The 57,671-nt window shown below is 46.4% G+C and carries 57 protein-coding genes (2 of these 57 cut by a window edge); 23 read left to right on the top strand and 34 right to left on the bottom strand.

Going from position 1 to position 57,671, the window contains the following annotated elements; genetic code table 11:
* Positions 1-654, top strand: the 3' portion of a protein-coding gene (locus KE626_RS20275; protein WP_249207600.1) for a LytR/AlgR family response regulator transcription factor. 84 nt of this gene lie to the left of the window's left edge; the window shows 654 of its 738 coding nt (coding positions 85-738); its start codon lies beyond the left edge, outside the window; its stop codon occupies positions 652-654.
* Here KE626_RS20275 and KE626_RS20270 read toward each other — a convergent pair whose 3' ends face one another.
* Genes KE626_RS20270 through KE626_RS20260 form a run of 3 tightly spaced genes read right to left on the bottom strand, consistent with a single transcriptional unit; the run spans position 655 to position 4,667 of the window.
* The gene (locus tag KE626_RS20270; protein WP_211974759.1) at positions 655-2,253 is read right to left on the bottom strand and encodes an MFS transporter; all 1,599 of its coding nucleotides are present in this window, start codon (positions 2,251-2,253) and stop codon (positions 655-657) included.
* A 2-nt stretch (positions 2,254-2,255) separates the two neighbouring features.
* The gene (locus KE626_RS20265) at positions 2,256-3,329 is read right to left on the bottom strand and encodes an HlyD family secretion protein (RefSeq protein ID WP_211974758.1); all 1,074 of its coding nucleotides are present in this window, start codon (positions 3,327-3,329) and stop codon (positions 2,256-2,258) included.
* A 33-nt stretch (positions 3,330-3,362) separates the two neighbouring features.
* A complete protein-coding gene (locus KE626_RS20260) occupies positions 3,363-4,667 on the bottom strand; it encodes a TolC family protein (RefSeq protein ID WP_211974757.1) in 1,305 nt (434 codons plus the stop codon).
* Between the two features lie 86 nt (positions 4,668-4,753).
* On the opposite strand from KE626_RS20260, the gene KE626_RS20255 reads away from it, so the two are divergent.
* Positions 4,754-5,545, top strand: a complete 792-nt coding sequence (locus tag KE626_RS20255) for a helix-turn-helix transcriptional regulator (protein WP_211974756.1) — start codon at positions 4,754-4,756, stop codon at positions 5,543-5,545.
* 82 nt (positions 5,546-5,627) lie between these two features.
* Entirely contained in the window at positions 5,628-7,175 is a 1,548-nt protein-coding gene (locus KE626_RS20250; RefSeq protein WP_249207599.1) for a S10 family peptidase, read from the top strand.
* Between the two features lie 103 nt (positions 7,176-7,278).
* Here KE626_RS20250 and KE626_RS20245 read toward each other — a convergent pair whose 3' ends face one another.
* The 3 genes from KE626_RS20245 to KE626_RS20235 all read right to left on the bottom strand — a co-directional run bounded on the left by KE626_RS20245 (position 7,279) and on the right by KE626_RS20235 (position 10,301).
* On the bottom strand, positions 7,279-8,052 hold the full coding sequence (locus KE626_RS20245) for a porin family protein (protein WP_211974755.1): 774 nt from the start codon (positions 8,050-8,052) through the stop codon (positions 7,279-7,281).
* Positions 8,053-8,067: 15 nt separating this feature from the next.
* On the bottom strand, positions 8,068-9,144 hold the full coding sequence (locus tag KE626_RS20240; RefSeq protein ID WP_211974754.1) for a PCMD domain-containing protein: 1,077 nt from the start codon (positions 9,142-9,144) through the stop codon (positions 8,068-8,070).
* A gap of 80 nt (positions 9,145-9,224) precedes the next feature.
* Positions 9,225-10,301: a PCMD domain-containing protein gene (locus KE626_RS20235; protein ID WP_211974753.1), complete on the bottom strand. Its 1,077-nt coding sequence runs from the start codon at positions 10,299-10,301 to the stop codon at positions 9,225-9,227.
* A gap of 95 nt (positions 10,302-10,396) precedes the next feature.
* On the opposite strand from KE626_RS20235, the gene KE626_RS20230 reads away from it, so the two are divergent.
* Complete coding sequence (locus KE626_RS20230; protein WP_211974752.1) at positions 10,397-10,912, top strand: FUSC family protein; 516 nt, start codon at positions 10,397-10,399, stop codon at positions 10,910-10,912.
* A 70-nt stretch (positions 10,913-10,982) separates the two neighbouring features.
* On the top strand, positions 10,983-11,813 hold the full coding sequence (locus KE626_RS20225; protein WP_249207598.1) for a phosphatase PAP2 family protein: 831 nt from the start codon (positions 10,983-10,985) through the stop codon (positions 11,811-11,813).
* A 253-nt stretch (positions 11,814-12,066) separates the two neighbouring features.
* Here KE626_RS20225 and KE626_RS34915 read toward each other — a convergent pair whose 3' ends face one another.
* The gene (locus KE626_RS34915) at positions 12,067-12,201 is read right to left on the bottom strand and encodes a hypothetical protein (RefSeq protein WP_283093169.1); all 135 of its coding nucleotides are present in this window, start codon (positions 12,199-12,201) and stop codon (positions 12,067-12,069) included.
* Positions 12,202-12,238: 37 nt separating this feature from the next.
* On the opposite strand from KE626_RS34915, the gene KE626_RS20220 reads away from it, so the two are divergent.
* Positions 12,239-12,760, top strand: a complete 522-nt coding sequence (locus tag KE626_RS20220) for a hypothetical protein (RefSeq protein ID WP_211974751.1) — start codon at positions 12,239-12,241, stop codon at positions 12,758-12,760.
* Here KE626_RS20220 and KE626_RS20215 read toward each other — a convergent pair.
* From KE626_RS20215 to KE626_RS20200, 4 genes are all read right to left on the bottom strand, one after another.
* Positions 12,749-13,387, bottom strand: coding sequence for a phosphatase PAP2 family protein (locus KE626_RS20215; protein ID WP_211974750.1), 639 nt, complete (start codon positions 13,385-13,387; stop codon positions 12,749-12,751). The genes KE626_RS20220 and KE626_RS20215 overlap by 12 nt on opposite strands.
* Before the next feature lie 8 nt (positions 13,388-13,395).
* Complete coding sequence (locus KE626_RS20210; RefSeq protein WP_211974749.1) at positions 13,396-13,839, bottom strand: DinB family protein; 444 nt, start codon at positions 13,837-13,839, stop codon at positions 13,396-13,398.
* A 28-nt stretch (positions 13,840-13,867) separates the two neighbouring features.
* Positions 13,868-14,320, bottom strand: a complete 453-nt coding sequence (locus tag KE626_RS20205; protein ID WP_211974748.1) for a MarR family winged helix-turn-helix transcriptional regulator — start codon at positions 14,318-14,320, stop codon at positions 13,868-13,870.
* 311 nt (positions 14,321-14,631) lie between these two features.
* Positions 14,632-15,027, bottom strand: coding sequence for a GRAM domain-containing protein (locus KE626_RS20200; RefSeq protein ID WP_211974747.1), 396 nt, complete (start codon positions 15,025-15,027; stop codon positions 14,632-14,634).
* Between the two features lie 61 nt (positions 15,028-15,088).
* On the opposite strand from KE626_RS20200, the gene pncB reads away from it, so the two are divergent.
* The gene (gene pncB, locus KE626_RS20195) at positions 15,089-16,255 is read left to right on the top strand and encodes a nicotinate phosphoribosyltransferase (RefSeq protein ID WP_211974746.1); all 1,167 of its coding nucleotides are present in this window, start codon (positions 15,089-15,091) and stop codon (positions 16,253-16,255) included.
* 135 nt (positions 16,256-16,390) lie between these two features.
* On the opposite strand, the gene ypfJ is transcribed toward pncB, so the two are convergent.
* On the bottom strand, positions 16,391-17,254 hold the full coding sequence (ypfJ, locus tag KE626_RS20190) for a KPN_02809 family neutral zinc metallopeptidase (RefSeq protein WP_211974745.1): 864 nt from the start codon (positions 17,252-17,254) through the stop codon (positions 16,391-16,393).
* A gap of 147 nt (positions 17,255-17,401) precedes the next feature.
* On the opposite strand from ypfJ, the gene KE626_RS20185 reads away from it, so the two are divergent.
* The 4 genes from KE626_RS20185 to KE626_RS20170 are packed head-to-tail and all read left to right on the top strand — an operon-like array spanning position 17,402 to position 22,108.
* The gene (locus KE626_RS20185) at positions 17,402-18,412 is read left to right on the top strand and encodes an NADP-dependent oxidoreductase (protein WP_211974744.1); all 1,011 of its coding nucleotides are present in this window, start codon (positions 17,402-17,404) and stop codon (positions 18,410-18,412) included.
* Positions 18,413-18,420: 8 nt separating this feature from the next.
* Positions 18,421-19,266 carry a formate dehydrogenase accessory sulfurtransferase FdhD gene (fdhD, locus tag KE626_RS20180; RefSeq protein WP_211974743.1) on the top strand — a complete coding sequence of 282 codons (846 nt, stop codon included), beginning with the start codon at positions 18,421-18,423 and terminating at the stop codon, positions 19,264-19,266.
* On the top strand, positions 19,238-21,553 hold the full coding sequence (locus KE626_RS20175; RefSeq protein WP_211974742.1) for an FdhF/YdeP family oxidoreductase: 2,316 nt from the start codon (positions 19,238-19,240) through the stop codon (positions 21,551-21,553). Before fdhD ends, KE626_RS20175 begins: the two co-directional genes overlap by 29 nt.
* Positions 21,554-21,556: 3 nt before the next feature.
* Complete coding sequence (locus tag KE626_RS20170) at positions 21,557-22,108, top strand: putative glycolipid-binding domain-containing protein (RefSeq protein ID WP_211974741.1); 552 nt, start codon at positions 21,557-21,559, stop codon at positions 22,106-22,108.
* On the opposite strand, the gene KE626_RS20165 is transcribed toward KE626_RS20170, so the two are convergent.
* The 3 genes from KE626_RS20165 to KE626_RS20155 form a co-directional block, all read right to left on the bottom strand.
* Positions 22,105-23,169, bottom strand: coding sequence for an NAD(P)H-dependent flavin oxidoreductase (locus tag KE626_RS20165; protein WP_211974740.1), 1,065 nt, complete (start codon positions 23,167-23,169; stop codon positions 22,105-22,107). The genes KE626_RS20170 and KE626_RS20165 overlap by 4 nt on opposite strands.
* A 38-nt stretch (positions 23,170-23,207) precedes the next feature.
* Positions 23,208-25,127: a BamA/TamA family outer membrane protein gene (locus KE626_RS20160; RefSeq protein WP_211974739.1), complete on the bottom strand. Its 1,920-nt coding sequence runs from the start codon at positions 25,125-25,127 to the stop codon at positions 23,208-23,210.
* A 217-nt stretch (positions 25,128-25,344) separates the two neighbouring features.
* Positions 25,345-26,103: a DUF695 domain-containing protein gene (locus tag KE626_RS20155; protein WP_211974738.1), complete on the bottom strand. Its 759-nt coding sequence runs from the start codon at positions 26,101-26,103 to the stop codon at positions 25,345-25,347.
* A 347-nt stretch (positions 26,104-26,450) separates the two neighbouring features.
* On the opposite strand from KE626_RS20155, the gene KE626_RS20150 reads away from it, so the two are divergent.
* Positions 26,451-28,940 carry a TonB-dependent receptor gene (locus tag KE626_RS20150; RefSeq protein WP_211974737.1) on the top strand — a complete coding sequence of 830 codons (2,490 nt, stop codon included), beginning with the start codon at positions 26,451-26,453 and terminating at the stop codon, positions 28,938-28,940.
* 30 nt (positions 28,941-28,970) lie between these two features.
* A complete protein-coding gene (locus KE626_RS20145) occupies positions 28,971-29,450 on the top strand; it encodes an acyl-CoA thioesterase (protein WP_211974736.1) in 480 nt (159 codons plus the stop codon).
* 182 nt (positions 29,451-29,632) lie between these two features.
* On the opposite strand, the gene KE626_RS20140 is transcribed toward KE626_RS20145, so the two are convergent.
* The 3 genes from KE626_RS20140 to KE626_RS20130 form a co-directional block, all read right to left on the bottom strand.
* Positions 29,633-31,414: an ABC transporter ATP-binding protein gene (locus tag KE626_RS20140; protein ID WP_211974735.1), complete on the bottom strand. Its 1,782-nt coding sequence runs from the start codon at positions 31,412-31,414 to the stop codon at positions 29,633-29,635.
* Positions 31,415-31,551: 137 nt separating this feature from the next.
* On the bottom strand, positions 31,552-31,794 hold the full coding sequence (locus KE626_RS20135) for a hypothetical protein (protein WP_211974734.1): 243 nt from the start codon (positions 31,792-31,794) through the stop codon (positions 31,552-31,554).
* Positions 31,795-31,866: 72 nt separating this feature from the next.
* A complete protein-coding gene (locus tag KE626_RS20130) occupies positions 31,867-32,064 on the bottom strand; it encodes a hypothetical protein (RefSeq protein ID WP_211974733.1) in 198 nt (65 codons plus the stop codon).
* Positions 32,065-32,175: 111 nt separating this feature from the next.
* On the opposite strand from KE626_RS20130, the gene KE626_RS20125 reads away from it, so the two are divergent.
* Genes KE626_RS20125 through nfi form a run of 3 tightly spaced genes read left to right on the top strand, consistent with a single transcriptional unit; the run spans position 32,176 to position 34,785 of the window.
* The gene (locus tag KE626_RS20125) at positions 32,176-32,841 is read left to right on the top strand and encodes an MgtC/SapB family protein (protein ID WP_211974732.1); all 666 of its coding nucleotides are present in this window, start codon (positions 32,176-32,178) and stop codon (positions 32,839-32,841) included.
* 21 nt (positions 32,842-32,862) lie between these two features.
* Positions 32,863-34,071: a DUF763 domain-containing protein gene (locus KE626_RS20120; RefSeq protein WP_211974731.1), complete on the top strand. Its 1,209-nt coding sequence runs from the start codon at positions 32,863-32,865 to the stop codon at positions 34,069-34,071.
* A 24-nt stretch (positions 34,072-34,095) separates the two neighbouring features.
* Positions 34,096-34,785, top strand: a complete 690-nt coding sequence (nfi, locus tag KE626_RS20115) for a deoxyribonuclease V (protein WP_249207597.1) — start codon at positions 34,096-34,098, stop codon at positions 34,783-34,785.
* A gap of 46 nt (positions 34,786-34,831) precedes the next feature.
* Here the strand turns inward: nfi and KE626_RS20110 are convergent, their stop codons facing one another.
* A complete protein-coding gene (locus KE626_RS20110; protein ID WP_211974730.1) occupies positions 34,832-36,460 on the bottom strand; it encodes a hypothetical protein in 1,629 nt (542 codons plus the stop codon).
* Positions 36,461-36,656: 196 nt separating this feature from the next.
* Between KE626_RS20110 and KE626_RS20105 the strand changes: the two genes are divergently transcribed.
* From KE626_RS20105 to KE626_RS20090, 4 genes are all read left to right on the top strand, one after another.
* On the top strand, positions 36,657-37,352 hold the full coding sequence (locus KE626_RS20105; protein WP_211974729.1) for a LytR/AlgR family response regulator transcription factor: 696 nt from the start codon (positions 36,657-36,659) through the stop codon (positions 37,350-37,352).
* Positions 37,353-37,479: 127 nt separating this feature from the next.
* Positions 37,480-37,671 (top strand): hypothetical protein, encoded by a 192-nt coding sequence (locus KE626_RS20100; protein WP_211974728.1) that lies wholly within the window; start codon positions 37,480-37,482, stop codon positions 37,669-37,671.
* Positions 37,672-37,814: 143 nt separating this feature from the next.
* Positions 37,815-40,013: a hybrid sensor histidine kinase/response regulator gene (locus tag KE626_RS20095; protein WP_211974727.1), complete on the top strand. Its 2,199-nt coding sequence runs from the start codon at positions 37,815-37,817 to the stop codon at positions 40,011-40,013.
* A gap of 145 nt (positions 40,014-40,158) precedes the next feature.
* The gene (locus KE626_RS20090) at positions 40,159-40,362 is read left to right on the top strand and encodes a hypothetical protein (protein WP_211974726.1); all 204 of its coding nucleotides are present in this window, start codon (positions 40,159-40,161) and stop codon (positions 40,360-40,362) included.
* A 291-nt stretch (positions 40,363-40,653) separates the two neighbouring features.
* On the opposite strand, the gene KE626_RS20085 is transcribed toward KE626_RS20090, so the two are convergent.
* Both KE626_RS20085 and gyrA read right to left on the bottom strand, forming a co-directional pair.
* The gene (locus KE626_RS20085) at positions 40,654-41,913 is read right to left on the bottom strand and encodes a tetratricopeptide repeat protein (protein ID WP_211974725.1); all 1,260 of its coding nucleotides are present in this window, start codon (positions 41,911-41,913) and stop codon (positions 40,654-40,656) included.
* Between the two features lie 165 nt (positions 41,914-42,078).
* Entirely contained in the window at positions 42,079-44,685 is a 2,607-nt protein-coding gene (gene gyrA / locus KE626_RS20080) for a DNA gyrase subunit A (RefSeq protein ID WP_211974724.1), read from the bottom strand.
* Between the two features lie 423 nt (positions 44,686-45,108).
* On the opposite strand from gyrA, the gene KE626_RS20075 reads away from it, so the two are divergent.
* Positions 45,109-46,431, top strand: a complete 1,323-nt coding sequence (locus tag KE626_RS20075; protein ID WP_211974723.1) for a saccharopine dehydrogenase C-terminal domain-containing protein — start codon at positions 45,109-45,111, stop codon at positions 46,429-46,431.
* Between the two features lie 164 nt (positions 46,432-46,595).
* On the opposite strand, the gene KE626_RS20070 is transcribed toward KE626_RS20075, so the two are convergent.
* The 7 genes from KE626_RS20070 to pdhA form a co-directional block, all read right to left on the bottom strand.
* Positions 46,596-47,273, bottom strand: a complete 678-nt coding sequence (locus tag KE626_RS20070) for an SIR2 family NAD-dependent protein deacylase (protein WP_211974722.1) — start codon at positions 47,271-47,273, stop codon at positions 46,596-46,598.
* A 10-nt stretch (positions 47,274-47,283) separates the two neighbouring features.
* Entirely contained in the window at positions 47,284-48,213 is a 930-nt protein-coding gene (locus KE626_RS20065; RefSeq protein WP_211974721.1) for a DUF4349 domain-containing protein, read from the bottom strand.
* 127 nt (positions 48,214-48,340) lie between these two features.
* Positions 48,341-48,754 carry an EVE domain-containing protein gene (locus KE626_RS20060; protein WP_211974720.1) on the bottom strand — a complete coding sequence of 138 codons (414 nt, stop codon included), beginning with the start codon at positions 48,752-48,754 and terminating at the stop codon, positions 48,341-48,343.
* A 116-nt stretch (positions 48,755-48,870) separates the two neighbouring features.
* On the bottom strand, positions 48,871-49,590 hold the full coding sequence (locus tag KE626_RS20055; protein ID WP_211974719.1) for a (Fe-S)-binding protein: 720 nt from the start codon (positions 49,588-49,590) through the stop codon (positions 48,871-48,873).
* A gap of 51 nt (positions 49,591-49,641) precedes the next feature.
* Complete coding sequence (gene ribH, locus KE626_RS20050; protein WP_211974718.1) at positions 49,642-50,142, bottom strand: 6,7-dimethyl-8-ribityllumazine synthase; 501 nt, start codon at positions 50,140-50,142, stop codon at positions 49,642-49,644.
* Positions 50,143-50,207: 65 nt separating this feature from the next.
* A complete protein-coding gene (locus KE626_RS20045) occupies positions 50,208-50,909 on the bottom strand; it encodes a tetratricopeptide repeat protein (protein WP_211974717.1) in 702 nt (233 codons plus the stop codon).
* A 141-nt stretch (positions 50,910-51,050) separates the two neighbouring features.
* Positions 51,051-52,082 (bottom strand): pyruvate dehydrogenase (acetyl-transferring) E1 component subunit alpha, encoded by a 1,032-nt coding sequence (pdhA, locus tag KE626_RS20040; RefSeq protein WP_249207595.1) that lies wholly within the window; start codon positions 52,080-52,082, stop codon positions 51,051-51,053.
* Between the two features lie 189 nt (positions 52,083-52,271).
* On the opposite strand from pdhA, the gene recF reads away from it, so the two are divergent.
* Together recF and KE626_RS20030 are read left to right on the top strand one after the other, a co-directional pair.
* Positions 52,272-53,357: a DNA replication/repair protein RecF gene (gene recF / locus KE626_RS20035; RefSeq protein ID WP_211974716.1), complete on the top strand. Its 1,086-nt coding sequence runs from the start codon at positions 52,272-52,274 to the stop codon at positions 53,355-53,357.
* A gap of 75 nt (positions 53,358-53,432) precedes the next feature.
* On the top strand, positions 53,433-53,756 hold the full coding sequence (locus KE626_RS20030) for a DciA family protein (protein WP_249207594.1): 324 nt from the start codon (positions 53,433-53,435) through the stop codon (positions 53,754-53,756).
* Between the two features lie 7 nt (positions 53,757-53,763).
* On the opposite strand, the gene KE626_RS20025 is transcribed toward KE626_RS20030, so the two are convergent.
* From KE626_RS20025 to KE626_RS20000, 6 genes are all read right to left on the bottom strand, one after another.
* The gene (locus tag KE626_RS20025) at positions 53,764-54,273 is read right to left on the bottom strand and encodes a DUF4252 domain-containing protein (RefSeq protein WP_211974715.1); all 510 of its coding nucleotides are present in this window, start codon (positions 54,271-54,273) and stop codon (positions 53,764-53,766) included.
* A gap of 17 nt (positions 54,274-54,290) precedes the next feature.
* Complete coding sequence (locus KE626_RS20020) at positions 54,291-54,812, bottom strand: DUF4252 domain-containing protein (RefSeq protein ID WP_211974714.1); 522 nt, start codon at positions 54,810-54,812, stop codon at positions 54,291-54,293.
* A 32-nt stretch (positions 54,813-54,844) separates the two neighbouring features.
* Positions 54,845-55,315 (bottom strand): hypothetical protein, encoded by a 471-nt coding sequence (locus KE626_RS20015; protein ID WP_211974713.1) that lies wholly within the window; start codon positions 55,313-55,315, stop codon positions 54,845-54,847.
* The gene (locus KE626_RS20010) at positions 55,305-55,820 is read right to left on the bottom strand and encodes an RNA polymerase sigma factor (protein ID WP_211974712.1); all 516 of its coding nucleotides are present in this window, start codon (positions 55,818-55,820) and stop codon (positions 55,305-55,307) included. Before KE626_RS20010 ends, KE626_RS20015 begins: the two co-directional genes overlap by 11 nt.
* A gap of 277 nt (positions 55,821-56,097) precedes the next feature.
* A complete protein-coding gene (locus tag KE626_RS20005) occupies positions 56,098-57,153 on the bottom strand; it encodes an ABC transporter permease (protein ID WP_211974711.1) in 1,056 nt (351 codons plus the stop codon).
* A gap of 111 nt (positions 57,154-57,264) precedes the next feature.
* Positions 57,265-57,671: the 3' portion of a BT_3928 family protein gene (locus KE626_RS20000; RefSeq protein WP_211974710.1), read on the bottom strand. 676 nt of this gene lie beyond the right edge of the window; the window shows 407 of its 1,083 coding nt (coding positions 677-1,083); the start codon falls outside the window, past its right edge — the gene reads right to left on this strand; it ends in the stop codon at positions 57,265-57,267.

The raw sequence follows: 57,671 nt of genomic DNA, 5'->3' as shown, positions 1-57,671 counted from the left end.
CTTACTGCGACTTGTGAAAACCCTGTTGAATTGATGAAGCTATTGGACAAACGCCCGGTAGACCTGGTATTTCTCGACATACAGATGCCCAAAATGAATGGTATCGATTTCCTGAAAATTGTGCAGAAACCACCGATGGTGATTATCACCACGGCATTCCCTACTTATGCGTTGGAAGGTTTTCAACTGAATGTGCTCGACTATTTACTAAAACCGATTACTTTTGACCGCTTTTTCAAGTCGGCCAATAAAGCGAAGGACTATCATCAGTTGCTCAATAAACCTTCCACTGACGCGCCCAAAGCCGAAAAAGATGCTGATTACTTCTTTATAAAATCCGGCAGTAAGTATGAAAAAATCCGCTTTGATGATATCCTGTATGTGGAAGCCATGCAGAATTATATCACCATCTACACGGAAAAAGGGAAATATGTCACCCTGCTTTATCTCAAGCACCTGGAGCAGAATTTAGATCAAACGGCTTTTATCCGGGTACATAAATCTTACATTGTTTCTATCAATAAAATAGAAGGTATTGAAGGCAATGAAATCTTTATTCAGTCCCACCGGATCCCCATCAGCAGGAACTATCACCAACAGGTGATAGAACAGGTGGTCAGGAATAAGCTCTGGGATAAGATCAAATTCTCCTGACTATACCGTTGCTGCTGCCGGCTGTTTTGCCTTCACGTTTATCACTGTACGATTGATAATATACGGTGTCATCACAATCAACAGCATCAACACTAATATCAGTATCACCACCAGTTCATAATAGTCCATGGCATATTTTAGAAAAGCCTGTTTTTGCACCGCTTTCTCCAGTAGGCCAGGCGCAAGTTTCGCTGCCTGGTCGGCCATTAATCCGCGCAACTGCAAGGCTGCCTGGTAAGTCTGCAACCGCTCCTGCAGTCCATTGTCTACCCGGGAAATGCCATCACTCATCCGCATGGCGTGCGTTTTAGTAAAGTAAAGCGAGAAATAATTGATCAGGGCGGTACTCATGCCGAAAAATGTATAGCGGATAAATACCCCTGCTGTAGATGCTGATACACTGACGCTCTCGGGCACTGAAGAGATAATAAACAATACAACGGGTGTCAGCAACATCCCTGCGCCCCATCCCTGTATCATCAATGGTAGTATAAATGCCGTCTGGTTTGCCTCAGAAGCAAACAGGAAGTACATGGAACAATGAAACACTAATAAACCAAGGAACCCCGCCAGCCAGATAAATTGCAGCGGGCGTTTCCTGATCACCAGCCTGGCCGAAATGATCGTACCAATTACAATCCCCACCAGGTTATAACTGAGCAGCTCATAGGTATGCAAGGGATCCATTCCTAAAACGGTAGAAAAATAATTTGTGGTTACATTAAATGATCCCCTGATAAGATATAGTCCGCCCAACAAAAGAATACCAAACAGGAAAGCCCTTGAGCGAAATACTTCCATATTAATAAAGGGACGCTTCCGGTACAGCTGTCTTACTACAAAAGCAAGTGCGAGCACGACTGCGCCAACCATACTCCATACAATACGCGGATCCTCCAACCAATAATACTGTTGTCCATAGATCATCACATAGCCCAGCATTATCAGCATAGGAGCATACAGGAAAAAGCTGGTCCAGTCCAGCTGGTAGAGCGGCATCCGCCGCACCAGGTGTACCTTGTTCATCAGCAACAGCAGCAATACTGCCCCTGGTACAAATGCGTAGATGATCATTTTATATAAAGCATTGTATTCGTAATCATCTACCAAAGGAGCAGTTACCAGGGAGGTTAATGATCCGGAACAAAGGATCATGCCATAAAAAATAGCATATCCGACTTCGCGGGCATGCTCAGATTTCAGCCTGCTGAATAACAGTGTTAAGCAAATGCTTGTCACACCGCAGTTTAATATGCCCTCCAAAAAGCGGCAGATAAACAGGATGGGGATTTCCCGGGTATGGTAACACCAGAAAGTAACCAATACCTGCAATACCAGGCATATTAAAAAGTATTCTTTTGTTGCGATCCTGCTAAAGAAACGCTTCTCTAATGGCGTGAAGGCTACCAGGGATGCGTAATACACCAACATCGAGAATTGTATGTCCTGCGGCTCTGCACCATAGAATCCGGTAGCGGCATTTACGTTGGCGGTTGACAATGCAAATAGCATCACAGTGGGAAATAATACGAGCAGGATCGTTAACCGGATCAGCCACTCGGGCACCCAGGAGCGGAATATCTGTTTACCTTGCGCCATGATTAATTACGTTCTTTAGCAACAGACACATTCACATTCATCCCGGCCGACAGCAATTTTAATTCTTCCGGCGTTCCATCCAGGCGGATACGTACCGGGATACGCTGTGCTATTTTTACAAAATTACCGGTGGCATTATCGGGGGGCAACAATGAAAAACGGCTGCCGGTGGCGCCTGATAAAGATGCTATTTTTCCCGTGAGTTTTTTCCCGGGGAAAGCATCTACTACCATCAGTGCGGTTTCCCCTACCGTCATATGACGGATCTGTGTTTCTTTAAAATTCGCCACTACCCATTTCCCGGCTTCCCAATCTACTATATAAGCCAGCACTTGTCCGGCCTGCACCAATTGTTTTGGCTGAATGGTTCGGCGGCCCATTTTGCCGTTATAGGGAGCTGTAATGATGGTATAGGAAACGTTGAGATCATTTTTAGTCACTACGGCCGCTCTGCGCTTGATTTCTGCATCTAATGCATGCTGTTGCACTTTGGCGTCGCTGATCTTTGCCAGCGATACCTGGTAGGCATCCAGTGCGGCATTATAATCGGAACGGGCTACCGCCAGCGCAGCCTCTACCCTTTCCAGCTGTTGCCTGGTGGCCGATTCCACATCATACAATTTCTTATACCGGTCATATTCCTGTTCCTGGTGGGTGAGTTTTGCTTTTGCAGCAGCGATCTGCGATTGGTATACTTTAGAAGATTGCGCGGTAGTAGATACATTACTTTCCAATATGGCTACCTGTGCTTTTGCATTTAACAGGGAAGCTTCCGCTTCCTGTTGTTGTGCAGCATATTCGCTGTTGTCAATGATTACCAGCGTATCACCTTTTTTTACTTCCTGATTTTCTTCATACCGGATATCTTCAATATAACCGGTTACTTTGGCTACTACGGGATTAATATATTCATCTACCTGCGCGTCATTTGTTTCTTCAAACTGCCATTGATGCAGCAACGTTCTTATTCCCCAGATGGCCAGGCATACCACCACAACAGCCGCGATGATAGTAGTGATGCGTGAAATAATCCTGTCTGTCCGGTTAGTATTGGTGTTGGTATTCGTCTTGTTCATATATTAAAGGTTGCCTGTTGCTTTCAATAATTGCTAGTATTGTAATTGCGCTGTTACCGCTGCGGTGGTCAGATCAAAGCGGGATTGCAGCAGTTGTGTTTCTGCATCCAGCAAATCTGTTAATAATGACAGCTGATTGAAATAGGTGTTATTGACAATCCTGAAATTTTCCCTGGCCTGTATAATATTATCATTCGCCACATTGATCCGTGTGACCGCTTCTGTATAGCGCAGATAGGCAGCTTTTACTTCCTGGCGCACCTGGTCTTTTGTGTCTGCATGTTCTATTTCCTGTCGCTCCAGGTTTATTTTTGCTTCCTGCTTTTTATGTTTATTCTGATAAAATGCGGAGATGGGTACACCTGCCTTTACGCCTACCTGCCCCAGGCCATAGAGGGCAATGGCATACGGATAAAAAAGTATCTGCGGGTACGTATAGGCGTACCCGGCATACAATCCTACTTTGGGAAGCACATTGCTCTTTACATCTTTGAGTTTCAATTCGCTCAGCGCTGTTTCTTTTTCAGAAATCTTAAATGCAAAGGAGTGTTCATAGGCGTCTGCCAGGTAATCTTCGTAGGTGCGTGCAGGTGATTTCTGCACAATAAGGGTATCGATCGACAGCTGGTTGTCGGTGCTGTCGGGTTGACCAATCATGATGTTAAGCCGTTGATTGGCGATGGCGATGCCGTTCCTTATTTCCAGTAATGTCATCTTTTGCTTCGACAGTTTTAATTCCGCCCGGAGCAGGTCACTTTTCAGCACTACCCCATTTTGGTTCAGTTGCCGAATCTGCTCCAGCTCTTTTTCTCTTTCCCTGATATCCTGCAGCATTACTTTTTCGTATGTCCGTCCACGGTATACGTCGAGATACAGGCCTGCGGCTTTATAGCGGATCTCTGTAACAGAAAGATTTTGCTGTTCTTTTGCGAGTGCGGCTTCTGTTTGTCTGACCGCTATTTCGCGGGTTGTTTTCCCCCCGTTATAAACGTTTAGGTAAGCATCTGCACCAAACTGGTAATAGCCGTGTACCACGGGGTACTGGGTTGGCGAATGAAGGAGACCATCTTCGTAAATAGCCAGGTTGGAAACACGGGCATATACGCCGTTTGCCTTTACTTCAGGCAGGCGTTCGTCTTTCGCGGCTTTAGTCCGCTCTTCCATGCGCTGAACGCGGAGATACTGCATTTGCAGCTGCCGGTTGTAAGCAGCTGCTTTTTTCCATACATCCGTTAACGTTAGGGTATTCTTGCCGGGGTCCTGGCAAATGGCCGTTCCTGCGCTGAATAGTGTGATAAGCACCGCTCCGGCCAGCCACTTATTAATAATTGTAAACATATTTATTGTGATGAAGATGCAAAGTTCCGACCCTATCAGTTAATATATTTTCTATAAATTGCCATTAAATTGTTAGATCCGGCCAAATGAAAGATATTGATCCGCAACTCAAACTGGAAGATGTAGATGCCAGACCCGAATCTGCATATGTATGGCATTGGAAAACGGAGCATCATTTTTCCTACCATAAGCATAATAAGGGACAGCTCACCTATGTTGAAGGCGGTGCTGCCTTTTTATACACAAAAGATAAAACCTACTTCCTGCCGGCGCGGCATTATATGTGGGTGCCGGCGGGAGTAGAACATTATTTCCAACACCGCTATCCTGCCAACTATGTGCGCACGATCTATTTTTTTAGTGAGCCGGAAGACCAACAGGAGTCTTTTTACACCAAAACCGGTATTTACCCGGTAAGTAACCTGTTGCTGGAAATGATCCTGCACACCGCGTCCTGGGATGGAGATATATTGCCGGATGATAAACGCTTTATATTTATTAAAGCCATTAAATACATGCTTCCGGAAATCAGTTCGGTACCGTTACCCATTACACTGCCCACCACTGAAAATCCTCGCTTACAGCCTGTTTTAAAATATATCCAGGAAAACCTGGGAGAGCCGCTTACCCTCGAGAACGTAGGACATGCATTCAACTACAGCGAACGTACCCTGACCCGCCTGTTCCGTTCCACCATGGATATTTCTTTCTTCCAATACCTGAAACTGGCCAGGATGATTAAAGCCATGGGATACCTGCTGGAAACGGAGAAAACCATCAACGAAATTGCCTGGGATACCGGGTATAACAGCGTATCCGCATTCAGCAATACATTCTATAAGCTGGTGGGGAGAAGACCCAGTGATTTTCAGCCATAGGTATATGCGGGACCACTCATCCAAAAGTCCTTGAATTTATCGGGCTTTTACCTAATCTTTAAAGTCAATCAAGATCTGCTTCATGAACTTAATGAGAAAACCACTCCTGCTGCTGCTGCTGCTGGCAGGCATTACAGGGCTGCACACCGTACAGGCGCAACCGAAAAACAACAAACCGGTTACACCGGCAAAAGAAGATGCCCCGCAGCATGGCTCTATCAGCCTTAATCCGGATACTACCGTCATCAGTTATCACGACGTTACTGTAAAGGGTCAGAAGATACCTTATAAAGCCATTGCGGGCACACAACCGGTATGGGACCAGGATGGTAAAGTGCTGGCCGGGTTGTTTTACACCTATTACGAAAGAACTGATGTAAAAGACCGTGCCTCCCGCCCCCTGGTCATTTCCTTTAATGGGGGCCCGGGTACTCCTTCTGTTTGGATGCAGATTGCCTACACCGGTCCACGGCTCCTGAATATAGACGATGAAGGCTATCCCGTACAACCTTATGGCATACACGAAAACCCGGAATCCATTCTTGATATTGCCGACATCATTTATATCGATCCCGCCAATACCGGTTTTTCCAGGGTAACCGGGAAAGATGCACCCCGCGAAAAATTCTTTGGGGTAAATGCAGATATCCGGTACCTGGCCGAATGGATCAATACTTTTGTGTCAAGACAAAACAGGTGGGCTTCTCCCAAATACCTGATAGGAGAAAGTTATGGTACCACCCGGGTATCAGGCCTGGCGCTGGAGTTACAAAATGCGCAATGGATGTACCTTAATGGGGTGATACTGGTCTCCCCCACCGAACTGGGCATCTCCCGGAACGGGCCCGTGGACGCGGCTTTGCGCCTGCCCTACTTTGCGGCCACCGCCTGGTATCATAAAGCATTGGCGGCCGACCTGCAGCAGAAAGACCTCACAGCCATATTACCGGAAGTGGAAGACTTTACCATTCACGAGCTGATACCCGCTATCAGCCAGGGCGGATTCCTGCAGGAGCAAACGCGGAAAACCATCGCTGCAAAGATGGCCCGCTATTCGGGGCTCTCGGAGAAAGTAATCCTTCAGCATAACCTGAACGTACCACCTAACTTTTTCTGGAAAGAATTACTCAGGGATAAAGGGTTCACAGTAGGCCGGCTCGATTCCCGTTACCGCGGTATGGACAGAGAAGACGCCGGCAATGGCCCTGATTACAATGCAGAACTGACTTCCTGGCTGCATGCCTTTACACCGGCTATCAATATTTACCTCAGGGAGGAACTAAAATTCCGTACCGATCTTAAATACCTGATGTTTGGCCCGGTACATCCATGGGACAGCAACGGTGATAATACCGGCGAAAATCTGCGGGAGGCCATGGCTGCCAATCCGTACCTGCATGTAATGATACAGTCGGGTTACTACGACGGCGCCTGCGACTACTTTAATGCAAAATACAGTATGTGGCAAATGGATCCCGGCGGACGGTTGAAAGACCGCCTCTCCTGGCATGGTTACCGGAGCGGTCATATGATGTACCTGCGGAAAGATGACCTGGCTACAGGTAACAATGATATACGGGCATTTATCAATGCCTCACTGCCTAAGGCGGGACAGCCCGCGAAATACTGAGACAGCTTTTAGCCATTAGCTTTTAGCTTTTAGTAAATGCAGCGAAGACGATTTTATTTTTGCTGCATTTACTAAAAGCTAAAAGCTAATGGCTAAAAGCTGTTTAAATCCTGTACGCAACTCCAAGCGTCAGATATATATTATACAACGGAAAATCCATTCCTTTAAAGTCATCAGGGAATACGGGGCGCAGTCCCCAGTTCAGGTTGCCGTTGATGCTAAGCTTTTTGCCAACGCGGTAAGCGGCGCCCCCCTGTAAGCCCACATCGAAAGTCCGCATTTCCTTACCGAAATCAAATGTCGCTTCGGAGATGTTTACTTTCTCTCCTTTGGGGCCACCGTTACGGATATAACCATTGGAAACCGTACCATAGAAGTTAGAACTGAATAACCAGGCAACATAACCACCCAGGTTGAAGCGCCATCTGCTATTGGGCGTAAATACAGCGCTAAGCGGGAAAGACACATAGGCGTTACGCACCGTTGTTTTGTTTTCTCCTGAAAAATCTCCCTGGAAACGGCCGCCATCACTGGTCGTAATAATAGTGGGAAAATACTGCACCACATCTTTAGTGCCCATTCCCTTATAATCAAGTTTTACGGCTATTGCGGCGCCCCATTTATGGGTAGCGCGGTACGACAGCTCATAACCCAGCGACGGGCAGAATTCCGGCCAGAAACCTTCTATTTTGCGAATGGTGTTGGGGAAGCCTACCGGCGCAGTAGCACCGAAATTAAATCCTGCCAGGATACGATGCTCCAGCACAGGTTTAAATGCCTCATTTTTCGTTTGTTCATTTCCGTTATCCTGTGCAAATAAGGTGGCAGCAACCATTACCATCCCCAGCATCAGTGCAGGTATTTTTATGTTCATCATTTCAGATATCATCTTTTATTCGTGTACAATTTCTAAATTATCCAGGAGCAGCTTACTTCCTACTGCTCCCCTGTAGTGATCTCCTTCTGCGCTGGAAGAGGCGATAATGGCCAGCATCACCGGCGTGCCCGGCGCTACCGTTTTACCATTCACCATCTTGAATGGCACCTCAAAATGGGTCCAGTCGGCCTTTGCACTGCCATCTGCCAGTATTGCCGTGGCCAGCACCCTGTCGGAGGTAAGGATGTTGGTAGCGTCCAACCGGCTGGTGCCGCTGTACACTACCGCGTAAACCGAACAACGATCTGTTACGCCTGCCACGGGTTTAGCGTCCTTATCGATAAACACCGGCCCCGGCTGATACTTATAATACCCGCTGAATGCGCTGGGAACGCCTTTATAAGGCTGCCCGAACTGCGTGCACTTCAACGGATTTTCAAGCAGGAAATCGGTCACAAAATTTCCCAGGAACATCGACCCGGCAAACAGGTGAATACCCATCCAGGCCGACAATTCATTACCCGGACGCGTTTCCATTTCTGCAGCATATTTCCCCGCGTAAGCATTGGTACTGATATGCAGCGGAAAATCGTTTATCTCCGTTACACCGGTAATAGCAATCCCGATGTTGCCGGAAGCCCATATCTGACGGCCATCTTCGCCAAGCGGATTCACATATTTCCAGTTAGCGCCATCTGCACTGACGGTGTCCCATCTTTCAAAATCGAGTTTACCCAACAGCAGGTTGATCACTTCTACGGTATACTTTTTACTGTTCTTTCCATTCGCTGAAGTAACGATGTATTGTTTAATACCTTCCTTGTCAAATTTCAGTGTATCTCCGGAGGCCGGCGATACAGTACCACCTGCACTTACCTTTATAACCGGTGCAATCCCCTTCTCAAATGCTTCTTCTGTGATATACAGGCGGATCTGGGATTTTGTCTGATCAATAAAAACATCCCCTGTCAATTGGTGCTGTGGTACGGTGAAAGCTTCGATATCCGCTTCCGGATTTAGTGGAGCATCTTTAATACACGACTGTAGCAGACCTATTGCGGCCGCTATACAACATAGTTTCCTTACATTCATTTTCCGTTCGGTTTGTTAAAACTTTGCAAAGGTACGAAACATGAAAGTAGCGGCCAGCTGCATAGTGGATCAGGAAAATTTTACTGCGGAACAATCTGTATACTATCCAGTACCAAACGACTGCCTATAGCACCTCTGTAAGTATCTCCGTCTTTACTCGATGAAGCTACAATCGTCATCATCATTTTTTCGTTACCGGAATATGACTGCCTGTCAACAAATGGCACATCAAATTTTGTCCATTGCTCTTTCGGGCCTCCGTTCGGAATAGCAGCGGTGGCCAGTATCCTGTCTGATGTATGAATATTGGTAGCATCCAGCCTGGTGGTTCCTTTATACAACACGGCATAGAGGGAACAACTGTCTTTCATATTTGCAATAATATTTCCGGCTCTGTCCTGGTATTTATCTCCCGGTTTATATTTATAATAACCGGTAAAACGGGAAGGCTTTCCCAGGTATGGCTGCCCGAATTGTGTTGCCTTTAACGGCTCCGTCATCGCGTTTTCAGAATCGAATACACCCAGAAAAAGAGAACCTGCAAATAGTTTTATACCAACCAGGTTTGATAAAGCCGTTCCTGCACGGGTTACCAGTTCAGCGGCATACTTTCCATGAAAAGCATCCGTAGTGGCCCGTAAGGGGTATTCCATCGGATCTTTTTTTACACCGGATAAAGCAATGCCCGGGTTTCCGGACGACCACAACATACTGGTGTCTGCTGCTGTACTGTCTATTTCCACTACATACTGATACCTGTCTTTACCGTTGAGCAGCCAGGATTCAAAATCCCATTGAAATACACCCAGCTGTGCAACTACAATCGTATAGGCTTTCTCGTTAACGCCGCTGGCAGATGTCACAACATATTGCCTGGCACCTGTGCCATCAAACTTCAAAGAATCGCCCGACGCGGGTGTCACCTTAGCTCCTGCCGATACGGTAATCAGTGGCACCACGCCACTGTCGAATGCCTCCGGCGTAAGCGATAATATAATTTTTGCGTTGGCCTGGTCAATAAAAATATCGCCTGTCAGGTATTGCCTGTCAATTTTAAATGTTTCTATATCTGCTTCCGGATTAACGGGTGCATCCCGTATACAGGCCTGTAACAGTACAATCAGTGGGGCCAGGTAGCATAGTTTCCTTATATTCATGCCGTTATTGGTTAAACAATGTAGAACAACCCTTCTCTGTTAAAAGTTCATTTTTTATTTCCTTCCTTGTATTTTTACAAATATATCATTGAAAGATGGTTGACAAACAACGAATAAAACGACTCCTGATCTATGCCGCGAAATGCGTGACTGGCGTACTGTTAGTGCTGGGGCTGTCATGGATCACCGATTATAAAGACATTATCTGGGTATTGATTTCGGTAATGCTGGTATTATCGCCGGACGGATCAGATGCAGTAACGTTAGCGGTTACACGTATTAAGGCAAATGTGGTGGGTGGAATTTCAGGGTTCCTGTTAATATTAATTCACCCCAATATGCTTTTAATGATGTGTACGGCCGTGTTCATTACAGTGGTCATCTGCAATCTGTTGAACCTGGAAGCTGCTACGCGGACGGCACTGGCTGCCACTATCATCGTGATGACCCACGAAGCGGGCGCCCACATATGGGATACGGCTGTGGCCAGGGTGATTTCTGTGCTGGCAGGTTGTTTACTCGGCCTTGTCATTACCTTTCTTTTTCATAACCGGTATACGAAGCAAACGGCCGAAATAATCCTTACCAGGCCTGACCGTGGCGGCGAATGAGCAAGGGATGCGCCCGATTCAGAATTTCTTCAGAATTATCTCCTACATTTGGCCGATTAAGGAGTGACGCATGAAGAAAATGATATTCTCAGCAGGACTGGCATTAGGCGCCTTTACCTGCTCCGTTAGTGTAGCAGCCCAGGATACTGATTCCCTGCCTTCTGTAATAGATTCCGTTCCTACCATCACCGCTGTACCCAAATATCCGTTGTCCGGCAACCGTACGGCTGGATTCCATACCACTGTGGCAGGCATAGCCGTTCCTGCAGCTATGATCGGTTATGGCCTATTTGCATTGAACAATCCAACGCTGAGGGACCTGAACTCCACTACCAAGGCTGAATTAAGAGAAGATCATCCGCAATTCCGGACGCATATCGATAACTACCTGCAGTATGCGCCGGTGGCGGCTGTATATATCCTGAATGCTGCCGGTATACATGGCAAACACAATTTGCGCGACCGGACTATTATACTGGGTATTTCCGCTATTCTCACCGCAGGTACGGTAGAAGGCGTAAAACGCTGGACCCATGAAGAACGCCCTAACGGACAGGATTTTCTCTCCTTTCCTTCGGGCCATACAGCTACCGCATTTGCTGCGGCCGAATTTATGCGCCAGGAATACAAGGATGTTTCGCCCTGGTATGGTGTTGCCGGTTATCTCGCGGCTACCACCACGGGAGCGCTGAGAATGTACAATAATAAGCACTGGCTGAGTGATGTGGTGGCTGGAGCTGGCGTAGGTATACTAAGTACTAAAGCCGCTTACTGGATGTATCCATGGATACAACGGAAACTTTTTAAAGACAATGCCACCCATGCCAGCAAGGTGATTATGCCTTACTACAATCCGCAATTCCATAGTGCCGGCCTCAGTTTTATCTTTTTTCCGCGTTGATCATTTTAACATGATAAAATTACCCCATATCAGGTTTCAGCCAACAGAATAGTTGCCGGAAATCAGCTAATCATGTATTAAAAAAAAGTTGAAATTATTAAGATAAGATTATTTGGGGGTTAACCCCTAAAGTTGACATGGTTATAAACACCTGTTTTTGGCAATGTGGCAAAGTTGCGGGTTTCTGCCGAGAAATTTTGTCATTTAATTGTTAACATGAAAAAAAATACTCATTTTTATATTAAATGCCGGTTTAGAGGTAAAATAATCTTACTTCCGTTAACACGGTATTTACAATAGCCCAAAAGAAGTACCCTATTTTAGCACGATCAAAATAATAATGAAAATCCCGCTGGCCATCTGTATCGATGTAAGGTAAGTACGCCATGTTTAGTTTACAAATCCCGTCCTCAAAAGCCAATAATATGTACGTTCCGGTAATCATTTTCTTCTTTTTCATGATGTGGTATATCTATTTCAGAACCCAAAGCTTCCGCAGCACCTATTTCAAGGAAAAGAAATTAAAGCCTATCGCAGGAGAAGACGCCATCTATGCCGTCAGAATCGTAGGTGTATCCAATAGTGTTTTCAGCGTATCCAAATACCTGCGCAGCGTTAGAAATCTGTCCGATAAAAGGTACATGACCGTAGCGATTGACCAGGTTATTACCACTGCTATGGGCACCACCCACCAGGCACGTTTAATTGAAAACCTTGCTCCGGGCGAAGAAAGACGACTGGGGCACACGGATAATGTACGGGAAGGTAAATACCAGATCTATATCGGTTATGAAATACTTTGGGCCAGATACATACCCACACCGGTATGGCATAAGGAAAAAGTCCCTGAGCAAATCGCACCGGCCCGGTTATACAACGATATGCTGAAGCAGCACCAGGATTCCCTGATACAGGAAATGGAACAGAAAAAAGATCTATTGTCCTGATGATCCGTTACGGCCGAAAAAACTCAGCCACACCATCGAAAAAAATACTCCCAGCAACGATCCGGCAGTTACATCTTCCAGGAAGTGCTGGCTCATGTACATGCGGGAATAAGCCACCAGCAAAGCCAGCGCAAGATATACCAGGGACCAGACCTTGTTCCTGGTATAGTATGCCAATACAGTAGCCGCCGTAAATGCGCATACGCTGTGACCGGAAGGAAAACTTCTGAAATTATCGAGTACTACTACCCCGGGTACAAAATAGATATCGTGCAGGCGTTCGGAAAAAAAGCGATGCGGGCGGGGAAACCCTACCAATGCTTTTAATGTGAAACTGATGGTGGCGGTAAAGATATAGGCGGTTGCCATTACAGCACCCATACGCTTACGGAACAGTAACAGCAACAGGGAAATCAATACAGCTGCCGAAGTGCTTCCCAACTCGGTAATATAGGGAAACACGAAATCGCCTGTTGACGTATGGAGTCCATTAATAAAAAAATAGACGGTTGTTCTTGTAACACACAACCGGGTAATCAATACCCCTAACACGATGAAGGCATAAGGCCATATAAAATATTTCAGCTGCCGGTAAACGGTGATAAACTTTTGAAAAAAAGCACTCATGAAATACACTACTGGGTTAAACGGCGATGATAGTTAATTTGGCCGAGATGATAATTAAGATGCGTGCTCAGATGCACCAGGAAGTGGCCGGTACTCATGGTACCTGAAAAAACTTTTTCGGGATAGGTCTTTTCCAGGTCGTCTGCCGTTAGTGCCGCTATAACAGTCAGGATGATACGTCTTGTGCTGCTCACCAGCACAAGCAGGTCTTCCGTTGGCACATTCCGGGCGCTGAATTCCAGCTCCCTGTTCCGGACATAGCCGGTTTGGCCCAATACCGCACCTACAAAATGTTGCAGGTTACCGCACAGGTGGAGACACAGGTTCCCTGCACTATTGCTGATTCCGGCTGGCACCCGCCATATCCCTTCCGGTGTTTCGTATGCGGCGATCTCCTGTTCAAGTTTGCTGAGATCCCGTTCAAATAAGTTGATCAGTATACTGGTAAGCATATGCTAAAGATAGGAAAAGCCCGGGGGATCATCTTTTAATATTATTGTAAATTGTTTCCAATACTCCCTGCGCCTGCTGCAGATCATTTTTTGTCAACCCTCTTTCCGCCAGTTCCACTACCGATAACGCCAACGGATATACTTTTTCCTTTAGCTTTTTGCCTGTGCTGGTCAGCCATACCCTTTTACTGCGCCTGTCTGTTTCATCGGCGGTGCGTTTTACCAGGTTACGCTTCTCCAGGTTATCAAGTAGCTTCGTGAGACTGGCTTTGTCCTTGCCTGTTTTGTCGGCCAGTTCCTGTTGCCGGGTACCATCCTGTTCTCCCCAGAGGTAACGCAGAATAAAATACATATCGGGGGTAATGTCGAGGCCGGCCTGCATAAATACATTCAATAACCGCAGCCGGTAAGCAGTATGAGTTCTAACAACTGCGCTCGCAATGTTCATGCGCAGTTTCGCACTGATATCAGGTTTCGCCATAATATGGTTAAGGATTAAACAATACGCTGTACGGAGCATACAAAATAAAAACCAGTTGCGCCAGCAACAAATATCTCAGGTATTGATGCCACTCTAAACATAAATAAACGGTTTTTTGTTTAAAGATCATAATTCAACAGGATGACTAACAATCATAGCAGCGATGCCCGCCGGAATAGTGAGGATGGAAACGAGCAGGATAGAGAGGATTATTGGGAAAACAAGTATCAAAAAAATGTCCGCATGCTATACGTGAACGACACGATAGGAATGCGGACTATTACTAACATTTTGATAGGAAGCGCTGACAGCTATTTCACACTAAAAAGCGGCTGAACATCCAATATGGCTTTCTGATAAGCGAGATCAAAATCTTCCCACTTACCGGCAACCCCGAAGCGATACTTGCTGCCATCAATCAATTCAAATTCTGCCACTTTTTTATTCAATCCATGTTTTGTTCTCTGAAAATTTGTAATATCGGCTAACTGAAATTCATTGGTCTTTTTGTTCCTCGCGAGTAACCAGCCAATAACACCAAATAATAAAAACATCAGCATGGGCTTCGTTTCAAATACAATCCTTTCGCTGGTAATATACACAGCGCCTTGTTTTGCCTGGAACTTGCTTTTGATATAAACAGCGTTTGCCTTGTACAATACGGTTTCCTGCGGGTTAAGGGGCCATTTTACTTTAATCTCTTTCATGGTAACTAACATATGGTTATCCGCAAAAGTATAATTTTATTGTGAATCTAAACAGCAAATAATGATCCTGACCTCGATCCTCGATAACGATTTCTATAAATTTACCATGCAGCATGGCGTCATCAAACTGTTTCCGAAGGCGCGTGCCCGTTATACCTTCATTAACCGGGGCAAGCATGTTTTCCCTCCTGGTTTTGCTGAGGCTTTACGCGCTGCGGTAAATGACATGCAATATCTGCAGCTAAGCCCTGAAGAAAAACAATTCCTTGCTGTAACCTGCCCCTACCTCGATCCTACCTACCTCGATTTTTTGCACGGTTACCGGTATAATCCGGCTGAGGTCCATATTGCACAACATGGCGGTGAACTGGAGGTACATGCTGATGGCTACTGGTATCGCACCATACTATGGGAGGTACCGCTGATGTCGCTGATCTGTGAATTGTACTATCAGCTCACGGGCCAGCAACGGGTAGCGGACGAAGAGGTGATCCGTATTACCCGGGATAAAATAGAGAAATATAAAGAGATGGGTATCACCATTGCAGATTTCGGTACCCGGCGCCGGCACTCGCTGGCAGTGCATGGCCTGGTGGTAAAAAACCTCCGGGAATATGGCGAAGGTTGTTTTATAGGCAGCAGCAATGTTCACCTGGCCATGCGCAATGGTGTAAAACCGGTAGGCACGCATGCCCACGAATGGTTTATGTTCCATGCAGCCAAATACGGCTTTAAAATGGCCAACCTGTTAGGGCTGGAAAACTGGGTCCAGGTATATCGCGGCGACCTGGGAATAGCCTTATCAGACACCTATACGACTCCTGTTTTCTTTGAACAGTTTGATAAAAAGTTTGCGAAGCTGTTTGACGGCGTGCGGCACGACAGCGGAGATCCTATCCTTTTCGCTGATCGTACCATCACTCACTATAAGGGCAAAGGCGTAGATCCGCTTACCAAAACCATTATTTTCTCCGACGGCCTGGACTATGAAAAAGTAGCCCATATCGCCGGTTACTGCCGGGGCAAAATCGGGATGTCGTTTGGCATCGGTACCAATTTTACCAACGACGTAGGATTACCGGCCCTGAATATTGTAATTAAAATGTATGAGGCATTGCCGGAAGACGCGCCCAGGTGGACGCCCGTAGTGAAGCTATCTGATGTGAACGGGAAATATACCGGGGATCCGAAAATGATTGAACAGGCAATTGAAACGCTGAAAGCGTAAAGCAGAAAGCAGAAAGCAGAAAGCAAAAAGCAAAAAGCAAAAAGCAAAAAGCTATCGAAGCGAATATTAACGGATATAGTATTTCCGTCAGTATTCGCTTCGATAGCTTTATGCTTTATGCCTTTAGCCTTTAGCTTACCACGATCCCAGTCCTATACCGGTATCACCCTGGGAAACATCCCCGGATTCAAATCCTTTTTTAAACCAGAACATCCGTTGTGCAGAAGTACCGTGGGTAAAAGCATCCGGTACTACCTGCCCTGTACTGGCCTGTTGCAACCGGTCGTCTCCTACGGCGCTGGCAGCATTCAGCCCTGATTCAATATCTCCCGGATCCAGGAAGGGTCTGATTTTATTGGCCTGGTTAGCCCATACGCCGGCCAGGAAATCGGCTTGCAGTTCCAGCATCACCGACAACTTATTATATTCCTTTTCGCTCATGCGGGAACGCATGGCCTGCATTCTTCCGCTGATGCCCAGCAGGTTCTGTACGTGATGGCCCACCTCGTGTGCGATCACATAGGCTTTGGCAAAATCGCCTTTCACCCCGAATTGCTGCTCCAGTTCATCAAAAAACGAGACATCCAGGTATACCCGGTGATCTGCCGGACAATAAAACGGGCCCATTGCCGATTCGGCAAAACCACAGCCCGATTCAGTACCTTTCTGAAAAGACACCATCCGGGGTATTTCGTAGTTTTTGTTCTTTTGCTGGAACTCCTGCTTCCAGACCCGTTCTGTACTGCGTAACACTTTGGCAGACATGATCTCAAAAGGAGACGCATTCTCTTTCGTCAGTTTCTCCGCTGTTTCCTGCCCCTGTCCGGAACCCTGTCCCTGTTGCACCGCCTGCATTACCTGTTGCGGGTCCTGTTTAAAGAGCAATGCCAGCACTATAATAATAATGCCGCCAATACCACCACCGATACCAATGTTGCGCATGCCGCCACCGGTACGTTTCTCGACGTTGTCGCTCATTTCTTCATCATCAAGACGCATAGTAGATTTTTAATTTAATTGGTGAAGTTTCTTACCCGAATGTACATTTTTCATATGTATTCACCCAGTTTTCCCTTTCTTAAACAAAAGCATTTTTTGCCTGTTAATAAATCATTGCGTTTCTTTATTTTATAAATACCATGGTGTATGAAAATAAAACAGATCCTGCTGGCCAACCGCCCCCAAGGGTTGCCGGATGCCAACAATTTTAAAACAGTAGAAACGGCCCTTCCGGAACTGATGCCGGGCGAGGTAATGGTAAAGCCGCTCTACTTTTCTGTAGATCCGTATATGCGTGGCCGTATGAACGATGCCAAATCCTACATTCCGCCCTTCCAGGTGGGTGAACCCATTGAAAGCAGCGGCGTGGCCGAAGTAGCAGAGAGCAGGGACGACAGGTACCAGGCGGGCGATAAAGTAATGAGCAGTGGTCCCCGCCCTTTTCTGCCCTGGGCAACGGCGGCCATTTTTACCGGTGATCATCTCCGGAAAATAGATGGCAGCATTCCCCTCACCTATTACCTTGGCCTGCTCGGTGTACCGGGACTGACCGCCTATTTTGGCATGGCAGACATTGGCAAGCCAAAAGCCGGAGAAACGGTAGTGGTGTCCGGCGCCGCCGGCGCTGTTGGCATTGTGGTAGGTCAGATCGCCAAAATCATGGGATGCCGCGCTGTTGGTATCGCCGGAGGCTCAGAGAAAATAAAAATGCTGACAGACACCTTTGGCTTCGACGCCGCTATTGACTATAAAGGCCATTCAAATATTGGCGCTGCCATAGCCGCCGCGTGTCCGAACGGGGTCGACATCTACTTCGACAACGTTGGCGGTGAAATATCCGATGCGGTCATCAAACATCTCAACTTTTTCGCACGGGTACCGCTCTGCGGCCAGATCGCGCTGTATAACACCACCGAAGTACCGGTGGGCCCCCGTATCCAGCCCCTAATGGTTACCCGCAGCGTATTGATGCAGGGATTTATTATCGGTAACTATGCCAACCGCTTCGGAGAAGGCATCAAACAACTATCCGAATGGGTAAAAGCCGGTAAAATAAAATACACGGAAACCGTGGAAGAAGGATTCGATCATTTACCGGAAGCTTTACTCGGATTATTTTCCGGCAGAAACAGTGGTAAGATGGTGGTGAAAGTGTAATTTTGAGTATGACAAATCCAGTTGTTCATACCCGCGTCAGAAAAGTAGCTGCGGAGAGTATCACCGACACCAGTGATATCCTGGCGGCCGAAGAGCCTCTTGAAATCAGGTTGGTACATGGACCTTCCCACAACCGCCGCCAGCAAAACATATCTGTTACCATGCGGACTCCTGGCGAAGATAGTGAGCTGGCTGCCGGCTTTTTATTTACCGAAGGAATTATTTCCGGTCAACCCGATATACAGGAAATAATTTTATCGGAAGATAGAGAAGACCATATAGCTACCGTACACCTGAAGCCATCAGCCGTGGCGCAATTAGGCAATACTACCCGTAATTTTACCGCCACTGCTGCCTGTGGCGTTTGTGGCAAAGCAGACATTGCTGCTATTCATACAGGCGTTTCCGTTATCAACAATACCTTCCGGTTTCCAGCCGATATGTTATTTGGTCTTCCGGACCTGTTACGAAAGCGGCAGGACCTCTTTGATGCCACCGGAGGCTTGCATGCAGCCGCCCTTTTTGACGGTAACGGTACACTGTTACTGCTGCGCGAAGACATAGGCCGCCATAACGCGGTCGACAAAATCATCGGCGCTGCCATGGCCAAGCAACTAATGCCGCTTCAACACTGCGGATTACTGTTGAGCGGGCGTGCCGGGTTTGAATTGATCCAAAAAGCCGCCATGGCCAATATTTCACTGATTGCAGCTATCGGCGCTCCTTCGGGCAGGGCAGTAAAAATGGCCGCCGAATGGAATATTACCCTGGTAGGTTTCCTGAAAGAAAAACGTTTTAATATATACAGCGGTGCAGAAAGAATTGATGCCAACAATATCACCCAACACAGATAGCGCGGAAAACCCGGTACGGTTTACCGGTATCAGGCTGGGACCACCCAAAGTAGTGGCCGCAGGTATTCCCGCAGTCGTATCCAGCATGCGGCACATACTCGAAGAAATGAATGCCTTTCGTGGTATGAAAGCGCTGCTGGAGCTTAATCAGAAAGATGGTTTTGACTGCCCCGGCTGCGCCTGGCCCGACCCGGATGATGAACGCTCGGGGGTAGCAGAATACTGCGAAAATGGTGCAAAAGCCATTGCAGAAGAAGCAACTACCAAAAAACTAACCCCTGAATTTTTCGCACAACACAGCATTGCTGATCTTGGGCTGTTAACCGATTATGAAATAGGCAAAAAAGGGAGGATCGCACAACCGATGTATCTCGCGCCGGAGGCTACCCATTATACGCCCATCTCCTGGGAAGATGCGTACGGGCTGATGGCAAAGCATCTGCGCCAGCTATCGTTGCCCGATGAAGCTATTTTTTATACTTCCGGCAGAACCAGTAATGAAGCTGCCTTCCTCTACCAGCTCCTGGTGAGGGAGTATGGCACCAATAACCTGCCCGACTGTTCCAATATGTGCCACGAATCCAGCGGTGTTGCACTGGGAGAAGCATTAGGGATTGGCAAAGGCTCTGTAACACTGGAGGATATTCATGAAGCAGAAGTGATTATTATCCTGGGGCAAAACCCGGGTACCAATCACCCGCGCATGCTCACTGCCCTCCAGAAAGCTAAAGCCAACGGCGCCACCATCATTTCTGTAAATCCCCTGCCTGAAACAGGTTTGCTCAATTTCTTAAACCCGCAAACCGTAAAAGGCATACTGCAAATAAAAACACAGCTCACAGATATTTTCCTGCAGGTAAAAATTAACGGAGACATGGCCCTGCTCAAAGCCTTGTCAATACTGTTATTACAGGAAGAAGAACGTAATCCCGGAACTGTTTTTGACAAGGCCTTTATTGCTGACAATACAGCAGGGTATGAACAGTATATCGCCCATCTGAAAACGCAGCAACTGTCGCAGCTGATACAGGATACCGGCATAGCACCGGAGCTGATAGCCGAAACCGCGGGTGTGCTCTTTCATAAAAAGAAGATTGTTGCCTGCTGGGCCATGGGACTTACCCAACATAAAAATGCTGTGGACACCATCCGGGAAGTAGTGAACCTGTTACTGCTGAAAGGCAGTATAGGCAAGCCCGGAGCAGGCACCTGCCCGGTGCGCGGCCATAGTAATGTGCAGGGAGATCGTACCATGGGTATATTCGAACGCCCGTCAGCCGCTTTCCTGGAAAAAATCAGGAGCGTATATGGATTTCAGCCCCCCATGAAACATGGGCATGATGTAGTGAATGCCATTCACGCTATGCATCGCGGGGAGGCCAAAGTATTTATTGCCATGGGCGGCAACTTCCTGTCGGCCACGCCAGATACCGTGTATACCGCACAGGCCTTGCGCAATTGCGATCTTACCGTACACATCTCCACGAAGTTAAACCGCAGCCATATTGTGCATGGCAAAGAAGCGCTCATACTCCCCGCCCTGGGACGCAGTGATAAAGACATACAGCAAAACGAACAACAGTTTGTTACCTGTGAAAACTCCATGGGGGTGGTGCAGATGTCGAAAGGTAACCTGCAACCGATATCCGCGTTGATGAAAAGCGAGCCGGTAATTGTGTGCGAACTGGCCGCTGCCCTGTTCGGGAAAGCATCCACCGTGCCCTGGCAATCATATGCGTTGCACTATGATCATATCCGCGATGCGATAGAAAAAGTAATTCCCGGCTTCGATGATTATAACAAAAGAGTAAGGCATCCGGGAGGTTTCTATCTCCCAAATGGCGCCAGGGAAGGAAGGTTTAACACCAGCATCGGAAAAGCTCAGTTCAATGTGGCGGAAGTATTACGTACGCCCCTGGCTATTGATGAATACATGATGATGACTATCCGCAGTCACGACCAGTTCAATACCACCATCTATGGACTGGACGACCGCTATCGGGGCGTATATCATGAAAGAAGGGTCATCTTCATGCATCCGGGGGATATTGCCGCTGCCGGATTCCATCCGGGTGATGTGGTGAATCTTCATAACTATCACGGGCAAACGGAACGGGTAGCTTACGGCTTCATTATTGTATCCTACTCAATACCGGAAAAATGTACAGCTACCTATTTTCCGGAAACAAATGTGTTGGTACCGGTTGACAGCGTAGCCGATAAAAGTAATACGCCTACCTCCAAACTGGTGATCATCAAAATAAAATCTTCCAATGTAAAAAAATAGCCTATGCAACCTATAATATGGCAGGCTTTGAAATGGCCCGCTACCGAATATTTCACGATGAAAGACAACGGGCAGGGTAAACTGGCATCTGGTTGTATCAATGGTGTAAGAGAGCAGCGGCCGTTCTGTGTTCACTATGAAATTGCTATCACGGCGGTATGGCAGGTATCTTCCTTTTACATAAGACAAGAAGGCCTTACACCCACCGAGCTAAAACTTACCTCCGATTTGCATGGTCATTGGTTTGATAAAGACAATAACCATATCGATGCTTTTGATAATTGCATCGACATTGATATTTCGCTCACTCCTTTTACCAATACTTTACCGGTAAAACGACTGCAGTTCGAGGAGCATGAAAGCAAATTGCTCGATATGCTCTACATCAATCTGCCAGACTTTGAGCTGCAGAAAGTGCAACAGCGTTATACACGATTAGGCAGTCATGAGTACCGGTATGACAATGTAAGTACGGATTTCACGGCAGATCTGCCGTTTGATGAAAACCATATTGTGAAAGATTATCCTGAAATATTTACGCGTATTTACTACTAGTGTAACAGCGCTTCCGTTTCGCGTACCAGTTCTGCAAAGATATCTGCAGCACTCCAGGCCCTGGCTTTGCCGGCGGCTTGTCCTGCCCACATATTGATAAATCCTGTGTTATCCAGCTCCCTCGCAACTTTACGGATAGATTGCGTAAGCGTATCCTGGTAGGGATAGTCACTTATCGGAAGGCCCGATGCCTCAACTTCCGTAATCAGCGTATTACGAACACCCCTGGCCCAGCGGCCGGAAAATGCCCGTGTAAGCAGTGTATCCGTATCCGTTATACCCGCCAGGGCAGCCTTATGTGCCGGCGTGGCCGCACTTTCATGCGCCCGCAGGTATATACTGCCTGTTTGAACAGCGGCGGCGCCAAGTATCCTGGCCGCGGCTACTCCCCTCCCATCCATAATGCCACCGGCTGCAATAACGGGAATGCGCACACGATCTATCACCTGTGGCAGCAGGGCCATGGTGCCTACCACCGGTAGCGCTCCCGGCAGAAAAGAGCCGCGGTGACCGCCGGCTTCAATGCCCTGGGCAACAACGGCATCTGCGCCAGCGGCCTTCAGCGCAATGGCTTCTTCTACACTGGTGGCCGTTCCCATCAAAAATATATTATGCGCTTTCAGTAAAGCAAATCCTTGCGGATCCGGCATGCCAAAAGTAAAACTCACATACCGGATACCCGCAGCTATCAATACCGGCACTTGTTCCCGCCAGGAATAGAAAGGTACCGCATCAAAATTTACCGTTGGCGCCGCCAACCCGTTTGCCCCGCACAGGAACTGCAGGAAATCCTGCATATCATCAAATACTTTGCGGTCGTACTGCGCCGCCGGTTCATAAGTAAAAAGATTTACGGCGAAAGGTTGTTGTGTTAATCCTTTCACTTCCCTGATCAATGCAGTTACTTTTTCAGGAGGCAAACCTCCTACGGGCAGGGATCCTAAACCACCGCTGTTGCTGACGGCTGCTACCATGGCAGGCGTGGTAATACCCAGCATCGGCGCTTGTATCAACGGATAGGTAATGCCCAGTAAACGGGTAAATTCATTCTTCCATTCCATGACCAACAATTTAGTGATATAAAAATACGGAAGTTTCTCTATCGGAAATTCAGCACCGTAGGCGCCTTCAGAGCGGAAATATCGAAGCGGAAATCTACGATGGTGGTAATTTCCAGCATCAGCTTCTTCATAGGATCCGGTGCATTGGGGTAATAATAACCGGACACCTTAATGGTATTCAGAGAGAGGTTCTCATTACGCACCCTGAATCCACCGCCAATTCCGAAGTACATGGGATTTCTCAGGAGATCGTCGTTGTTATTGGTGATCATCGACGCCTGTAATGCGGTGAAGAAATTAAATTTGAAACCCAGCAGTTTGAGCGGACTATAATATACCGTTTCCGCTCCCAGGTTCAACCGTTGAAAGCCGTTTATCTTGGTGTTCCGGTATCCCCAGATACCTTCGTCCATATTAATGTTAAGCGGTTTGTTGAAAAATGGATTAGGGCTGTTCAGGTAATCTGCATAAAGAAACTCGCGGAAGCGGGATTTCCGGATATTCACCAACCGGCTGTAATACTCAATCCTGGCGTGCATTACGGCATCTTCGGTAGCCTTTCTGAGCCAATAGGTGCCTAAACCCACCGTAGTATTAAAAAGCCCGAAACGCCGGGTTGTCCAGAATTTCTGGGCCTCCAGCCCGGTATAAAGCCGTCGCCGGCCTTTCCAGCTTTCCCAGCCGCTGGTTGCGGCAACATTATATCCGAGGGGAATATCTTCCGTACGGCCAAATCCAAAGAAGTAGTGCGCTTTAAAGTAATCTATCCGGTAGGCCTGTAATTCGAGCAGGTACAGGCGGTGGTTATTGTAAACAGGATCATCCTTGTACCTTATCTGATCCGGTTTTCGCTGGAAAGATAAATTATAGTGCCGGGCCAGCAACGCAAAATTCGGTTTGCTGCCGATGGTGCCGTCGTGTTTATAGTGATTAATAAAATTATAACCGATCCAGCCATCTATGACCGTATAGTTATAATCCCTGAAAATGCTGTCGCTTTCCGTAGGCACGGCTCCCCTGATATTGATAGACCAGTTCTTCGATAATGCCAAACCTCCTACCAGCTTTGCGGAATTCCGGTACAGGGGTCTGTTCAGGTTAATATAAACGGCGCCCTCGAAGGCATTGGTATCCAGCTGGGCATAGTTATTCAGTGTGGTATAGCCTACGCTCATATCTATAAAGCTACCCAGTACATTATATTTTGTGTAACGTACTTCGGTATTCCAGGTAGGTGAATAATCTGAGCGCCACTGCATACCTACCCGGAGTCCCTGGCCGGCGCCGAAAAGATCATTATTGGATACGCTGGCTTTGATATCCTTTGCGCTGAATTGTGTCAGGTCTGCACCGTATTCAAACAGATCTTTGGTTACAACCTCCACATCTATGGAATCGCCCATGGAATTTTTTACATACAAACGGGCATCCTGTATAAACGGGCGGTTACGCAGGTAACGTTCATTATCCGCCATTTCAAACGGATCCAGCATTTCATTCTCCCGGAAAAACAACGATTGCCTGATCACCCATTCCCGCGAGTCATAATGCAGGCGGTTGGCCAGGTGAATTAATTTCATGGTAGTATGGAAGGTGGTATCATTGATGTTACTGGGACCAAATACTTTTACCTTTCTATAGTAGATATTTCTGATCACTTTGCCCGCAAAGGGGGTAAAATACGCCTCACTTTTGATAATAGTGCTGTCGTTATCGTTGGAATGGGCAGGTTCGTCCTGCTTGGTAATACGTTTTATAAGGGTTTGACGGTACTCTTTATTACGTATGGAATCCCGGTATTCACCAATTTTCTTAAACAGTCCTCCACTCTTATGCGGGATAGTATCCGCTGAAAGCGGGAACTGTTGCCCTCTTGCATATACGAATGCGGGGCAATGCAGGCTAATCAGCCAGCATAATACAGTTATTGTAGGCCATATTTTGAAATAATTCGTCAAGGCTAGCAGCAGGTAACAAGTATATCGAAAAAAAATGGATTTGTAACAACCGCAAATATTGTACTTGCCGGAATGATAATTGCACAAAATTTAACGGATCACCTGTAACGATAATAGCTTTTAGCCATTAGCTGTTAGCTTTTAGTAAATGCAGAGAAGATCAACATTACATGTTCTTTGCTGCATTTACTAAAAGCTAACAGCTAATGGCTAACAGCTATTTCACTATACTCGTTTCCCATCCATCATATTCTGCATTTACCTGTTGCGCCAGTTCCCAGAGGCTCATCACAACGCTGTCAATAATAGCTTCGCTGGCCTTGTCGGGGCGTGAAATGCATAGCTTATAGGGAAATTCCGGGTTATCCGTTTTATCTTCTCTGGCCAGTGTAAAGCCATTTTCCTTAATATGTTCCCAGTAAACAGTTTTGTCTTCTTCTGTTCGGAAGTGGATCCAATGCTCGATAGGACGCTCCTTCTCGGCAACATCGCCGTGTTGCTGCAGCATACGCAATACTTTACGATTTTGTATTCGTTGAAATTCGTATACGTCAGGAAAGAGAAAGTCAAAATATAATTCCCAGTTATTATCTTCTTTTATCCCGTAATCGTAACGGTAGTCCGGGAAATTGATCATTGCGTCCGCTATGAATTTATCATGCAGCAATGTAGTACCTGCGTAGAAGTAAAAATCACGTACGCCATTGGAAAAAGTACGACCAACAAAATGTGCATCCAGCTTAGTCTGTAACTGCTCTACCAAACTATCCTCAATTTCACCCATGATGGCAAATTCATCATTCTGCGGGAATCCGTCCTCACGTGGATGATTAAGATACACTGTTATATATATGGCATTCGGCTTTTCCTTTAATGGCGCAAATCGTCTCAGATCAAGGTCAAGGCCTATTACTGCTGGACTTTCTTCAATATGGCACGTATAAATATCCCAGTCCGGTCGGTAATCCTTATGCATATAAAAAAATTAAAAAACGCAACAGCTGGCTGTAAAGATACGTTGCTATGTGTTACAATGGAAAAGATAAACTTGCAATAACCCCTTTTTTATCCACAAAATTTAGCGTATGCTTTGCGTTGTCCTCCATATGGTTATACCGGATATAAACCCGGCTTAACACTAATTAACACTTGGGGTATTTTCTCTTCAATATCCCGCAAATGGCTGCTGTAAAGAATTCTGCTCAATTCTGTAGTGAAAACAGCGGACTGCAAAGGGTTCCAACCCACCTTTCATCCCAAAAACAGGCGTTTCTTCATTCATAAAAAGTAATTTTACAGGGCTATAAATTGTTGGAAGCTATTATGAGAAAAATTGTATCGTTATTTACAGGCTGGCTATTATTATGTTGTCTTACCGCGGCGGCGCAACAACCCGATGGCAGAGCTGCCTCCGCCGCCACCGGTGTTATATATGGTAAACTACTCGACGCTCAAACCGGTAAACCTATTGAGTACGCATCTGTAGCGTTGCTGCGCCCTGACTCAGCAGTACAAACAGGGATGCTGTCTAAAACAAACGGAGACTTCCGCTTCGAAAATATTGCCCTTCAAAAATATATTCTCAAAATCAATTTCATCGGATACGAAACCATCTATAAAACGGCTGCCCTGTCTGGCAAAACGGAAAGTATCGATATAGGCAACATTAAATTGAAACCCAACGTAAAATCGCTGGCCGCAGTAAACGTAGTAGGCGAAAGACCAGCCTTTACCATGGCCATAGACAAAAGAGTATTCAACGTGGATAAGAACCTGTCAAGTATTGGCGGTACTGCTACTGATGTACTGAAACAAGTACCTTCTGTAAACGTGGATATTGATGGTAATGTAACCGTTCGCAATGGTACCCCTACCATTTTTATTGACGGACGCCCTTCTACCCTTACACTGGATCAGATCCCTGCAGATGCCATACAGAACATCGAAGTGGTTACCAACCCTTCTGCCAAATATGATGCAGAAGGCATGAGCGGTATCCTGAATATTGTGCTTAAAAAGAACAAAAAGGCCGGTATCAACGGCGCTGTTAATGCCGGCGTTACTTCGCTCGGCAGCACCAATGGCGGCATTGATTTCAACCTGCGGCAGGAGAAATTCAACTTCTTCCTGAATTATAATATCCGTAATCGAAAATCCCCTATGACCAGCCGCCTTTATAGAAAAAATATCGGCGCTGATACTACTACTTACACCGAACAACTGGAAGACGGTGACTTTTACCGTAAATTCCAGACCGGCCGCATCGGGTTCGACTGGTTTGTTGATAACCGCAATACGATTACTGTTTCCGAGAATATTACCGGCGGAAATTTTAACAGGTACAACGAACAAACCGTTAACGAACTGGATGCCCATCAACAGAAAGTGCGCTATGGAACCGGCGTGGATAATACGCTGAATGGTTTCCGTAACTACACTACCCAGCTGGGCTATAAACATACATTTGCGAAAGAAGGAGAAGAACTCACCGCGGATTTTACTTATAACTACGCCAAAGGAGACAATAGCTCGGGTTATTCCCTGCAATACTTTGATCTCACAGGTAAACCTGTTTATGACCCAAGGAAGCCGGAATTCCGGAACGGCAGTGGAGAAGGCACCACTACCTACCTCACCGCCCAGGTCGATTATGTGAAGCCGCTGACAGAAAAATCGAAAATTGAAATGGGGCTGCGCAGCAATACCCGCAAGTTCGATAACTTCACCAACACCCTCGGGAAAAATTATCCGGATGGCAGCATTACCCTGGACTCTGCCCTTTCCAATAATTATCACTACCAGGAACAGATCAATGCAGGCTATGTGAGCTACACCGGCGCCAAAGATAACTTTGGTTACCAGGTAGGTCTGCGGGCAGAACAGTCGAACTACGACGGAGAAACAAGACTGGGACAAAAATCATCTTATAAAATCAGTTACCCGATAAGCCTGTTTCCCAGTATTTTCCTGTCGCAAAAGTTTAAGGGTGACCATGAGCTGCAATTAAATTACAGCCGCCGTATCCGCCGGCCCTGGTTCAGGGATCTGTTGCCTACGATCGACTACAGCGGGCAAAGTGCCAGCACCGGTAATCCTGATCTGAAGCCGGAATTCACCAACTCCTTTGAGCTGTCTTATCTGAAAGACTTTGCGCATAAACACAACCTGCTGGTGTCTTTATATTATCGTAACACCACCAATGCCATTACTGATTTTTATGTAGACACCACCCTGCAACTGAACGGACAGGCACAGCATGTATTGCTTTCCTATCCTATCAATGCCAGCACAAGAAATTCGTATGGCGCAGAGTTCACCCTGAGAAGCCAGCTGACAAAGATCTGGGACCTGACCACCAACATTAACCTGGCGCAAACCAAAATTGATGCTACCAGTAATGGGAATAACCTCTCCAACCAGGGACTTACCTGGTTTGGTAAATTAAACAGTAATACCAAACTGCCCTGGAACCTGACCTTACAAATAAGCGCAGAATACGAATCCAGGCAAATTTTACCACAGGGAGAAAGAGAACCTAAGTGGTCTGCCGATGCTGCCATCAAGAAAGACATGCTGAAAAATAAGGCCTTGTCGATTTCCCTTGGATTAAATGATATTTTCAACACCGATCGTAATCTCGCATATACCACTACCCCTTTTTCAGAACAGGAGAACTACCGCAAGCGGCTTACACGCGAGCTAAGACTCAATGCCACCTGGCGTTTTGGAAAAATGGACACCAACTTATTCAAACGGAAAAATAACAAGTCTAAAGACAATAACGGAGAAATGGGCGGAGGTGATAATTTTTAATTCGTAATTTGTTGCCAGTAAACAGCAACTATGGATTCTATTTATCACACGATTACCCTTCGGTTTCTGGCAGAACCGTCGGATGTAAACTTCGGCGGCAAAGTCCACGGAGGCTCCGTTATGAAATGGATTGACCAGGCAGGTTATACCTGTGCAGCCAATTGGAGCGGACAATATGCCGTTACCGTTTATGTAGGGGGCATTCGCTTTTTCAAACCTATTGCGATCGGCGACCTGGTGGAAATAGATGCCAGGATCATTTATACCGGTAACACCAGCATGCACATCTCTATTGATGTATTTGCAGGCAACCCGAGGCAGCAGCAGAAAACCAAAACCACCCACTGTGTAATGGTATTCGCAGCAGTAGATGACACCGGCAAAACTGTTGCCGTTCCCAAGTGGATACCACAAACCGCCAACGACGTCAGTATGGAAGGCTATGCAAAAAAACTGATGGACCTGCGCAAGGATATTGATGAAGAAATGAAACCGTATATGGCGGAGTAGCTTTTAGCCATTAGCTTTTAGCTTTTAGCCAATGCAGCGAAGATAAAAGCAAAGAACCGGTTTGATCATCGTCAAACCGGTTCTTTGCTTTTATTATTAAACGTTTGTCTGCGCTTTCAGGATCATCAGTTAAATCACATGAATTACAGTCCTTCTTCGCGGCATTTGCTAAAAGCTAAAAGCTAACTGCTAGCCGCTATAAACTGCATCTCACTGAGCGTTCTGTATAATCCGTCCTGTCCGATCAATTCATTGTGGGTGCCTTCTTCCACGATATGTCCTTTATCCAGTACAATAATCTTGTCGGCCTCCCTCACGGTGGCGAGGCGGTGGGCAATCACGATGGAGGTACGCCCTTCCATCAGTTTGTCCAGCGCGTCCTGAACCAGCCTTTCTGATTCGGAATCGAGTGCGGAGGTAGCCTCGTCCAGTATCAGTATCCGCGGATTTTTCAGCACCGCCCTGGCGATGGCGATACGTTGCCGCTGCCCGCCGGACAACTGGATACCACGCTCTCCTACTACGGTATCAAGTCCTAACGGAAACCGCTGTATGAATTCCCAGGCATTGGCCTGTTTGGCGGCAGCCTCCATTTCTTCCACTGTAGCACCGGGTTTGCCATAAGCAATATTTTCAGCGATGGTACCGCCAAAGAGGAATACGTCCTGCGGCACCACTGCCATCTGGGAACGTAGCTGTGATAAGGGAAAGGAGCTGCTTTCCTTGCCATCAAACAGGATGTTGCCATTCACCGGATCGTATAACCGTAACAGTAAGGATACTATCGTACTTTTACCAGCGCCGCTGGGCCCCACCAATGCCACCTTTTGATCGGCGTACACATCAAACGACACATCATTCATAATCGTCAGATCCGGGCGGGAAGGATAATGAAAAGAAACATTGCGAAAGCTGATTTGTCCGTCCAGGTGGTTTTCCGGGGCAATAGCCGTAACCGGTGAGATATCTTCCGCCGGTTCATCCAGTATTTCCAGCAGATGTTCAGTAGCGCCAATGCTTTTTTGCAGATTGGTGTATACCTCAGCCAAACCTGCGATAGAGCCGCCTATAAACAGGGAATAGAGTACAAATGACAGTAGTGCGGAAGTAGGCATACCAATGGCAACCCCTCTCCAGATCACGGCCACGAGCGCGCCAAAAATCCCCATAATGATAAAGGAAGAAAAGGCGCCGCGAAACTTGCCGCCTTTCATCCCGATGCGGGCAGCTTCGTTGGTGCGCTGCTTATAGCGGGCTATTTCAAAGAATTCGTTGGCAAACGCCTTTACGTTCAGGATGCCCTGCAGGGTTTCCTCTACCACCGTATTAGAAGCGGCCACCTGCTCCTGCACCTGTTTGGAAAAACGGCGGATAAACTTCCCGAATACCACCGCCACGATCATCATCAGCGGCAAAATGGCCAGCATAAAGGCGGTCAGCTGGGGGGAAGTGATCAGCAATATCACCACGCCACCTACGATAATGATCATCTGCCGGATAAATTCGGCCAGGGTGGTGGTGAACGTTTCCTGCAACAGGGAAATATCTGAAGAAATACGGCTGCTCAGTTCTCCTACTCTCCTTTCCAGGAAAAATTTCATCGGCAGCCGGATCAGGTGACTATAAATAGTTTGCCGGAGAGTAGCCAGCGTTTTCTCAGTTACATTTACAAATAATACAATACGAAAGAAGGAAAAAATGGATTGTCCTATCAATACAGCGATCAGCATAACGCCTGCTTTATTCATGCCTTTAACCAGGCTGGTACTGCTGCTGGGATCTACCAGGTTACCCAGTAGTTTTGGAAAAGCAAGACCTGCAAGACTGGATATCAGCAGGAAAAGCAGCCCAAGCGCAAATTGAGGCCAGTAAGGTTTTACATAACGGAACAGGCGGAATGTTTTTTTAAGGGATGCCACTTTGATGGGTTGTTTGGGAGATGTGGCGGTAATGTCGTTTTGCATTCGGATATAGTCTTTGTTAATAGAGGTAGACGAAGTGTATCCAAATATATTGTAAAAAGTGCTATAAAATGATAACGCCTCCGGTGTTTGTTTCCCTGATAACGGAAAAACAAACACCGGAGGCGTTGTGCTGCGTATTACCGACGCGGCCCGGTTTTAGAGGAATCACCGGCTCCCGTGCCATAGCGGGAGGAATCTTCTCCCGGATTAATAGCTCCGGGGGGCATTTGCGCCGCAGGAGCAGTATCCGGTGGTGGTACTACGCCCGCAGTATCCATTGCATTAACTGTTGAATCTGTTGCCGGTTTATTACCGTTACCGCATGCTGCCAGTAATAGTACGCCCAGCCCCGCCAGCATTAACATGTTTGTGACTTTCATAATACAGTTGTTTAAGGGTGAAGTAAATCAGTGTCAGATGAGTTAACGGGCGTCACACCTTAAACCGCCTGTTTATAAACGGACTGTGTCGGGCTTCGTTTTAGTGGTATCAACGGGAATAACGCTGGTGGAGTCTACCTTGGGAATAGCCACCGCTGCCGAATCCGCTTCCCGGCTGGCCTCTTTGCTGCCGCTGCAGGAAAATAGAAAAAGGCTGAGCATACCTGCTAAACACAGTACCACGCATGCTTTATAGAAAAAGGGTTCCATTGTCAGATGAATTTATGATGAGTATTCCGGTAAACCGTTTAAATTTTTATTACTTTTTCTCAAAGGAAAGAATTGTGCCAACGCGTACATTTGTAGCAATATATTTTCACGATGAAACATGTTTTGCAAGTCATAGAAGAAGACCAGCTGCTGAAAGTACTGATTGCGCTGGTAATGGGAGCATTACTGGGACTCGAAAGGGAATATAAGCGCAAGGCCGCAGGGATGCGTACTATGACGCTGATATGTATGAGCAGTACGGTATTCACCATTTTATCAGCGGAACTGGGATTCCCTAACTCTGCCGACAGGGTAGCCTCCAATATCCTTACGGGCGTTGGTTTTATCGGGGCCGGTGTGATTTTCAAAGGCGATTACACCATAGATGGAATTACCACGGCGGCCTCTATCTGGATCGCCGCCGCACTGGGCATGGCCGTGGGTATGAGCCAGTACTGGCTGGCAGCGGCGGCCCTCGCCGGTTCGCTGATCGTTTTAATTGTACTGGAGTTTGGCGAAAGGAAAATTGCGCAGATGAACGACAAACGTCTCTACACAATTTACTTTTATGAAGAGAAATTTCCACACATGGATGTTGAAAATATACTACAGGGGTTTCATCTTAAATATAAAAAAATGATGATCGTGAGAAAGGAAGACGTCATAGAAGTAAATTACGCGGTACGCGGCCACCGCGATAAAATGGAGCAGCTGGATACTTACCTGCTGCAAAATAAAAACATCTTCCAGTACGAAGTGCAGTCCAATCCCCTGTAATCCTTTCATTAATTATTATTTATGCCATCATACGCAGATATGCCTTTACACTATGGCCAGGTACCGCCCTGGCTGGCGAAGCGTATGAGTCTTTTAGGCGGCGCTATTGTGGAGGCCATCGTTACAGACTATGGTAAGAGTGAAGTGATAAAGCGACTCAGCGATCCCTGCTGGTTTCAGGCACTGGGCTGCGTGCTGGGCATGGATTGGCACTCATCCGGCATTACCACCAGCGTAATGGGTGCTTTGAAAAAGGCTGTCAATCCCCGTTCCGCTGAACTGGGTATCTATATTTGCGGCGGCAAAGGCCGCCATAGCAAACAAACGCCTGCAGAGCTCACCGCTATTGCCAATAAAATCGGGCTTCCCGGCGATCAACTGGTATACAGCAGCAAGCTCACCGCCAAGGTCGACAATACCGCCGTTCAGGACGGTTTCCAGCTATACCTGCACTCCTTTATACTGTCTGATGAAGGAGAATGGGCAGTGGTACAACAAGGTATGAATGATGCCAGCAGCATGGCCAGACGCTATCATTGGCATTCGGCTGCATTCAGGTCTTTCACCGAAGCGCCGCATACTTTTATATATGGTCGTAACCAGGGACAGATCCTTAACCTGACCGATCTGCAGGCAGGCAGCACTAAATCGGGCATCCTGCAGCTGACAAAGGAGAAGCCAGTCCACCTGCTTCCCGAAATCCGCCATCTCACGATGCCGTCCCACCATGATGTGAGAGCGGAGAATGTAAATCTGAAACGACTTGGAAGCGTACTGGCCCTGGCACATGATACCCAGCCGGCTAATTTTGAAACGCTGCTGATGCTCGAAGGCGTAGGCCCCAGAACGTTGCAATCGCTTACGCTGGTGAGCGAAGTGATACACGGTACTCCCTCCCGCTTCGATGATCCGGCCCGTTTTTCGTTTGCTCATGGCGGTAAGGACGGACATCCTTTCCCGGTGCCTACCAGGGTTTACGATGAAACGATCCATACACTGAAAGAGGCATTGCAAAAAGCTAAGATCGGCGAGTCTGATAAAAAAGACGCCATCCGAAAATTATCAATACTGTCTCAGCAAATGGAAAAAGACTTTGAGCCCAACGCCAATTTCGATAAAGTGATAGCACAGGAACGCCAGAACTCCTGGCAGTACGGTGGCAGAACAGTTTTCGGAAAAGCAGTAAAACCTCCGGAACCCGGGAACGGTGAGCAGCTCAAGCTTTTCTGAGTGGAATAATAAACAACGATTGTCATGATCAACTACAACAATTTAACCATACCGGAAGCCACCGTTATACAACGGGAAATGCAGCAACAGGTAAAAACTGTTACCTTTAAAGGTCCGCTAAACTACATCGCCGGAGCAGATATCTCCTTCAATAAATTTAGTACTACGGTGTATGCTGGCATCGTGCTGCTGGAATTTCCATCGCTTATCCCGGTGGGTTACAGTCTTGTAAAAAGAGAAGTGCTGTTCCCCTATGTACCCGGGTTTCTTGCTTTTCGTGAAATCCCTCCCTTGCTGGATGCGTGGGAACAATTACCCGTGAAACCCGATATCCTCGTAGTAGATGGCCATGGTATCGCTCATCCGCGTCGTATGGGTATTGCCAGCCACTTTGGTGTACTTGCCAATCAGGCTACCATTGGCAGCGCCAAGAAGAAACTGTTTGGCATTTATGAGGAACCGGCGCCGGAAAAGGGCAGCCATACCCCGCTGACCGACAAACAAGGACAACTACTGGGTAATGTATTCCGCAGCAAAACGAACGTAAAACCAATTTTTGTGTCGCCAGGACACCTGGCAGATGTGCCTGGCAGTCTTGATATTCTCCGGCAATGCATAAAGGGCTATCGCCTTCCCGAGCCTACAAGACTGGCGCATAACGCCGTAAACCAGTTCAGGCTGGGTGCGGTCCCGGAAGGATGGAGCGCGCTGTAGCAGCACCGGCAGCCCTGATATTTGCGCTTCGCATTCAACCCGCCGCTTAAAACTTAATCCAGGCGATATTGGCCTTCTTTTCCAATCCACTACGGGAAATCAAAATGGTTGCGTATTGACGGCTTTGAGGAAGGTAATCTGTTGCGCCCATCATACAGGCATAACCTTTCGTTACTTCCGGCATACCAAATAAAAAGAGCCTTTCCATTTTTCCCTTATAGAAACGATAACAAACGAAATTGGCATCAGCAGCGAATTTCAATGGCTTACGTACTTTATCTTGTCCCCCGGTGTCAAGGTATTGCAGGTAGTCATTAAACAATACAAAAGAAAGATCAGCACCGGGAATATAGTCATAAGAGAGATAGGTATTGGTATTCAGTGCAGCAATTTTATTACGGAACACCCATTCACTTTTGGCGCGGCGCTGCAGCTGGAAGGGCTCGCAAACACCTGTAACCACCTGGTACTTGGAAACCGCCATGGTCGTATTTTCCCGGCCGGCGGTATCCAATACGGCAATGCCAATATCACCAAGATTTGTATGTAGTTTATTAACCTGAGAATTGCCCTGCTTAAAGAAAGACAGGTTTTCCAGCAACAGCGTACTGCTGCCATCTTCGTTTAGTACTAATCGTTGCGGAGTGCCTTTGTATTCTTCCTTGTATCCCAGGTTTAACAGTACATTCCTGGTCAGTTCCGGGAACGACAACTGTACATGCTTTTTCAACTTACCATTTGCGGCCAGGAAGGTGTTCATCATAATCCCCGTTCCTCCCTCCTTTTGATGGGCAGGAAGGTATAGCAACAGGCGCACCTGCTCCATGGCCGGCGTGGCCTGAATATAACCGGCTACATTACCGGCGCCCGCTGTGTAATCCAGCACACGGTGCGCAAAAGTCGCCGAATCCGGCGACAGCAAAGAAAAAAGTACCTTAGGCCCGGCATCGTCATCTTTCTGCTTCGCGTTAAACCCCACTGTAGCAAGATATACCCGTTCTTTTCCCTGCACAGCCATGCTGATATAACTGAAATAGCTATACGAAGTATCGGGTAAATAGAACCAGGCTTTATTAACCTGTTCGTGCGCGGGGGAGAAATGCAACACCTGTATCCGCTCGTGAACACTGTCATTTTTCTGTATAGCGGCTCCTGAAAAAAAGGCCACAGCGTAGTAATCACTTGCCGGGTCTTTCTCTACAAAGATATCATGTGATGCCAGGTTATCGTCTGCAAACACGCTCCGGTGTTGAACGGTAGGTATTTCCCCCAGCTTGTCTTCCCGGAGCAGCTTCCCCGTTTCCGGATCCAGTACCAGGCGGTATAACACCGGGATATATTTTACCAGCTGCTGTAAAAATATAACCGGTTGCCCGTTTATTTCATAGATACCATCTATTTCGGTTGACTCAAGGTCCGCGCTATTCCACTGTTGTGTATGTACGGTATCGGCAACGGTTAATTCATGCTGTGGATTGTATACGGTTACCAGCAATCCCTCCTTTTTTCCAAAATGCAGGTAAAGCGTGTTGCCGTTCCTCAGCTGGAGGAGCTTGTCCCAGCCATCTGCGGGCTCACTAAAGTCAGGACCCAACGTTACCGCAGGCACCTGGGCGCTAACGCAGGTACCGATCAGTAGTACTGCCAATAGCAACCGCCATCTAAGATGTTTCATCATTTAACCAATTAATAATTTCAAATATATGAAATTATTAATCTATAAATCATCTGCCGGTGTTTTTTAGTAAGAATTGTAATGGCATCCGGAAAATGTAAATAGAAAAGTTAAAACTTGCGCTCACATGGAAAAAACTGCGTCACAGTTGCCGCTAACCTGATTTTATATTATGATTTGTCCTTAAATTAGCCGCATGAATTGCCTGATAGTAGACGATAATAAGTTAGCGCGTACTGCCATGAAACAACTGGCCAGCCATGTGGACCATCTTCATGTGATTGGTGAATGCAACAGCGCCATGGAGGCTTATAATCTTTTACAGAAAGAAAAAATAGACCTGCTCCTGCTGGATATTGAAATGCCTGGCATGAGCGGACTGGAACTGACCCGCAACCTGGGAAAAAAGCGGCCGGTCATCATTTTCACCACGGTGAAAACAGAATATGCCGTAGAAGCTTTTGAACTGAATGTGGCTGACTACCTGATTAAACCAGTGCAACCCGCCCGTTTTATACAGTCTGTAGAAAAGGCCCGGGAAATAGTAGACAGCAATAACCGGGAGCTGCAGGTATCAGATACAGAGTTTGTTTTTATACGGGACAATGGTATATTAAAACGGATACGCACAGAAGATATCCTTTTCCTGGAAGCAATGGGCGACTATGTTAAGCTTAATACGCCGCAGAAATTCCATGCGATCCATACTACTTTGAAAGCCCTGGAAGAAAAGTTGCCTCCCGGTAAATTTATGCGGGTGCATCGTTCCTACATCGTTGCGCTCGACAAAATTGAATCCATAGAAGACGGTACCATCCTTATTCAGAAGCACGTGATCCCTATTGCGGATGCTTACCGTACTGCCCTGAACAATAAACTGAACCTCTTATAATTCAACGACACTTTATCCCGCTTGACCGACAGCTGCCGCCTGTTGGGCCATAAGTTATGCCATCGCCCCGTAAGTGGATGTACCTTTAGGTCGTCAAACAATTGATCACTATTTAAAGTATACAACCATGAAAAAGTTTGGTATTATTATCGCCGCAGCAATGTTGTTTATGAGTGCATCATCTTTTGCACAAACAACTGCACCTAAAAAAGAAGTAAAGAAAGAAGCGTCAGCGAAAGCTCCCGCTCACAAATCACATAAAAAACATCATCACGCAGCAAAACCTGCTGCTGCTCCGGCTGCACCAAAAGCAAAATAATCAGTATTTGTTTTTTGGCTGTTCAGAAATTTAGCCTCAGAGTAATCCTGCTCTGAGGCTAAATTTCTGGAGAACTCAGGAATAATTTCCTACTTTTAACGAACCGGCTTTCCTATATCAGCGTTTATATGTACTAAACTGTCATGCAGCCTAAAAGAATCAAATATTACCTCCTTGGTCTGTTCATTACCGGAATGATACTATTTGTTGTGCTGCAGTTTAATTCTTCCAACAACATCCACAAACTGATTAAAGGCAACGAGCAACTGTTACAGGAGCTTAATGTAAAAAATGAACTACAGAAGCTGCAAACCAATATGGCCAAAACCGACAGCAAAGTGCGCGGTGCAGTTATTTCCCAGGATACCACCCATATTACCGGCATCGAAGCCGAAGTAGCCATCATAAAAGCCGACCTCAAAGAGATCAATAAAATTATACGCAACGACAGCACCGAAAAACTGCTGACCCAGCTTAATTACCTGGTAGACGAGAAAAACAACTTTAACCTGATGGTGCTGGATACTTTCTACAGCAACGGGAAATGGGCAGCAGAAAGAATGATCAACAATCAAAAGGGAAAGCGCCTGGGAGAAGCCATCAACAGTATTTTGCGGCAACTGGATACCACCCGGCAGTCGGAAGTGAACCGCACCACTCACCTGATAGACAGCAGCGGTCAAAAAGCACAGAGCTGGGGTACCGTACTTGTATTTTTTGCCTGTTTAATGAGCCTGCTGGCTTTCCTGTATATTACCAGCCGCATTCACCGGCAGGAGCAGCTGATTGAAGCCCTGGATACCTCACAACAGCAGGAGAAAAAACTAGCCGCCGTAAAGGACCAGTTCCTGGCCAATATGAGCCATGAAATCCGCACCCCCATGAATGCTGTATTGGGATTTACCCATTTACTAAAAGGGCAGCCTCTCAACGAAAAGTCGAAAGAATATGTGGGCGCCATTGAAGGCGCCGGCCAGAGCTTACTTGAAATCATCAATGACATCCTCGATATCTCGAAAATAGAATCCGGCATGATGCGTATAGAAGCCACCGCTTTCAGCTTACGCAGCGTGCTGCATGGTGTTAATACCATGTTCAAACCAAAGGCTGAAGAGAAACAGTTACAACTCTCCGTTACCATCGACGAAAATGTGCCCGACATCCTGTATGGAGACGCCATGCGGTTAACACAGGTGCTGGTGAACCTTACCAGCAATGCGGTTAAATTTACCCAGGAAGGCGACGTACGTATCCATGTGGCGAAAATTTGGGCAGAAGATAATGCCGTTCGTTTATTGTTTACCGTTAGTGATACCGGTATTGGTATCGATGCTTCCAAACTGCACAGCATATTTGACCGCTTCAACCAGGCAGAAGCCTCTACTACGAGGAAATTCGGCGGAACAGGCCTGGGACTTACCATCGTAAAACAGCTGATAGAATTACAGAATGGTTTTATTTCGGTGGAAAGTAAAGCCGGAGCGGGCGCCACTTTCAAAGTGGAGCTACCCTATACTTTAGCGGAATCGCTTTCGGAAGAAGGTAATTCCTATTTCGCGGAGAACGATCAGCCGGCACTGCATCCCGATGTTCGTTTGCTGGTGGCGGAAGACAATAAAATGAACCAGAACCTGCTCCGGCATTTACTCGGAAGCTGGCAGCTGCAATACAAGGTGGTTAATAATGGTAAAGAAGTGTTACAGGCACTGGATAAACAACATTACGACCTGGTATTGCTGGATATACAAATGCCCGAAATGGACGGCTATTCTGCTGTACAGGCCATCCGGAATGAACTGCATTCCACCATTCCGGTAATAGCCATGACCGCGCATGCCATGGCCGGAGAACGTGAAAAATGTTTGCAGATGGGTATGAATGAATATATTTCGAAACCCATTATGGAAGATGAACTGTATAAAATGATCCAGGTATACATTGGTAAACTGCCTCCGCGGGAGTTGCCGGCCACCTGGCATCACCCGCATGAAAATGGTATGCAGCAGCTGATCAACCTCGCCTACCTGCACGATCTTTCCAAGGGCAATACCAGCTTTGAGAGAACCATGCTGGAACAATTCATTGCACAGCTGCCGGAGGAATTATCGCTGCTGAAAAAAGCAGTGGCAGCGGAAGACATTCCTGCTATCCGGGCGAATGCACACAATCTCAAAACAACGGTATCATTTATTGGTCTGGAAGCACATCTCTATCCTATCCTCGAACCACTCGAAAAGTTACAGGATAATAACTACCATCCCCAGGTGGTAGCCGGACAGTTCAATACCCTGAAACAGTTGTGTATACAGGCTGTTCAGGAGGCTATCAATATTTTATTATAGGTTAACCGTACATTTTTCCCTGTTCAACGACAGTAATCCCCTGTTCACCGAAACCTCCCAATATCGCCTCTTCTCCTGATGTATTTTTACTGTAGAAATTATAACAACACATTCATCATCTAATCATTTTAAAAAGACAATTATCATGAAAAAAAGCCTGATCGCCGCTGTAGTAGCAATGAGCATTTCTGCTGCATCTTTTGCACAAGCACCAGCTGCTAAACCTGCAAAGAAAGAAAAAGCTAAAACTGAAGCTAAAGCTGAAAAACCAGCTGCTGATACTACTAAGAAAGCTGCTAAACACGAACATGCAAAGAAAGCTGCTGCTCCAGCTGCTAAAAAAGCATAATTCAGTACCATACAGCGTTTGAGTTACAAGTCCCGTCTGCCTCAGGTTGACGGGATTTTTTTGCGTCTTTTTTTGCCCAGGATTAAACTGATTTTGATGATTTACAGGATTATTTTTTGTGATTCTAATTTGCCTTTTAAAAATTAAGTAGATCATTTCCGCTTAAGTCTCCCAAAATCTTTTAAAATCACAAAAAATAATCCTGTAAATCATCAAAATCAGTTTAATCCTGGGCAAAAAAAAGTCCACCGCGATGGTGGACTCTTTTCAATTCTATGTATAATACTGCTATTATTTCTGGCCTAAACCATCCAGCTTCTTTTTCACTTCTTCTACTTTAGCAGTGTTGTTCTTGATCGCATAGATCTTCTGTAAAGCATAGAGGCAGCTTTCGTAGGTTTGTTTATCACCTGCATCGAGGCTGGCGGCTTTAGCAGTAAAGCCGGCATCTGCCTTTTCAAAGAAAGGTAATGCCTGGTTCATCAGGCCTTCTACTTTAGCTTGTAATTCTTTTGCTTTTGCGGAAGTTTGTTGTTTGCTATCCAGGCCGTTCAGTTCTTTGTTGAAAACAACTGCGCGGTTGAAATACAGTGCACCCAGCTGGAAGTTAGCAGTAGCATCAGCAGGGTTCATTTCAATCGCTTTCTTGTACGCAGCTTCAGCTTTACCGATCAGTTCTTCGTAGTTAGCTGGTTTAGGTGCGTCGTTACCTTTTTCATCACGGGGATTAGCCAGGTTGTCTACACGGATAGCATAGTCCAGTACCGCAGCTTCATCATTTGGATTATCGGCGATTTTCTTTTCCAGCATACCGAGCAGTTCATTTGTTTTACCGGTTTTGCTGTAGAAAGCCATTTCCATATCGTTAAAGCGTTTATCCTTAGGGAATAAAACTTTAGCCTGTTCAATTGTTTTCAGCCAGTTAGCCTGATCACCTTTCTCTTCGTACAGTTGTCCCAGGATTACATAGAGTGCTGGTTCTCCTTTGAACTGCAGATCAGATGCTTTCTTCAGGTAAGTGAAGGCATCATCTTTTTTACCTGCCTGGTTAGCGGCATAACCCACATAAAAAGTCAGGGCAGTATCGGTAGGAATGGAACCGCCTAAGTTTTTGCTGTTGTAGAAGTCAGCTACTTCGAAAGCCTGTTTGAAGTTGATCAGAGAGGAATCCCATTTCTGCTCATTCAGGTTGGCATAACCGGCATTGGCGATGGTAGCGTACACATTGAATAAAGGCTGGTTCATTTCCAGTACTGCCTCTTTCATTTTAGGATCTATTTCCAATGCTTTTTTGAAGGCAGCAAAAGCTTCACCGGCCAGTGCAGGGTTCTTTTGTTTAGTACCCATTGCTTCCAGGATCTTACCATCAACCAGCCATGTTTTAGCGTCGTTCTTGGTTTTATCGTTCTGCAATGCTGCGTCGATATCCGCCTTGGCTTTTTCCAGATCTTGCTTCTTCAGGTTCTCATCCGCACTGCTAACTTTTGCCCGTTGCGCCATAACCGATACACCGGCCGTGCAAAAGAGAAGAGATACCAATAATTTTTTCATGCTTTTGTTTTTTTTAGTTGCTGATTACAATAAGAGTATGGTGCTCCAATAAATAAATACAACCAGCTATGTTGTTACCACTAAGAGCTGGCTGTATTTTTTATCAGGAACAGGCAACAGTTCTTTCTAGGGAGCTGTTGCCTGTTTTTTTAATTAATTTATACTTTATTCGTTTGTTGTTTCTTCTGCGTCGCCGGTGGTTTCTTCCGGAGCATCGTCGCTTTCAGCAGCAGGTGCATTGTCCGTGGCTACAGCGTTTGTTTCGCTACCTTCTTCCCCTTCTTCCCCATTGATTACTTCTTCTTCTTCCTGTTCATCCAGGCGGGCTACTGCAGCAATTTCGTCGTTGTTATCGAGACGGATCAGGCGAACCCCTTGTGTGGCGCGACCAGCTTCGCGGATATCAGCAACTGCCATGCGGATCGTGATGCCGGACTTACAGGTGATCATCAGATCATGTTTTTCGGTTACATCGAGTATGGCGATCAGGTTACCGGTTTTTTCAGTGATGTTAATGGTTTTCACCCCTTTACCACCACGGTTGGTAATACGATATTCTTCAATGTTGGTCCGTTTACCAAAGCCTTTTTCAGAAACAACCAGGATCGTTTTCTGATCGTCTTCCTTATTCACACAAACCATACCAACTACTTCGTCCTTGTCGCTATCGACCTCAATTCCCCTTACACCGATGGCGCCGCGACCTGTATCCCTTACGGTTACTTCAGGGAACCTGATAGCGCGTCCGCTCTGGATGGCCATCATGATCTGACTGTCGCCGGTGGTTAATTTAGCTTCCAGCAGTTCGTCGCCTTCGTTGACAGTAATGGCATTTACACCATTCTGACGCGGGCGGGAGAACTCTTCCACCATGGTCTTTTTGATGATACCTTTCTTGGTACAAAGTACAATATAGTGGCTGTTGATAAAGTCTTTATCGCCCAGGTCCTTGATATCAATGATAGCCCGGATCTTATCGTCGGCCGGCAGTTGTATCATGTTCTGGATGGCACGTCCTTTACCGCTCTTTTCCCCGTCCGGAATTTCGTAGACCTTCAGCCAGTAGCAGCGGCCTTTTTCCGTGAAGAACAGCATGGTATGGTGGGTGGAGGCCACGAAGAGATGTTCGATGTAATCTTCATCGCGGGTTTTACCGCCGATGGCGCCACGGCCGCCACGTTTCTGCTGGCGATAGTCGTAAGCGGAAGTACGTTTGATATAACCGAGGTGAGAGATGGTAATTACCACATCTTCTTCTGCAATGATATCTTCAATTCTCATTTCGCTGGCGAGGTACTGGATTTCAGTTTTACGCTCGTCACCGAATTTCTTTTTCACTTCTTCCAGTTCTTCCCGGATGATCTTCATACGCAAAGCTTCATCATCGAGTACTTCCTTCAGGTAAGCGATCAGCTTCATGATATCGTCGTATTCGGCGCGGATCTTATCGCGTTCCATACCGGTTAAACGTTGTAAACGCAATTCCAGTATTGCCTTTGACTGCAGTTCAGATAACCCGAACTCGGACATCAGGCCATCTTTTGCGATTTCCGGTGTTGCAGCAGCACGGATGAGGGCAATTACCTGGTCCAGGTGATCCAGCGCTATAAGGTAACCGGCGAGGATATGCGCTTTTTCTTCTGCCTTACGCAGGTCGAAGCGGGTTCTTCTCACTACTACCTCATGACGGAAATCGATGAACTCTGCGATCATATCCTTCAGATTCAGGATACGCGGACGGCCTTTTACCAGCGCCACGTTGTTGATACCGTAAGATGTCTGCAGTTCGGAGTATTTAAATAACTGGTTGATGATCACATTAGAGATAGCTTCCCTTTTCAGATCAATTACCAGGCGCATTCCTTCACGGTCACTTTCGTCACGTACATCGGAAATACCTTCAATGATTTTATCGTTTACCAGCTGCGCAATTTTCTGATGCAATACTGCCTTGTTGATCTGGTAAGGCAGTTCATAGATCACCAGTTTCTCGCGGCCGTTTTTAGCCGTTTCTGAAGTAATTTTACCTCTTACCACTACTCTGCCCCTGCCGGTTTCAAAACCCTGCTTAACGCCTTCAAAACCATAAATAACACCTCCTGTCGGGAAGTCAGGTGCTTTTACATGTTTGATCAGTTCTTCCACGGTGATATCCCTGTTCTCAATATAGGCCACAGCACCATCCACTACCTCGCTGAGGTTGTGGGGCATGATGTTGGTGGCCATACCTACGGCAATACCGGAGGCGCCGTTAACGAGCAGGTTGGGAATACGGGTTGGCAGTACAGTAGGTTCTTCGAGGGTATCGTCGAAGTTGTTGGTAAAGTCTACTGTTTCTTTTTCAATGTCTTCCAGCATGGCTTCCGCGATCTTCTGCAAACGGATCTCGGTGTAACGCATCGCGGCCGGCATGTCTCCATCTACCGAACCGAAGTTACCCTGACCATCCACCATCGGATAACGCATGCTCCAGGGCTGTGCCAGACGTACAATGGTGTCGTAAATGGAGGCATCACCATGCGGGTGATATTTACCCATTACTTCACCCACAACACGCGCTGATTTCTTGTAGGCTTTGTTACTGTGGTTACCCAGTTCATTCATTCCGAATAAAACGCGGCGGTGCACAGGTTTCAAACCATCTCTTACATCGGGCAGGGCGCGACCCACAATCACGGACATAGAGTAATCTATGTAGGCCGTTTTCATTTGTTCCTCGATGTTAATCTGGACAATTCTCCCTTCCTGATGATTTTCCGTATGCTCTGTCATTTTGTGTGTTGATTTACAGTTTTTTCTGCTCAAAACAGATAAAGGCAAATATAGCCATTTCAGCCCTTATTTCTGCCTAAATATCAAGAAATGTGAATAAAAAGGGCTATAGGGATAAACGATTATATTGCAATATGGATATATGATTGATTTACTCAATGAATGACAACCATTTATATACCGTTTGCGTTATAGGTAGACAGCCCTGATTTTAATTTATCTGCAATATGTTAAACAATTATAATGCATTGAGATGGAAACATTGGCAGCATATTTGTTTCTAAGGCCCTGATAATCAATATATCGAATCAACGGAAAACATATATATAATAAGAATAAATCCGAATTTGCCTAAAAATTCGAACATTAGTATCAAAGGAGCTGTTATTCCCCTGATTCTTAATCACTTTTCTAAAGAAGACTATGAAGAACATACTGTTGTTTGGCGCCGGAAAATCGGCCACCAGTTTGATCGATTATCTGTTAACAAACGCACCCAGACAAAAATGGCATATCACTGTAGCCGACCATGACCTGGCGCTTATCAAGTCCAAAACAGGAAAATCATACTACGCAACCCCCGTGGCGCTGGATATAAAAGATAATGCAGCCAGGCTGCAACTGGTCAGGGACACCGATCTTGTTATTTCCCTGCTCCCCGCTCAACTGCATATTTTAGTGGCAAAAGATTGCCTGGAAGCAAAAAAGAACCTGCTCACCGCCTCCTATATAGACCCGGAGGTACGTAAACTACAGGCCGATATAGAAAATGCCGGCCTGCTCTTCATGTATGAAATGGGTCTCGATCCTGGTATTGATCATATGTCGGCCATGAAACTCATCCACTCCATCGAGAAAAAAGGCGGACAAATATTTTCCTTTAAATCCTACTGTGGCGGCCTGATTTCGCCGGACAGCAACGATAATCCATGGCAGTACAAGGTGTCATGGAACGCCCGGAACATTGTGCTGGCAGGCGGTTCCGGCGCTACCTACAAAGAAAAGGGAAAGGTAAAAGAACTCACCTACGAACAACTGTTCGACCATACCAAAACCATACAGGTACCCGGTCTTGGTAAACTGGCCTTTTACCCCAACCGCGATTCGCTCGGATACATGGAAGCCTATAAACTGGAGGACCTGGCCACTTTTATGCGCGCCACCCTCCGCTTCCCCGATTTCTGCGAAGGCTGGAATGCCCTGATCAAGCTGGGTTTGACGGAAGACAGTCATAAAATTGCCACAGATACATTAACCTATACGGAATGGGCCACCAAAGCCGTTAATGAACAAACAGGCGCCCCTGAAGAAAGCCTCGCACAGTTCCTGAACGTTAGCACCAAGTCAAAAGTTATCCGTCAGCTAAAATTTCTGGGATTATTAAGTACAGATGTTATAAATTTAGGTGAGCAAACCAACGCCGGCATCCTGCAATTCCTGGTGGAGAACAAACTCAAAATGGAACCGGCAGACAAGGATATGATTGTAATGCTGCATGAAATTGAATTCGAACGCCGCAACATGGCTACGAGGATGCACAGTTACATGATTGTTCAGGGCGAAGACAACGTACATACCGCAATGGCAAAAACAGTAGGCCTGCCCCTTGGAATCATGGCCAAGCTGATACTGCAGGATAAGGTAACTTTAACAGGACTTCAGATACCGGTGATGCCGGAAATATATAACCCCGTTCTAAAAGAATTAGAAGAGTACGATATCAGATTTGAGGAAAGCTTTGAATAAAAGCGAACGTTATTGTTTTCCTATGATGGACTCTAATCGGGCACAAGGACTTGTGATACCTCCCCTGAGCGGGGAGGTTTTTTATTAGCGGAAAGCCAAAAGCAGAAAGCTATTGTAGCGAGTAATTATATCCGAATAGCTTTTAGCTTTCTGCTTTCCGCCATTCACAGCAACTGTATCAGCTCCGCCACGCCTTCTGTAGCCGGCTTCTCAATTTTAAACTGGTTGGGCATGGATTCAAATGAAGGAATCTTACGGTCAATGATATACGTGGGCGTTCTCCACTTCACATACTGCAACAGGTTGGCGGCAGGATAAACCTGCAGCGAAGTACCGATCACCACAAAAATATCTGCCTCACGTACTTCTTTGATAGCAGGTTCGATCATCGTCACCGCTTCTCCGAACCACACAATATGCGGCCGTAATTGTCCTCCATCTCCGGCAAGGTCGCCCATCTTAATATCTCCCCGGATGTCATAGATCAACTCTTCACTATGAACGCTGCGCATTTTGAATATTTCTCCATGCAGGTGCAGCACATGGGAAGAACCGCCCCGCTCATGCAGGTCGTCAATATTTTGTGTAATGATCCGTACATCAAATTTCTCTTCCAGTTTTGCCAGCCCGGTGTGGGCTGCGTTGGGCATGGCAGCCATGACATCTTTGCGACGGCCGTTGTAAAAGTCCTGCACCAGGGCGGGATTTTGCTGCCATCCTTTCGGAGAAGCTACTTCGTATACATCGTAGCCCTCCCATAAGCCATCTGAGTCGCGGAAGGTTCGGAGCCCGCTTTCTGCGCTGATGCCGGCTCCGGTCAGCACCACCAATCTTGGTTTCATGTTGTTTCGTTTATAGGTTTATGTTAGTTGGGGTTTGGGCAATGGCCCTTTTTAATTTCCATTTCCTTATTCCTCGTCTTATAAAAATAAAGAGAAAAACAATACCAAGCACAAAAGGCCATCCGCTCAATATACCCAGTGAAAAAGACAACAGGCTATTCCAGCCGTCTTTAAACGATAGCCAGGAACGCTGGAAAAATCCCGGGGCCTGCGGATCGGTGTTAGCAAAGGTTTGATAATAAGTAAGATGAATACCGCTGTAAGCTACATGATGATCCATATATTGCAGGCGGGCTTTGGCCGATTCAATTTCTTCCCTGATACTTTTCAGCTGTGCTTCTACGGCAAGGATTTCTTCTACTTTTTTTGCCTGCTGTAATATCTGCAGGTAACGTTGCTCCACTGCCAGGCGCGCCTTCATCCGTGCATCTACATCCACATATTCTGCGGTCACGTCAGAAGAAGTGACACTCTTCTCCTCTACCCGCGTGGCGCCACCAGTCAGTGCTTCCAGGCATTTATCAAATGCGGCCGCAGGCACTTTTATTTCCAGCTCATTGCGCATTTGCATGTTGTTGCTTGTTTGACTTTCATTGGCAATATAGCCTCCATATTTTTTAACGGTGTCGGCTATACGATTTCTGCAGGCATCAAAATCGCTGGTTGAAAAGCGGAGTATCCCGTTTTTTATAATTTTCTGGGGGATGGGTAACGCAGCGGTGTTGGGGTCACCCTGGTCGGTGTCCAGCGCTTTTTCCTGTTCTTTATTGGGATCTTCTGCAAAGGCCGCCGGAGCCGCTTCGTCAACGGCTGCAGCAGCGGTGGCGGGAAGCTCCGCACGCTGTATGGTCATGTTTTTAGCTACGGAATCTTTGTTATGGCTGCAGGCCGACAATATGCTTACGGCCGCACAGAGGGTCAGAAAAATGGCGTGTTTCATATCATGAGATTTGTGCTATGATGTACCCGCCGGCGGAATTCCATAACGCCGCCTGCATTTTTTAAACAACGAAGGTTATCTTCCTGTAAGAAAGATAACCTTCGCATTTATTGTCTCTGTAAAATACTTACTTCTTCATACCACCCATTTCCATAATGGCTTCAAACTCTTCGGGCTTCACATCGCATACAGACAAGCGTCCCTGGCGGATCAGCGACAGGTTGGCCAGCCTCTTTTCTGTTTTCATCTGCGCCAGTGATACGAATTTCTTAAAGGGCTTGAGTGGTTTCAGTTCCACTACCACCCAGTTTGGATCGGGTGTGGTAGGATCCTGGTAAAATTCCTTTGACACGGTAGCCAGGCCAACTATTTCCATGCCTTCATTACTATGATAAAACAATACCTGGTCGCCTTTTTTCATGCCTTTGAGGTTATTGCGCGCCTGGTAGTTGCGTACTCCATCCCAGAAAGTAACTTTGTCTTTTACAAACTGATCCCAGGAGTATTTAAATGGTTCAGACTTTACCAGCCAGTAGTTCATATAGCTGTTAGGTTTTAGCTGTTAGCTGTTAGTAAATGCGGCGAAGATTTATCAGGCACCGGCCGGAAAAGCATCTTCGCTTTTTGTTTTTTGCTTTCTGCTTTTTGCCTTCCGGGTTACCAGCCACTCGCCAGCACATCTGCGATATGCATCACTTTAATGTTGGTGCCATGTTTACGGATATACCCGTCGAGGTGCATCAAACAGGAAAGGTCTGTGGAGATCAGGTAGTCAGCGCCGCTGTTGACCGCATTGTTGACTTTTTGCTCCCCCATTCCCATGGAAATCGGCTCAAACTTAACGGAAAAGGTACCGCCAAATCCGCAGCAAACCTCACAATCGTTCATCTCCTTCAGTTCCAGTCCCCTCACCTTTTCAAGCAGTTTACGTGGTCCTTCCTTAATACCGCATTCCCGCAGTGCGCCGCAGGCATCGTGGTAGGTGCCAACGCCGTTCAGCGTGGCGCCCAGGTCAGTTACATGCAATACATCTGTGAGAAATTCGGTAAACTCGAAAAGGTTCTTTTTAAGCAGTTTTACATCATTATGTGCGGCAGAATTATCAAACAATTTACCATAGTAATTGCGCACAAAACCTGTACAGGAGCCACTGGGTGCTACAATGTAGTCGAATGTTTTAAAATCCTTTACAAACTTGGTAGCAACGGTCCGGCATTCATCCTGGTACCCGGCATTATAGGCCGGCTGACCGCAACAGGTTTGTTCCGTGTTATACATCACATTACATCCCAGTTTCTCCAGCACCTTTACCATATTAAACGCGGTTTCAGGAAACAACTGGTCTACAAAACACGGTATAAATAACTGGACATTCATATAGCTTTTAGCTTTTAGCTGTTAGCTGTTAGCCAACCTTTTGTTCAATAATTAGCTCTTAGCTAACTTTCTTTGCAACGCGATCATCTTCAAAGCAGTGATGGCAGCCTCTTCTCCTTTATGGCCGTGGGCTCCTCCGAGCCTGTCCAGCGCCTGCTGTTCGTTATCTACCGTTAATATTCCAAATATAACAGGAACGGGTAACTGAAGGTTCAGTTGAAGGATGCCTTCTGTTACGGCTTTACACACATAATCAAAATGGGGTGTTTCGCCGCGGATCACGCAACCGAAAGCAATAATAGCGCCAGGCTGTTTGCCGGTACCTTTGGTAGCTTCCCAGTATTGCTTGCAGGCATAAGGTAATTCAAAAGCACCGGGTACTATCACCTTTTCTGTTTTGCTGACATTGTACTGGGCCAGGGCTTTATCGCAACCTGCTACCAGTTCATTCACGATGGCGTCGTTCCATTCGGTATACACCATAACAACACTGGCATCCTCCAGGTTGAGAATGCCAGCGTCATTTAGTAAGCTTTTATTGTGCTCGGACATATTCTTTTAGCTTTGGGCTATCAGCAGTTAGCTGTTAGCTAAACCTAACAGCTAACTGTCAGTAGCTAGTTCTTTACATCACCCAGTCTTGCCAGGTACTTGTCCATTTCACGACCTTCATTGGTCAGCGGAAATTTCTCTTTTATTTCTTTATAGATAGTGATAGCATCCTGGGCTTTACCTGCTTTTTCCAGGGCCAAACCGGCGCGAAACAGGTAAACAGGAGCTGTCAGCTCGTTATCATTGTAGTGACCGGCTTTTTTGTAAGATTCAATACCGTCGTCAGTTTTGTTCAGTTCCATGTAGGCGTCGCCGATCAAACCGTAAGCAGTAGGCTGTAACAGCAGATCATTTGAGCTGAAGGATTTCAGCATATCGATACCTTTCTGGAATTCACCCAGGCGGATGTAGCAAACGCCGGCGCTGTATTTAGCCAGGTTACCGGCCTGTGTGCTGCCGTATTTATCTGCTACCTGTAAGAAACCGTAGTTGTTACCATCACCGTTCAGTGCCAGTTTGAATGAATCCACCGCGAAATAGTTCTGTGCATGGAAAACCATTTCCTGTGCTTTATTTTCATTCGGCTGTTTTACAAAACGGTTATAGGCGAAGAAACCGCCTACCACTACTACCACAGCCAATACTGCAATAGATATAACATTTTTGTTTTTATAGAAGAAGTCTTCTGCCTTGTGCATGGATTTCTCCAGATCAAAATCTTTTTTTGCAGGTTGAGGCACGGTGGCTTTATCTTTAGTTTCTGCCATTGTAAGGTGTAATTGTGATTGCTTGGTTATTTAATAGGTAAAGCTATTAGCTGTTAACTTTTAGCTGTCAGCACTTAGCCAATGTTGTGGAGAGTATATATTTTCCCCGCTACATTGGCTAAGTGCTGACAGCTAAATGCTTTAGTCTACGATAAATGGATAGTCTTCCTGAATGTAAACATCCTTCAACAGTTCATCATCGTTTGGCCATGGTGATTCTTCCGCGAAAGTTACGCATTCTTCAACTTCCACTTTTACGCGTTCGTTGATTGTTTCGATTTCAGCTTCAGTAGCCCATTTATTTTTCTGAATTACTCTCAGCACTTCGTTGATCGGATCTTTTTCCTTGTATTCCTCGAGTTCTTCTTTAGTACGGTATTTAGCGGGATCGCTCATGGAGTGACCACGGTAACGGTAAGTTTTGATTTCCAGTAACGTTGGACCGCCATTTTCGCGACCACGCTTAACAGCTCTTTCGATACCATCATGCACAGCTTCGCAGCTCATACCGTCGATAGAATCGGCAGGCATTTCGTAGGCATCAGCCAATTTATAAATATCCAATACGTTGGAGGTACGTTCTACAGAAGTACCCATGGCGTACATGTTGTTTTCACAAATGAAAATTACCGGGAGCTTCCAGGTCATCGCCATGTTGAAGGTTTCATGCAACATACCCTGGCGGGCAGCTCCATCACCGAAGAAACACAACACTACGTTGTCTGTTCCCTTGTACTGCTCTGCGAGCGCCAGTCCGGCACCAGTGCCTATCTGAGCTCCAACAATACCATGGCCACCGAAGAACCCGTGCTCTTTAGAGAAAAAGTGCATGCTGCCTCCCTTTCCTTTCGAACAACCAGTTGCTTTACCATACAGTTCTGCCATACAAGCTTTAGCGGAAATACCCTTTGCTATTGCGAGCGCATGATCACGGTAAGCCGTGATGAATTTATCCTCCGGCTTGGTCGCTGTCATCGCACCAGCAGCAATTGCTTCCTGTCCTATGTACAAATGACAAAAGCCACGGATCTTCTGCATCCCATACAATTGGCCTGTCTTTTCTTCAAAGCGGCGCAGCAAAAGCATCAATTCATACCAGTACAGATATGTCTCTTTGGTGAATTTCGTCTTCACGTCTGTTTTAGTTTGCACTCTTTCTAAATTTGTTCGCAAATATAACAGGAAAATCGTAAAATATAAATATCAATTCTAATTCCCATTAAATTATGCAAATTCATCAATTTCAAACAGTTTTGCATTTAATTGCACCTGAATCGCAGGGAAGTTCCGATTAGTGCGGTTCTTTAACACTTATAAAGACAATTATTTTTGCATATTATTAATTACGCATAACTTTTTTCTTTGCTGTATATAAATAAAATATCACTCGTCCAGTTCAAAAATTACACGCAGGAGACCTTTACCTTCCATAACAGGGTTGTAGGGATTACCGGCCGGAACGGTGCAGGCAAGACCAACCTACTGGACGCCATCTACTATCTCTGTTTTACCCGCAGCTATTTTACCCGCAGTGAAAGTCAGAATACCCAATACCAGACCAACGGGTTCCGCATAGAAGGCGTACTAGATAAGAATAAACAAGCGGAAAAAATTGTATGTACTGTAAAAGAAGGGAAAAAGGAGATCAGCCTGAATGACGATAAATACGATCGCTTCTCCCGCCATATCGGCCAGTTCCCTGCCGTAATGATAGCCCCGGACGATGCGGAAATTATACTGGGTGGCAGCGAGGAACGGCGCAAATGGCTCGATAGCCTGCTATCGCAGCTGTATCCCGACTACCTCGATCACCTGATCGTCTACCAGAAAATATTGGTACAAAGGAATAGCCTCCTGAAAAATATGGCCGCCACCGGGCAAAACCAGGACAGCCTCCTGGACGTGTTTGACCTCCAGCTGGTCATGCATGGCATTCCGGTATACGAAACCCGGCGGGCCTTTCTGCAAACCTTTATCCCGAAAGTACAGCAACTGTATGATTATATAGCCGGCACACACGAAATAGTGAATATCCAATACCAATGCACACTGCAGGAAGAAGATTATGCCGTCCAGCTGAACAATGCCCGCTACCGCGATATGCAGCTGCAACGTACTACCACCGGTATTCACCGCGATGATCTTCTTTTTTTACTGGATGATCACCTTATGAAAGCCAGCGCCTCACAGGGACAGCGCAAAAGCTTTTTATTTGCACTCAAACTGGCCCAGTTTGAAGTAATCCGTCAGCATAAGCACTTCCCGCCTCTCCTGCTGCTCGACGACGTATTTGAAAAACTGGACCAGGAACGCGTTACCCGTTTAATTGCACTGGTAGCCAGTGATAACTACGGCCAGGTGTTTATTACCGATACACATGCAGCCCGCCTTCAACAAGCCTTCCAGGGAACCGAAACCGAGATACAATTAATAGCGATTAGCAGTTAGCTTTTAGCTTTTAGAAAATGCAGCGAAGATCAACATCTCATGTTCTTCGCTGCATTTTCTAAAAGCTAATCGCTAATGGGCCAACCGCTATTTTTTTCCTACCTTCGCGCCATGCGCCACGGAACTACCAGTATCGGAGATGCCCTCAGGGAATTTATGAATAAGAGCAGGATGAAACCCCGCCTGATAGAGGTACGCATCCAGGATAACTGGGAGAAACTGATGGGCAAAACGATTGCCAGGTACACACAGAGTATACAACTGATCGATAATAAATTGATCGTTACTACAACAGTGGCGCCACTAAAACAGGAATTGACTTATTCGAAAGACAAGATCATCAAGCTGGTGAATGAAATGCTCGGGGAGAACATTGTAAAAGAAGTGATGATCAGGTAGAAAGGGATCAGTTGGAAGCAAACTGGCGGATCAGGCTATTGATCTCGGCAATCTTTAAGGTGGTTTGCAGGTTTACAATAACAAATTCCTCTTGATCCTGCACCAGCATTACCACATTACCCAGCTCATCATCCTTTCCTTTATTGAGTATATGAACCAGGCTGCCCTTATCTCTTACTTCCATTAGCAGGTCAAAGTTTTCATTTCTCTGCAGGTTGCTTTTTAAATCGGCGATATCGTCGTTGCTTACCGTAGTGCCGTTTACGTTAGAAATGGTGTATATCTTTACACGGCGTACATTTTTCAATGCATGTTTAATGGCAGTGGCGTCAGTATCACTATCATCAAAGGAAAGGCACCAGCCGGCCAATCTCATGGAAAACGAGCCCAGTCCTACTGTATGCGTTTCTGCTGCACCGCGGTATTTGTTACGAAACTCACGTAAACATTTGTCCTGTGCGCTTACTGCTGTTGCAGCTAACAAAAAACAACCGGCGGCAATAATAAATGATTTCATGGGAGTTGGGTTTTGAATTACTTCTTCTTAATGTTTTTCAGTTTATCCATGCCCTGTATGTTTACAGAACCGGCAATCAGCGATATTTCATTGAGATCAATATCGCCCACCAGGCTCATAGCCATGAACTCACTGGAACTGCCCACCAGCATAATAAGCTCGCTGATATTACCCCTGTTGTTTTCTTTCACCATAAACTTCAGGTCGCTGTCTTTATCGCGGACTGTCATCAGTTCTTCAAAGTCGCTGCTGAGAAAATTAGCGGCTTCCTTATACAACCGTGGCCCGTCTTTCGTTTCTTCTTTGGCGAGGATACGCAGTGACTTCAGTTTCTGGATCACCTTCATCATGTTTTTGGCATCCGGATCGCCCATATCTACTTTGGCGAACATGCTGAACATTTTGGGCGTAATACTGACCAGCGTAAAGTTCCGGTCGTTTTCGTACTTCTGGAAAAACCGGTCTATGACGCTCACCTGCTGGGCCGAGAGGTGGAAGCTGGCAAAGACCGCCATCAACAATAATAGGAATCGTTTCATTTTTTTATATTTATATCAGGTTTAGAATGGTCTTATTCTTTTCCTTCTACGAGGGAGGTGGCTTCATTGAAATAAGACAGCTTCTGCATTTTGGACGTGCCCTTGTTCAAATTTTTGGCCAGTAGCTGCAGGGCTTTCCTGGTTTCATCGAATGCCCGCTGCGGATCATTCAGTTCCTGCTCCTTCATGGCCACTACTGCCTGCCGCTCACGTTGTCCATGCTGTTTGACCGCATAACCGATACCTACTGCTACCAGCAGGATGGCCGCATACTTCATCCAGTGATGCATAGGCGACAACTTCACTACCCTGGCCGGTGGAACTTCCCATACCTTTTCCGCCTCCGCGCGAAAGTACCGGAACATCGGTGCCGCTTCCTGCAATGCCTCCGGCAAATCAGGGTGAGGCGTACTGAAAAACACGCGTAACGTCTCTTCCTCTTCCAGGGAAGTTTCCCCTTCCCAGTACTTTTCCAGCAATGCACTGATCCTGTTATAATCCATATACCTGCAGATTTTGTAGTTTTTCCCGTACCGCTTTACGTGCACGGTGTAAATTCACTTTAACATCATTCATGTCTATGTCCAGTATGTCGGCGATTTCCTGGTAGGAATGCCCGTCTATATCCCGCAATTGCAGGATGGTACGGTATTTTTCCGGCAGGGCCTGAATCGCCACATGCACTTTTTCCATTACATCGTTCTGTTCCGCTACCGCATGCGGACTTTGCTGTTGTACCGCGGGCAGCTCTCCTGCCCTGTCCAGGTCGTCGGACATCCGGTATTTCCGGGACTTTATTTTGTCCAGCGCCAGGTTGCGGGTAATACGCATACACCAGGCTTCCATATTCTGCAGGTCCGCCATTTTCTCCTGCATGCCCCATACTTTCATAAGGGCATCCTGGGTGATATCCTGCGCGTCTTCCTCATTGCCCAGCAGGCGGAATGCAAAGCGATAAAGCTTTTGCCTGACTGGAACTACCTGAGAGAGAAATCTTTCTAATGACATGCAGAATAGTGCGTTTGAAAAGAAGACGATTGTAAAATGCGGATGTTACAAAGATTTAAAAAAATATTTTAGGGGCGCGCCTTCGGCGCTTTTGTTTTTGCCCAGGATTAAACTGATTTTGAAGATTGTAATGATTTTTTTTGATTTCATTGATCTCAGAATGGTCAGGAGATATGCTGCTTTTATCTTCCAAATCATTTTTAAATCAAAAAAAAATCATTACAATCTTCAAAATCAGTTTAATCCTGGGCAAAAACAAAAACGCCGAAGGCGTCCCCTAGTCCAGTTTTATTCTCGGGTCGATGATCGTATATAGCAGATCCGCCAGCAGGTTTACAATCACGAAGATACCTGCTGTTATTAATATGGCGCCCATTACAACGGGGAAATCGAATTTGTCGAGGGCATCAACGGTTACTTTACCGATGCCTTTCCAGCCAAAGATATATTCTACGAAAAAGGCGCCTGCCAGCAGCTCGGCAAACCAGCCCGTGATAGCGGTGATAACAGGATTGAGGGCATTGGGCAGCGCATGGCGCCAGATGACCCGGGATTTGGAGAGTCCTTTGGCGTATGCCGTACGGATATAGTCCTGATGCAGTACATCCAGCATCGCGCTGCGGGTAAGCTGCACAATAATGGCCAGCGGGCGGATGCCCAGGGTGATGGCTGGTAATACCAGGTTGCGTAGGTTGAGAACCCTGCCGCGGAAAGGGTCTACATCGAACAGACTGCCGGTCATATGCAAACCCGTATAGTCGCTGAATACGAATCCAAAAAGATAGGCCAGCACAATACCGGCAAAAAAGGAAGGCGCCGAAATGCCTACAACGCTGGCAAATACCGCGCTGGTATCCATCCAGGTATTCTGTTTTACGGCCGATAGTACGCCCAGGGCTATACCTGCGATGGTGGCAAACACCATCGCAGCCACGGCCAGCAATAGTGTTCCGGGTAAAGCCTCTGTGAGGATATCCCATACCTGCTTCTTACCCTGGTAAGAGCGTCGGAGGTAGGGGGTTTTTAATACCAGCAGTTTATCTTTTGATATATGCGCTACCGTTATATAGCGCAGGTTCTCTGTTGCCTCCTGCCGGCTGTGTATTCCAACAGGCAGCAGGTCGTTCAGGTAGAACAGGAACTGCATCCCCACCGGCTGGTCGAGATGCAGTTCTTTGCGTACATTTTCCAGCGAAGCCACATCTGCCCGCTGTCCAAGTGTAAGCCTGGCCGGATCGCCTGGCAGTACATTGAACAGAAAGAACACCAGCACCACTACTCCCAGCAGCACCAGCAGTCCATAACCTGTTTTACGAAGCAGAAAACGGAGCATAGTTTGAATAGCTTTTAGCTTTTAGCCGTTAGCTTTTAGTAATTAAGTTTTAAGATAATAAAAATTAACTTTCCCTCTTCGCTGCATTTGGTAACAGCTAACCGCTAATGGCTAAAAGCTGAAGTCATTGTAGTGCCATTTGCCTTTAATCGTGCCTTTATCCAGCAGGATCAGGCAGGGATTACTTCTGCCGGCTGTTTTAATAGCCACACCATCCATTTGAACAAAAGGAAACTCCAGGCCATGTTGTTGTTTAAAGGCGGCAATTTCGTCTTTGGTGGAAGCTGTTACTCCATATATAATGATGTCCTGTTTTTTCCATTTGTCCTGCAGGGTTTTCATTTGCGCATCCCAGCCGCTACCCGCCTTTTGCACGTTTTGTACCAGGAAAAGATATACTGGCTTGGTTTCCGATAAAATGGCCTCTGTCTGGTTTACGCCATCCAGGTCGGTCAGGATAAAATCTTTGATGGCTGGTTCTGCATTTCCTTTCTTCACCAGTTTATCTTTACGATCTA

This window comes from Chitinophaga hostae, assembly GCF_018224885.1.
Lineage (GTDB): Bacteria > Bacteroidota > Bacteroidia > Chitinophagales > Chitinophagaceae > Chitinophaga > Chitinophaga hostae.
The sequence above is the reverse complement of the archived record's forward strand: the minus strand, read 5'-3'. Positions and strand labels throughout refer to the sequence as shown.

Coding starts and splice junctions, on each gene's coding strand:
- KE626_RS20270 (WP_211974759.1), bottom strand. CDS start 2,253: ATGGCGCAAGGTAAACAGATATTCCGCTCCTGGGTGCCCGAGTGGCTG.
- KE626_RS20265 (WP_211974758.1), bottom strand. CDS start 3,329: ATGAACAAGACGAATACCAACACCAATACTAACCGGACAGACAGGATT.
- KE626_RS20260 (WP_211974757.1), bottom strand. CDS start 4,667: ATGTTTACAATTATTAATAAGTGGCTGGCCGGAGCGGTGCTTATCACA.
- KE626_RS20255 (WP_211974756.1), top strand. CDS start 4,754: ATGAAAGATATTGATCCGCAACTCAAACTGGAAGATGTAGATGCCAGA.
- KE626_RS20250 (WP_249207599.1), top strand. CDS start 5,628: ATGAACTTAATGAGAAAACCACTCCTGCTGCTGCTGCTGCTGGCAGGC.
- KE626_RS20245 (WP_211974755.1), bottom strand. CDS start 8,052: ATGATGAACATAAAAATACCTGCACTGATGCTGGGGATGGTAATGGTT.
- KE626_RS20240 (WP_211974754.1), bottom strand. CDS start 9,144: ATGAATGTAAGGAAACTATGTTGTATAGCGGCCGCAATAGGTCTGCTA.
- KE626_RS20235 (WP_211974753.1), bottom strand. CDS start 10,301: ATGAATATAAGGAAACTATGCTACCTGGCCCCACTGATTGTACTGTTA.
- KE626_RS20230 (WP_211974752.1), top strand. CDS start 10,397: ATGGTTGACAAACAACGAATAAAACGACTCCTGATCTATGCCGCGAAA.
- KE626_RS20225 (WP_249207598.1), top strand. CDS start 10,983: ATGAAGAAAATGATATTCTCAGCAGGACTGGCATTAGGCGCCTTTACC.
- KE626_RS34915 (WP_283093169.1), bottom strand. CDS start 12,201: ATGGCGTACTTACCTTACATCGATACAGATGGCCAGCGGGATTTTCAT.
- KE626_RS20220 (WP_211974751.1), top strand. CDS start 12,239: ATGTACGTTCCGGTAATCATTTTCTTCTTTTTCATGATGTGGTATATC.
- KE626_RS20215 (WP_211974750.1), bottom strand. CDS start 13,387: ATGAGTGCTTTTTTTCAAAAGTTTATCACCGTTTACCGGCAGCTGAAA.
- KE626_RS20210 (WP_211974749.1), bottom strand. CDS start 13,839: ATGCTTACCAGTATACTGATCAACTTATTTGAACGGGATCTCAGCAAA.
- KE626_RS20205 (WP_211974748.1), bottom strand. CDS start 14,320: ATGGCGAAACCTGATATCAGTGCGAAACTGCGCATGAACATTGCGAGC.
- KE626_RS20200 (WP_211974747.1), bottom strand. CDS start 15,027: ATGAAAGAGATTAAAGTAAAATGGCCCCTTAACCCGCAGGAAACCGTA.
- pncB (WP_211974746.1), top strand. CDS start 15,089: ATGATCCTGACCTCGATCCTCGATAACGATTTCTATAAATTTACCATG.
- ypfJ (WP_211974745.1), bottom strand. CDS start 17,254: ATGCGTCTTGATGATGAAGAAATGAGCGACAACGTCGAGAAACGTACC.
- KE626_RS20185 (WP_211974744.1), top strand. CDS start 17,402: ATGAAAATAAAACAGATCCTGCTGGCCAACCGCCCCCAAGGGTTGCCG.
- fdhD (WP_211974743.1), top strand. CDS start 18,421: ATGACAAATCCAGTTGTTCATACCCGCGTCAGAAAAGTAGCTGCGGAG.
- KE626_RS20175 (WP_211974742.1), top strand. CDS start 19,238: ATGCCAACAATATCACCCAACACAGATAGCGCGGAAAACCCGGTACGG.
- KE626_RS20170 (WP_211974741.1), top strand. CDS start 21,557: ATGCAACCTATAATATGGCAGGCTTTGAAATGGCCCGCTACCGAATAT.
- KE626_RS20165 (WP_211974740.1), bottom strand. CDS start 23,169: ATGGAATGGAAGAATGAATTTACCCGTTTACTGGGCATTACCTATCCG.
- KE626_RS20155 (WP_211974738.1), bottom strand. CDS start 26,103: ATGCATAAGGATTACCGACCGGACTGGGATATTTATACGTGCCATATT.
- KE626_RS20150 (WP_211974737.1), top strand. CDS start 26,451: ATGAGAAAAATTGTATCGTTATTTACAGGCTGGCTATTATTATGTTGT.
- KE626_RS20145 (WP_211974736.1), top strand. CDS start 28,971: ATGGATTCTATTTATCACACGATTACCCTTCGGTTTCTGGCAGAACCG.
- KE626_RS20140 (WP_211974735.1), bottom strand. CDS start 31,414: ATGCAAAACGACATTACCGCCACATCTCCCAAACAACCCATCAAAGTG.
- KE626_RS20135 (WP_211974734.1), bottom strand. CDS start 31,794: ATGAAAGTCACAAACATGTTAATGCTGGCGGGGCTGGGCGTACTATTA.
- KE626_RS20130 (WP_211974733.1), bottom strand. CDS start 32,064: ATGGAACCCTTTTTCTATAAAGCATGCGTGGTACTGTGTTTAGCAGGT.
- KE626_RS20125 (WP_211974732.1), top strand. CDS start 32,176: ATGAAACATGTTTTGCAAGTCATAGAAGAAGACCAGCTGCTGAAAGTA.
- KE626_RS20120 (WP_211974731.1), top strand. CDS start 32,863: ATGCCATCATACGCAGATATGCCTTTACACTATGGCCAGGTACCGCCC.
- nfi (WP_249207597.1), top strand. CDS start 34,096: ATGATCAACTACAACAATTTAACCATACCGGAAGCCACCGTTATACAA.
- KE626_RS20110 (WP_211974730.1), bottom strand. CDS start 36,460: ATGAAACATCTTAGATGGCGGTTGCTATTGGCAGTACTACTGATCGGT.
- KE626_RS20105 (WP_211974729.1), top strand. CDS start 36,657: ATGAATTGCCTGATAGTAGACGATAATAAGTTAGCGCGTACTGCCATG.
- KE626_RS20100 (WP_211974728.1), top strand. CDS start 37,480: ATGAAAAAGTTTGGTATTATTATCGCCGCAGCAATGTTGTTTATGAGT.
- KE626_RS20095 (WP_211974727.1), top strand. CDS start 37,815: ATGCAGCCTAAAAGAATCAAATATTACCTCCTTGGTCTGTTCATTACC.
- KE626_RS20090 (WP_211974726.1), top strand. CDS start 40,159: ATGAAAAAAAGCCTGATCGCCGCTGTAGTAGCAATGAGCATTTCTGCT.
- KE626_RS20085 (WP_211974725.1), bottom strand. CDS start 41,913: ATGAAAAAATTATTGGTATCTCTTCTCTTTTGCACGGCCGGTGTATCG.
- gyrA (WP_211974724.1), bottom strand. CDS start 44,685: ATGACAGAGCATACGGAAAATCATCAGGAAGGGAGAATTGTCCAGATT.
- KE626_RS20075 (WP_211974723.1), top strand. CDS start 45,109: ATGAAGAACATACTGTTGTTTGGCGCCGGAAAATCGGCCACCAGTTTG.
- KE626_RS20070 (WP_211974722.1), bottom strand. CDS start 47,273: ATGAAACCAAGATTGGTGGTGCTGACCGGAGCCGGCATCAGCGCAGAA.
- KE626_RS20065 (WP_211974721.1), bottom strand. CDS start 48,213: ATGAAACACGCCATTTTTCTGACCCTCTGTGCGGCCGTAAGCATATTG.
- KE626_RS20060 (WP_211974720.1), bottom strand. CDS start 48,754: ATGAACTACTGGCTGGTAAAGTCTGAACCATTTAAATACTCCTGGGAT.
- KE626_RS20055 (WP_211974719.1), bottom strand. CDS start 49,590: ATGAATGTCCAGTTATTTATACCGTGTTTTGTAGACCAGTTGTTTCCT.
- ribH (WP_211974718.1), bottom strand. CDS start 50,142: ATGTCCGAGCACAATAAAAGCTTACTAAATGACGCTGGCATTCTCAAC.
- KE626_RS20045 (WP_211974717.1), bottom strand. CDS start 50,909: ATGGCAGAAACTAAAGATAAAGCCACCGTGCCTCAACCTGCAAAAAAA.
- KE626_RS20030 (WP_249207594.1), top strand. CDS start 53,433: ATGGGCCAACCGCTATTTTTTTCCTACCTTCGCGCCATGCGCCACGGA.
- KE626_RS20025 (WP_211974715.1), bottom strand. CDS start 54,273: ATGAAATCATTTATTATTGCCGCCGGTTGTTTTTTGTTAGCTGCAACA.
- KE626_RS20020 (WP_211974714.1), bottom strand. CDS start 54,812: ATGAAACGATTCCTATTATTGTTGATGGCGGTCTTTGCCAGCTTCCAC.
- KE626_RS20015 (WP_211974713.1), bottom strand. CDS start 55,315: ATGGATTATAACAGGATCAGTGCATTGCTGGAAAAGTACTGGGAAGGG.
- KE626_RS20010 (WP_211974712.1), bottom strand. CDS start 55,820: ATGTCATTAGAAAGATTTCTCTCTCAGGTAGTTCCAGTCAGGCAAAAG.
- KE626_RS20005 (WP_211974711.1), bottom strand. CDS start 57,153: ATGCTCCGTTTTCTGCTTCGTAAAACAGGTTATGGACTGCTGGTGCTG.